Origin of the sequence: Citrobacter sp. TBCS-15, from assembly GCF_005280815.1 — a bacterium.
Lineage (GTDB): Bacteria > Pseudomonadota > Gammaproteobacteria > Enterobacterales > Enterobacteriaceae > Citrobacter > Citrobacter werkmanii.
Genome location: NZ_SZWK01000102.1, coordinates 115,343 through 172,864, shown reverse-complemented (window position 1 = coordinate 172,864; position 57,522 = coordinate 115,343). Strand labels below are relative to the sequence as shown.

The 57,522-nt window shown below is 50.3% G+C and carries 60 protein-coding genes (2 of these 60 only partly in view); 23 read left to right on the top strand and 37 right to left on the bottom strand.

Annotation, left to right across the window (positions count from 1 at the left end; all coding sequences use genetic code 11):
• Nucleotides 1–285 carry the final stretch of a DeoR/GlpR family DNA-binding transcription regulator gene (locus FDW96_RS07560; RefSeq protein ID WP_137365458.1) on the top strand. 486 nt of this gene lie to the left of the window's left edge, so 285 of the gene's 771 nt are visible here — the last part of the coding sequence; its start codon lies beyond the left edge, outside the window; its stop codon occupies nt 283–285.
• A gap of 29 nt (nt 286–314) precedes the next feature.
• Here the strand turns inward: FDW96_RS07560 and FDW96_RS07555 are convergent, their stop codons facing one another.
• Nucleotides 315–584 carry a Rho-binding antiterminator gene (locus FDW96_RS07555; protein ID WP_137365457.1) on the bottom strand — a complete coding sequence of 90 codons (270 nt, stop codon included), beginning with the start codon at nt 582–584 and terminating at the stop codon, nt 315–317.
• A 66-nt stretch (nt 585–650) separates the two neighbouring features.
• Nucleotides 651–881, bottom strand: a complete 231-nt coding sequence (locus FDW96_RS07550; protein ID WP_137365456.1) for a glutaredoxin domain-containing protein — start codon at nt 879–881, stop codon at nt 651–653.
• A 116-nt stretch (nt 882–997) separates the two neighbouring features.
• Here FDW96_RS07550 and FDW96_RS07545 point away from each other — a divergent pair, with 116 nt between their 5' ends.
• Nucleotides 998–1,561 (top strand): MarR family winged helix-turn-helix transcriptional regulator, encoded by a 564-nt coding sequence (locus tag FDW96_RS07545; protein WP_137365455.1) that lies wholly within the window; start codon nt 998–1,000, stop codon nt 1,559–1,561.
• Nucleotides 1,562–1,646: 85 nt separating this feature from the next.
• Here FDW96_RS07545 and FDW96_RS07540 read toward each other — a convergent pair whose 3' ends face one another.
• The 3 genes from FDW96_RS07540 to FDW96_RS07530 all read right to left on the bottom strand — a co-directional run bounded on the left by FDW96_RS07540 (nt 1,647) and on the right by FDW96_RS07530 (nt 5,548).
• A complete protein-coding gene (locus FDW96_RS07540; RefSeq protein WP_137365454.1) occupies nt 1,647–2,516 on the bottom strand; it encodes an aldo/keto reductase in 870 nt (289 codons plus the stop codon).
• Nucleotides 2,517–2,922: 406 nt separating this feature from the next.
• Nucleotides 2,923–4,332 carry a hypothetical protein gene (locus FDW96_RS07535; RefSeq protein ID WP_137365453.1) on the bottom strand — a complete coding sequence of 470 codons (1,410 nt, stop codon included), beginning with the start codon at nt 4,330–4,332 and terminating at the stop codon, nt 2,923–2,925.
• 613 nt (nt 4,333–4,945) lie between these two features.
• Complete coding sequence (locus FDW96_RS07530) at nt 4,946–5,548, bottom strand: helix-turn-helix transcriptional regulator (protein WP_137365452.1); 603 nt, start codon at nt 5,546–5,548, stop codon at nt 4,946–4,948.
• A gap of 43 nt (nt 5,549–5,591) precedes the next feature.
• Between FDW96_RS07530 and FDW96_RS07525 the strand changes: the two genes are divergently transcribed.
• Both FDW96_RS07525 and FDW96_RS07520 read left to right on the top strand, forming a co-directional pair.
• Nucleotides 5,592–6,287 (top strand): B3/4 domain-containing protein, encoded by a 696-nt coding sequence (locus FDW96_RS07525; protein WP_137365451.1) that lies wholly within the window; start codon nt 5,592–5,594, stop codon nt 6,285–6,287.
• A 21-nt stretch (nt 6,288–6,308) separates the two neighbouring features.
• Nucleotides 6,309–7,202, top strand: a complete 894-nt coding sequence (locus tag FDW96_RS07520; protein ID WP_137365450.1) for a dihydrodipicolinate synthase family protein — start codon at nt 6,309–6,311, stop codon at nt 7,200–7,202.
• Between the two features lie 207 nt (nt 7,203–7,409).
• On the opposite strand, the gene mppA is transcribed toward FDW96_RS07520, so the two are convergent.
• Nucleotides 7,410–9,023: a murein tripeptide ABC transporter substrate-binding protein MppA gene (gene mppA, locus FDW96_RS07515; protein ID WP_079224010.1), complete on the bottom strand. Its 1,614-nt coding sequence runs from the start codon at nt 9,021–9,023 to the stop codon at nt 7,410–7,412.
• A gap of 184 nt (nt 9,024–9,207) precedes the next feature.
• Between mppA and mpaA the strand changes: the two genes are divergently transcribed.
• Nucleotides 9,208–9,936, top strand: a complete 729-nt coding sequence (gene mpaA / locus FDW96_RS07510; RefSeq protein WP_137365449.1) for a murein tripeptide amidase MpaA — start codon at nt 9,208–9,210, stop codon at nt 9,934–9,936.
• Here mpaA and ycjG read toward each other — a convergent pair.
• Nucleotides 9,911–10,876, bottom strand: a complete 966-nt coding sequence (gene ycjG, locus FDW96_RS07505; protein ID WP_137365448.1) for an L-Ala-D/L-Glu epimerase — start codon at nt 10,874–10,876, stop codon at nt 9,911–9,913. The two genes, mpaA and ycjG, sit on opposite strands and share 26 nt — an antisense overlap.
• A 115-nt stretch (nt 10,877–10,991) precedes the next feature.
• On the opposite strand from ycjG, the gene tpx reads away from it, so the two are divergent.
• Nucleotides 10,992–11,498: a thiol peroxidase gene (tpx, locus tag FDW96_RS07500; protein ID WP_042308146.1), complete on the top strand. Its 507-nt coding sequence runs from the start codon at nt 10,992–10,994 to the stop codon at nt 11,496–11,498.
• 53 nt (nt 11,499–11,551) lie between these two features.
• On the opposite strand, the gene tyrR is transcribed toward tpx, so the two are convergent.
• The 4 genes from tyrR to pspE all read right to left on the bottom strand — a co-directional run bounded on the left by tyrR (nt 11,552) and on the right by pspE (nt 16,158).
• Complete coding sequence (gene tyrR / locus FDW96_RS07495) at nt 11,552–13,096, bottom strand: transcriptional regulator TyrR (RefSeq protein ID WP_061381265.1); 1,545 nt, start codon at nt 13,094–13,096, stop codon at nt 11,552–11,554.
• Between the two features lie 146 nt (nt 13,097–13,242).
• Entirely contained in the window at nt 13,243–14,304 is a 1,062-nt protein-coding gene (locus tag FDW96_RS07490) for a YcjF family protein (protein WP_137365447.1), read from the bottom strand.
• Nucleotides 14,301–15,698 (bottom strand): YcjX family protein, encoded by a 1,398-nt coding sequence (locus tag FDW96_RS07485; protein ID WP_137365446.1) that lies wholly within the window; start codon nt 15,696–15,698, stop codon nt 14,301–14,303. Before FDW96_RS07485 ends, FDW96_RS07490 begins: the two co-directional genes overlap by 4 nt.
• Nucleotides 15,699–15,840: 142 nt before the next feature.
• The gene (pspE, locus tag FDW96_RS07480; RefSeq protein WP_042308140.1) at nt 15,841–16,158 is read right to left on the bottom strand and encodes a thiosulfate sulfurtransferase PspE; all 318 of its coding nucleotides are present in this window, start codon (nt 16,156–16,158) and stop codon (nt 15,841–15,843) included.
• Between the two features lie 230 nt (nt 16,159–16,388).
• Here pspE and FDW96_RS07475 point away from each other — a divergent pair, with 230 nt between their 5' ends.
• A complete protein-coding gene (locus FDW96_RS07475) occupies nt 16,389–17,399 on the top strand; it encodes a LacI family DNA-binding transcriptional regulator (protein ID WP_042308138.1) in 1,011 nt (336 codons plus the stop codon).
• A 31-nt stretch (nt 17,400–17,430) separates the two neighbouring features.
• Here the strand turns inward: FDW96_RS07475 and FDW96_RS07470 are convergent, their stop codons facing one another.
• From FDW96_RS07470 to pspA, 15 genes are all read right to left on the bottom strand, one after another.
• The gene (locus FDW96_RS07470) at nt 17,431–18,336 is read right to left on the bottom strand and encodes an OmpG family monomeric porin (protein WP_079224008.1); all 906 of its coding nucleotides are present in this window, start codon (nt 18,334–18,336) and stop codon (nt 17,431–17,433) included.
• A gap of 64 nt (nt 18,337–18,400) precedes the next feature.
• On the bottom strand, nt 18,401–19,483 hold the full coding sequence (locus FDW96_RS07465) for an ABC transporter ATP-binding protein (RefSeq protein WP_042308134.1): 1,083 nt from the start codon (nt 19,481–19,483) through the stop codon (nt 18,401–18,403).
• A 10-nt stretch (nt 19,484–19,493) separates the two neighbouring features.
• A complete protein-coding gene (gene pgmB / locus FDW96_RS07460) occupies nt 19,494–20,162 on the bottom strand; it encodes a beta-phosphoglucomutase (RefSeq protein ID WP_042308133.1) in 669 nt (222 codons plus the stop codon).
• Nucleotides 20,159–22,435: a glycoside hydrolase family 65 protein gene (locus tag FDW96_RS07455; RefSeq protein WP_137365445.1), complete on the bottom strand. Its 2,277-nt coding sequence runs from the start codon at nt 22,433–22,435 to the stop codon at nt 20,159–20,161. The genes pgmB and FDW96_RS07455 overlap by 4 nt, the downstream gene beginning before the upstream one ends.
• Entirely contained in the window at nt 22,432–23,487 is a 1,056-nt protein-coding gene (locus FDW96_RS07450) for a Gfo/Idh/MocA family protein (protein WP_061381259.1), read from the bottom strand. The genes FDW96_RS07455 and FDW96_RS07450 overlap by 4 nt, the downstream gene beginning before the upstream one ends.
• Nucleotides 23,488–23,497: 10 nt before the next feature.
• Complete coding sequence (locus FDW96_RS07445; RefSeq protein ID WP_048216275.1) at nt 23,498–24,286, bottom strand: sugar phosphate isomerase/epimerase; 789 nt, start codon at nt 24,284–24,286, stop codon at nt 23,498–23,500.
• A 16-nt stretch (nt 24,287–24,302) separates the two neighbouring features.
• Complete coding sequence (locus FDW96_RS07440; protein ID WP_137365444.1) at nt 24,303–25,355, bottom strand: zinc-binding alcohol dehydrogenase; 1,053 nt, start codon at nt 25,353–25,355, stop codon at nt 24,303–24,305.
• 27 nt (nt 25,356–25,382) lie between these two features.
• The gene (locus FDW96_RS07435) at nt 25,383–26,225 is read right to left on the bottom strand and encodes a carbohydrate ABC transporter permease (RefSeq protein WP_137365443.1); all 843 of its coding nucleotides are present in this window, start codon (nt 26,223–26,225) and stop codon (nt 25,383–25,385) included.
• Complete coding sequence (locus FDW96_RS07430) at nt 26,212–27,093, bottom strand: carbohydrate ABC transporter permease (protein WP_042308518.1); 882 nt, start codon at nt 27,091–27,093, stop codon at nt 26,212–26,214. Before FDW96_RS07430 ends, FDW96_RS07435 begins: the two co-directional genes overlap by 14 nt.
• A gap of 20 nt (nt 27,094–27,113) precedes the next feature.
• Nucleotides 27,114–28,406: an ABC transporter substrate-binding protein gene (locus tag FDW96_RS07425; RefSeq protein WP_137365442.1), complete on the bottom strand. Its 1,293-nt coding sequence runs from the start codon at nt 28,404–28,406 to the stop codon at nt 27,114–27,116.
• Nucleotides 28,407–28,419: 13 nt separating this feature from the next.
• The gene (locus tag FDW96_RS07420; RefSeq protein ID WP_170974690.1) at nt 28,420–30,102 is read right to left on the bottom strand and encodes a sugar phosphorylase; all 1,683 of its coding nucleotides are present in this window, start codon (nt 30,100–30,102) and stop codon (nt 28,420–28,422) included.
• A gap of 191 nt (nt 30,103–30,293) precedes the next feature.
• Complete coding sequence (gene pspD / locus FDW96_RS07415; RefSeq protein WP_137365440.1) at nt 30,294–30,524, bottom strand: phage shock protein PspD; 231 nt, start codon at nt 30,522–30,524, stop codon at nt 30,294–30,296.
• 8 nt (nt 30,525–30,532) lie between these two features.
• Nucleotides 30,533–30,892 (bottom strand): envelope stress response membrane protein PspC, encoded by a 360-nt coding sequence (gene pspC, locus FDW96_RS07410; protein WP_137365439.1) that lies wholly within the window; start codon nt 30,890–30,892, stop codon nt 30,533–30,535.
• Nucleotides 30,892–31,116, bottom strand: coding sequence for an envelope stress response membrane protein PspB (pspB, locus tag FDW96_RS07405; RefSeq protein WP_004193245.1), 225 nt, complete (start codon nt 31,114–31,116; stop codon nt 30,892–30,894). Before pspB ends, pspC begins: the two co-directional genes overlap by 1 nt.
• 54 nt (nt 31,117–31,170) lie before the next feature.
• On the bottom strand, nt 31,171–31,839 hold the full coding sequence (gene pspA / locus FDW96_RS07400; RefSeq protein WP_003020532.1) for a phage shock protein PspA: 669 nt from the start codon (nt 31,837–31,839) through the stop codon (nt 31,171–31,173).
• Between the two features lie 155 nt (nt 31,840–31,994).
• Between pspA and pspF the strand changes: the two genes are divergently transcribed.
• Together pspF and FDW96_RS07390 are read left to right on the top strand one after the other, a co-directional pair.
• On the top strand, nt 31,995–32,984 hold the full coding sequence (gene pspF / locus FDW96_RS07395) for a phage shock protein operon transcriptional activator (RefSeq protein WP_167371245.1): 990 nt from the start codon (nt 31,995–31,997) through the stop codon (nt 32,982–32,984).
• 82 nt (nt 32,985–33,066) lie between these two features.
• Nucleotides 33,067–33,711, top strand: a complete 645-nt coding sequence (locus FDW96_RS07390) for a quinolone resistance pentapeptide repeat protein QnrB69 (protein WP_042308119.1) — start codon at nt 33,067–33,069, stop codon at nt 33,709–33,711.
• A 95-nt stretch (nt 33,712–33,806) separates the two neighbouring features.
• On the opposite strand, the gene FDW96_RS07385 is transcribed toward FDW96_RS07390, so the two are convergent.
• From FDW96_RS07385 to FDW96_RS07370, 4 genes are all read right to left on the bottom strand, one after another.
• Entirely contained in the window at nt 33,807–34,715 is a 909-nt protein-coding gene (locus tag FDW96_RS07385) for an SDR family oxidoreductase (RefSeq protein WP_137365438.1), read from the bottom strand.
• Between the two features lie 176 nt (nt 34,716–34,891).
• Entirely contained in the window at nt 34,892–35,407 is a 516-nt protein-coding gene (locus FDW96_RS07380) for a 2-oxo-tetronate isomerase (protein ID WP_042308115.1), read from the bottom strand.
• Between the two features lie 10 nt (nt 35,408–35,417).
• On the bottom strand, nt 35,418–35,864 hold the full coding sequence (locus FDW96_RS07375; RefSeq protein WP_038640925.1) for a DUF421 domain-containing protein: 447 nt from the start codon (nt 35,862–35,864) through the stop codon (nt 35,418–35,420).
• A gap of 9 nt (nt 35,865–35,873) precedes the next feature.
• Nucleotides 35,874–36,377: a hypothetical protein gene (locus FDW96_RS07370; protein WP_137365437.1), complete on the bottom strand. Its 504-nt coding sequence runs from the start codon at nt 36,375–36,377 to the stop codon at nt 35,874–35,876.
• Nucleotides 36,378–36,508: 131 nt separating this feature from the next.
• On the opposite strand from FDW96_RS07370, the gene FDW96_RS07365 reads away from it, so the two are divergent.
• The 6 genes from FDW96_RS07365 to sapF all read left to right on the top strand — a co-directional run bounded on the left by FDW96_RS07365 (nt 36,509) and on the right by sapF (nt 42,525).
• Nucleotides 36,509–36,901: a YdeI family stress tolerance OB fold protein gene (locus FDW96_RS07365; RefSeq protein WP_137365436.1), complete on the top strand. Its 393-nt coding sequence runs from the start codon at nt 36,509–36,511 to the stop codon at nt 36,899–36,901.
• Between the two features lie 341 nt (nt 36,902–37,242).
• Nucleotides 37,243–38,886 (top strand): ABC transporter substrate-binding protein SapA, encoded by a 1,644-nt coding sequence (gene sapA / locus FDW96_RS07360; RefSeq protein WP_042308107.1) that lies wholly within the window; start codon nt 37,243–37,245, stop codon nt 38,884–38,886.
• Nucleotides 38,883–39,848: a peptide ABC transporter permease SapB gene (sapB, locus tag FDW96_RS07355; protein WP_079223981.1), complete on the top strand. Its 966-nt coding sequence runs from the start codon at nt 38,883–38,885 to the stop codon at nt 39,846–39,848. The genes sapA and sapB overlap by 4 nt, the downstream gene beginning before the upstream one ends.
• Nucleotides 39,835–40,725, top strand: coding sequence for a peptide ABC transporter permease SapC (gene sapC, locus FDW96_RS07350; protein ID WP_016156640.1), 891 nt, complete (start codon nt 39,835–39,837; stop codon nt 40,723–40,725). Before sapB ends, sapC begins: the two co-directional genes overlap by 14 nt.
• Nucleotides 40,725–41,717 carry a peptide ABC transporter ATP-binding protein SapD gene (sapD, locus tag FDW96_RS07345; protein ID WP_137365435.1) on the top strand — a complete coding sequence of 331 codons (993 nt, stop codon included), beginning with the start codon at nt 40,725–40,727 and terminating at the stop codon, nt 41,715–41,717. The genes sapC and sapD overlap by 1 nt, the downstream gene beginning before the upstream one ends.
• A gap of 1 nt (nt 41,718) precedes the next feature.
• Complete coding sequence (gene sapF / locus FDW96_RS07340; protein WP_016153235.1) at nt 41,719–42,525, top strand: peptide ABC transporter ATP-binding protein SapF; 807 nt, start codon at nt 41,719–41,721, stop codon at nt 42,523–42,525.
• Between the two features lie 40 nt (nt 42,526–42,565).
• Here sapF and FDW96_RS07335 read toward each other — a convergent pair whose 3' ends face one another.
• On the bottom strand, nt 42,566–43,255 hold the full coding sequence (locus tag FDW96_RS07335; RefSeq protein ID WP_061381248.1) for an EAL domain-containing protein: 690 nt from the start codon (nt 43,253–43,255) through the stop codon (nt 42,566–42,568).
• A 443-nt stretch (nt 43,256–43,698) separates the two neighbouring features.
• On the opposite strand from FDW96_RS07335, the gene fabI reads away from it, so the two are divergent.
• From fabI to osmB, 7 genes are all read left to right on the top strand, one after another.
• Nucleotides 43,699–44,487, top strand: coding sequence for an enoyl-ACP reductase FabI (fabI, locus tag FDW96_RS07330; protein WP_042308097.1), 789 nt, complete (start codon nt 43,699–43,701; stop codon nt 44,485–44,487).
• 212 nt (nt 44,488–44,699) lie between these two features.
• Nucleotides 44,700–45,842 (top strand): carboxymuconolactone decarboxylase family protein, encoded by a 1,143-nt coding sequence (locus FDW96_RS07325; protein ID WP_137365434.1) that lies wholly within the window; start codon nt 44,700–44,702, stop codon nt 45,840–45,842.
• 89 nt (nt 45,843–45,931) lie between these two features.
• Entirely contained in the window at nt 45,932–47,866 is a 1,935-nt protein-coding gene (locus FDW96_RS07320) for an exoribonuclease II (RefSeq protein WP_137365433.1), read from the top strand.
• 264 nt (nt 47,867–48,130) lie between these two features.
• On the top strand, nt 48,131–50,122 hold the full coding sequence (gene pdeR / locus FDW96_RS07310) for a cyclic di-GMP phosphodiesterase (protein ID WP_137365431.1): 1,992 nt from the start codon (nt 48,131–48,133) through the stop codon (nt 50,120–50,122).
• Between the two features lie 183 nt (nt 50,123–50,305).
• Nucleotides 50,306–50,488: a hypothetical protein gene (locus tag FDW96_RS07300; RefSeq protein WP_042308514.1), complete on the top strand. Its 183-nt coding sequence runs from the start codon at nt 50,306–50,308 to the stop codon at nt 50,486–50,488.
• 81 nt (nt 50,489–50,569) lie between these two features.
• Nucleotides 50,570–51,322, top strand: coding sequence for a DNA-binding transcriptional regulator YciT (locus tag FDW96_RS07295; RefSeq protein WP_042308090.1), 753 nt, complete (start codon nt 50,570–50,572; stop codon nt 51,320–51,322).
• Between the two features lie 268 nt (nt 51,323–51,590).
• The gene (gene osmB / locus FDW96_RS07290) at nt 51,591–51,809 is read left to right on the top strand and encodes an osmotically-inducible lipoprotein OsmB (RefSeq protein ID WP_038640946.1); all 219 of its coding nucleotides are present in this window, start codon (nt 51,591–51,593) and stop codon (nt 51,807–51,809) included.
• A gap of 88 nt (nt 51,810–51,897) precedes the next feature.
• Here osmB and yciH read toward each other — a convergent pair whose 3' ends face one another.
• The 5 genes from yciH to pgpB form a co-directional block, all read right to left on the bottom strand.
• Entirely contained in the window at nt 51,898–52,224 is a 327-nt protein-coding gene (gene yciH / locus FDW96_RS07285) for a stress response translation initiation inhibitor YciH (RefSeq protein ID WP_137365430.1), read from the bottom strand.
• The gene (pyrF, locus tag FDW96_RS07280; protein ID WP_137365679.1) at nt 52,225–52,962 is read right to left on the bottom strand and encodes an orotidine-5'-phosphate decarboxylase; all 738 of its coding nucleotides are present in this window, start codon (nt 52,960–52,962) and stop codon (nt 52,225–52,227) included.
• Between the two features lie 189 nt (nt 52,963–53,151).
• Entirely contained in the window at nt 53,152–54,321 is a 1,170-nt protein-coding gene (gene lapB / locus FDW96_RS07275; protein ID WP_038640951.1) for a lipopolysaccharide assembly protein LapB, read from the bottom strand.
• A gap of 6 nt (nt 54,322–54,327) precedes the next feature.
• Nucleotides 54,328–54,636 carry a LapA family protein gene (locus tag FDW96_RS07270; RefSeq protein ID WP_006684318.1) on the bottom strand — a complete coding sequence of 103 codons (309 nt, stop codon included), beginning with the start codon at nt 54,634–54,636 and terminating at the stop codon, nt 54,328–54,330.
• A 149-nt stretch (nt 54,637–54,785) separates the two neighbouring features.
• Nucleotides 54,786–55,550, bottom strand: a complete 765-nt coding sequence (gene pgpB / locus FDW96_RS07265; protein WP_042308084.1) for a phosphatidylglycerophosphatase B — start codon at nt 55,548–55,550, stop codon at nt 54,786–54,788.
• A 201-nt stretch (nt 55,551–55,751) separates the two neighbouring features.
• On the opposite strand from pgpB, the gene ribA reads away from it, so the two are divergent.
• A complete protein-coding gene (ribA, locus tag FDW96_RS07260; protein WP_038640958.1) occupies nt 55,752–56,342 on the top strand; it encodes a GTP cyclohydrolase II in 591 nt (196 codons plus the stop codon).
• A 53-nt stretch (nt 56,343–56,395) separates the two neighbouring features.
• Here the strand turns inward: ribA and acnA are convergent, their stop codons facing one another.
• Nucleotides 56,396–57,522: the end of an aconitate hydratase AcnA gene (acnA, locus tag FDW96_RS07255; RefSeq protein ID WP_137365429.1), read on the bottom strand. It continues 1,549 nt past the right edge of the window; the window shows 1,127 of its 2,676 coding nt (coding positions 1,550–2,676); the start codon falls outside the window, past its right edge; its stop codon occupies nt 56,396–56,398.

Sequence of the window (57,522 nt, the reverse complement as noted above, 5' to 3'; positions counted from 1 at the left end):
CAAGTGCAGAACATCTTATTCGATCAGGGTTTTATTGGCGGTTGTGCGATGTCGCCAGAATCCGGCTTAACCGGATTTGATTATGCGGATTGCGAGTTCAAAAAAGCGGTAATCAAACAATGCAATGAAACTATCGTCGCACTGACGGCGGAAAAGGTCCCAGCCGTCGCCCGCTATGTCGTCGCCGAAAGCAGCAATATTGATGTGATTGTCGTGGAGAAAAATATCAGCAAAGAGTATGCCACGGCTTTCCAGGCTCATGACATTCGTATTTATACCGTATAACAGCGACGGCGCGTTCGTTGCGTCGTTACTCAACGAAAGCTGACGACGCTAAACGTCGCCCCGGCCGTCAGCGCGGCAATCACAGACAAACGATCCAGACGAATTTTTAGCGGATTGCCATTGTATTCCACCACCAGAAACTCTTCTTTATCTCTGGTGGTGCAGGTCGTCAACGCTGTGGCATTCATACACGAGTCATCGGTTAGCTCAATACGTAACCAATAATGGTACAGACAGGCGATCTCCAGATAATCGTGAAGTTCGCAATCTATAGGATGGTATTTTCCCGTCACATTCATAACGCCTCTTCCTTATTGCCGCGGATGTTCGGGAAATTGCTTACGCCACTTCCCGAACGCACCAGGTTATTTCAGCGCTTCAATGGGCGCGCCAAAATTGATATGCAGCACATTGCCGTCGATCACCAGCGCCGGAACGGACTTCACGCCAGCCTGTTCTGCTTCCGTAACCCGGCCAGGTTGCTCTCCCAGGGGAATAACATCGATTTCAACATCGGAGGACAGATGCTGAAGCAGCGCTTGTTCTGCGGAAACGCAAACCGGGCAACCGGCATGATAAAAACGGGCTTTAGTCATGATATATCTCCTTTTAAATTATAGTATCGATTCGATACTATAATTGATGCTACGCCACTTTTATGCTTTGTCAATATAGTTTTTAATCGATACTATATGTCTAGGAGGAAGTTGTTATGCACGACATGTCACTTTTCGATGTCCTGGACAGGCTTTCCAGCCTGACACGGATGTGGTTTCGCCAACATCCATTACTGGCGGATCTGCAACCGGTACAACTCAGCGCGTTAATGTATCTGGCCCGTTGCAACCGTTATTCCAATACGCCGCTTGGCGTAACGGACTACCTCGGCCTCACCAAAGGCACCGTATCGCAATCGCTGAAGCTGCTGGAAAGCAAAGGACTGATTGTTCGTAAGCAGGATGCCCGCGATAAACGCAGCGTACATTTACAGTTAACTGAATCAGCCGGTACGTTACTGGACGCCCTGCTCCCGCCAACGTTTTTGGTGGCGGGTGAAACGGCGATGGGTGAACGCGCGACTGTACTTAAGGAGCTACTGTTTGAACTTTTACGTGGGATCCAGCGGACCAACAATGTGCCTGGCTTTGGACTTTGCCATAGCTGTCGCTTCCACCAAAAAACGGGTGGTCAGGGATATTGTAATCTGACGAAAGAGAGATTGAGTGAAGAGGATGCGTTGCTGATTTGCCGGGAGCACCAGCCCCCGGAAACTTAAAATAGCTGAAGGAAAATCACACCAGCCATTTTAACGCAGGCAAAAAAGTTGTCCGTTTTACGAGCTCGCGACGTTTTCTCCACGCTCAGTCATGGATTTTAACGCCAAGGCAGCCGCGAACGAATTCAGGATTAAAATGCTTCACCGCCTCCCCCACATAGCCTAGATCCAGCGCGCTGATTTGCGCCATTTCACTATCCGTGAGTGAGAAATCCCAGATGGCAAAATTCTCTGCAATACGCTCCTGCCGGGTGGATTTAGGAATCACCGTCACGCCGCGCTGCACGTTCCAGCGCAGAACAACCTGAGCAACGGTTTTTTGGTGGGCATCCGCAATCCCCTGAAGCATTTCATCTTCATATGGTTTATGTCTGCCACCGCCTAACGGCGCCCAGGCTTCAGGCTGAACGTTGTAGCGCTTCATCGTTTCAATGGCTACAGGTTGCGCAAAGTAAGGATGCAATTCGACCTGGTTCACCATCGGCTGAATTCTGACGGTTTCACAGAAGTTAGCTAACACATGCGCATAGAAGTTGGAGACGCCAATGGCCTTCAGTATACCGGCTTCATAAGCCTCTTCCAGCGCGCGCCAGGCGCTGAAATAATCGCCCATGGCCTGATGCAATAAATAAAGATCAAAATATTCCAGGCCCGATTTTTTCAGCGACGCCTCAATACCGGCTTTAGCCATATCGTAGTTGGCCATATCCTGGACCCACAGCTTAGAAGTGATAAATAACTCCTCGCGGGTACACAGACCTTCGGCAATGGCTGCACGAACCGCCTCACCCACGGCATCTTCATTGCTGTACACGGCTGCGGTATCGATGAGGCGGTAACCGGTACGAATAGCGCTTAATACCGACTGCTTACACTCTTCTTTATCGGTGACCTTAAAAACGCCAAAACCAACCATCGGCATTTTGCGGTTGTTACTTAGTACTGAGTATTCCACGGCCAAGCCCCTGTCATGTTAAAACACCATATTAGGCCAGAACCCCCGCCGTGATTAGCCTGTAATCTCTGATTTGACCTATGCATGGAATTCATTAATACAGACGAGGTTGTTCTGTTAAAGATGAGGATAAGAAAGGATAAAGGCTGCGATATCAGACTCTATAACGCATCAGGACAGGACTACTCTACGGAACCAACATGGCATATGAACCTAATTCATGGTTTCGGACATAGCTCCTTCAGGTCGACACTATAAATTCTGAGTAATGTTGTAGTCTGCATAACAGACTACAACATTCAGGTGAGATCAAACTAATGATGCCACCTTTAATGGTGGCACCTGATCTGTAATACGTAACCATCAGCCATCGTCTGTATCCGTTTAAAGGATCCAGATGATGGTTTTACTGATTAAATCTTTCTTTAATGTGATTATCGCTTTTAACAAAAAAGTAGCACATCCCCATTACAACAAATATGAAACCGGAGCCGACGACCCAGTAACCGGGACCAAAGGCCTGGGGGTTCAGTATCATGTATATCAGGGATCCAATAGAGCAAAGCAAGACACCTGTGCGTAAAACCCATTGGATAAGTTTTGTCTGTTCATCCTTCAGCAGATGCTGGGCAAACAACATAACAACCATAATAGCCGGAAATAATATCAAACTGACATCAAGATGCAGCATGCGGAATGCAAAACCATACTCCCCTAGTGGCACAGGGTTAGCTGAGTTATAAAGATCGGCTCGATACTCTTCCAGGAACCCCATACCTGCTACGGTAATCACTATGCTACACCATGTAAGGAAGATCCCCATAAGAGTGTACTTGCTGGATTCGTTTAGTTTGACGCCATTTTTCCCTTTTCCGAAAAGTATTGAGCCAATCAGAAGTAAACCGCCACATAAAATAAAGGTACCGATTGTAAAATCACCTAAATCAATACCAGCCACACTATGGCCTCTGGGTTCAAAGAATCCTTTTTCTGTAAAAATATGAGGGATCTGTAAAAGAGGACCACCGAAACCTGATACTACTAAAATAATAACAACAGCAACCAGCCCCAAAATAACCAGCCATTCACCAGTTGCTTTTATCTTTGCAGCATATCCGGATAAATATCTCCCGTATCTCCAGGTCACTGCCGACAGTATAAGACCAATGACAGCCACTACCATCATGTCAGAGTGAGAGCGTAGTAAATTGTCCTGCCATTCCGGTAGGGTATAACCAATCTTACCAGCATACCAACCTAATATTCCCAGCCAGTCGCCAAAATCAAGAATGAACCCGGCTAAATCGCCAATCAGTGCGGCAATGACAGCTGTGCAGGATGCGGCTATAACCAGATAATATGTTCGTGATGACTTTAATTCTTTATTTTTTAACAGAATAAGTCCTGATAACATTGTTATCAGTATCACATCAAGCGATAAAAAAGAAAGAATTTGGTACCACAATGCAAGCTTGCTGGATTCCATAGAACGATTGATCGCACCACCACTTACACCAATTAAAATTGTGGCGATTGTGCAATAGAAAATAATTTTTTTGAATTTTCCGTCAAGACCATAAATCTGACTAACCAGTAGAGCAGTCAGACCAGCAAGACCTACAGACAAGCCATGAAAATACATTATTCTTGAGTAATCTACGGGAGTTACTCTGTCCACAAAAATAGAAAAAGGATTTGAAATAAAAACACTGCATACTGCATAAATGACCAGAATGATGAGTAGCCATTTGATTACCTGTGGCCAGCTATGTTTCCCCAGACCTGGTTCAGGTTCATAGTCCGTTGGTTTTATCATGTATGTTATCTCTGTTATGGCTTTTGCTGAGATTTTTGAACACGTGCCAGTGAGTCAAACTGACAGAGCAGTAAGGCCAGTGGCCGCGTTTTCTTCTTCAAATTGCCTTATTAGTCCAAATATCTTTGTATAAAGTACCTTGATCCTGGGGTTCAGCCAGTGTGATCGTCAGGATCTTCCGGTCATATTATTGGCATAATAAGGTCATTATATTGACCAAGATCTATAAATCTTTTGAAAGGTGAACCCAAAAAACGCAGATTATGTATGTATGACTCAGCAAGTCAGAGACGCTAATGACAGAATAGGTATAACGATGAAAATCTATAAAATCAGATGGTTATATTCATCATCACAGCTATAAGGGAGGTACTGTTGTCTGAGGATAGTCAAAACAAAGCAGGTCAGTGATTGAACAGCATCGCTATGCGATGAAAATGCCCGAGAGGCTGGTATCCTTCACCAGCCTTCAGTTTCCGGAGATAACAAAGCACGGGATCTGACAGACAGGTATATCGGGAACAAAGTTAGCCCGTAGTTATCTCTGAGAAATAGATCTTGAGCATATGTCCGGACGATTTTTATCCCTACACATCTCACTCTTACGAGTTACTCAGGATGCTTTCTCATTCACTGTCATGATAAATATCAGTGGGCTCTCACCCCGGTTTTCATAGAAATGAGGGACATCCATTCTGGCCGTTGCAGAACAACCGGAATTAACCAGATACAGATGCTCTTGTACGCCAAGCGTGAGCGTCCCCGTTTGTACATAAAACAATTCAAGTGTTCCCGTAGAGTGACCGGGAGAAGCAAACTTTTCTCCTGGCTGCATTTCCCACATCCAGAGCTCTGTCATATCCGGCCCCCCGGAACCAGCAAGAAGCCTTGCTCTTCCTCCTTTGTCGCCTTTCCAGAGTTCAGGGATCTCACCTTCAGCAATAAGATGGACGGTTGGTTTTGTCCCTACATCGACAAAATCAGCCACCGATACCCCCATTGCGGCTGCCAGACGGCATAACAGCGCAATACTGGGATTGGCCTTACATCCTTCAATCTCGACCAGCGCTCCCTTACTGACATTTGCCTGCCTGGACAGCTCATCAAGCGACATTTTTTTTTGTTTACGGTACTGCTTAATTCGCTGCGAAACAGCTTCATTGACGGTGCTGACATCCGCACCCGCATCGGTCATTAAGTTGACTTTTTTGGTCATTGGTCGATATCATAAAATAAATTGGTCATTACAGGATTATCCCGTGTTAACACATTCTCCGTCAATTGCCCCGGAAGTTTATCGTACTGCTCCCGGTTTTCGAGCGCTTAGTATCTACGTAAAAGCCGCGCCGGTACTGAATCCTGACGTTGGCAGGGCCGCCTTGCTGGAAGCTTGTGAGGCGGTTCTGGCAGGCAGACCGGAATGGGCGGAGTCTCATCTGGCCGCATGGGCTGGCGTTTTTCAATCATTTGGCGCCAAACCAAAGCGTACGCCTTGTTCAGCTGATGCGCTACGTAAGCGCGTGCTTCGTGATGGCATGATGCCAGCACTGGATCCTGTTGTTGATCTTTATAACGCCGTCAGCCTCCGCTATGCCGTTCCGGTTGGTGGCGAGAATATTTCCGCTTACCAGGGTATTCCGCGTCTGACCATTGCGGAAGGTACCGAGCCCTTTGACACGATGAAAGAAGGCGCACCTGTTATCGAGTATCCCTCCCCCGGAGAGGTTATCTGGCGTGACAATGCTGGCGTCACCTGCCGTCGCTGGAACTGGAGGCAAGGGATAAGGACACGTTTAAGTGTTGAAGCGCAGCAAATGTGGTTTATTCTGGAAAGTCTGCCACAGATGCCGCTGGAAAAGCTTCATGAAGCAGGAAGAATGCTGACTGACGGTCTGGAAGAAATGATGCCGGGTCTGTGGTTTGAAATTACTCTCATCGAAGATCAGCACCAGTAATCTTATTCAGGACAAACACCTATGTTTACTGGCTTGTCTGCGTTTCCCTTAACTCCAGTCACCACCAGCGGCGTGGATGAAAAGGGCTTCAGTCATATTCTTTCTCGCCTAACAGAAGCCCGGGTTGATTCTATGGGTATCCTGGGATCAACCGGAAGCTACGCTTATCTGACCCGAGAGCAACGCAAGCGCATCGCGATTCTGGCAACACAGCACGCCGGAGAGATCCCTGTCATGGTGTGTGTGGGTGCTGTCAGCACGGAAGCCATCCTGCATCTGTCAGACGATGCGCAAGCCGCGGGCGCAAATGCCCTGCTGCTCCCGGCTGTCAGCTACCAGCCGCTCCGTGACGAAGAAGTCTTCGCACTATTTGAGACCGTTACCCGACACGCGTCTGTGCCGGTGTGCATCTATGATAACCCGGGCACCACACATTTTACCTTTACGGATGAACTGCACGGGCGTCTATCCTCACTGGAGGGGGTTCGCTCGGTCAAGCTCCCTGGTGTCCCGGATAGCCCGACTGCAGCGAGAGAGCGGGTAGAGGCATTGCGTCAACACCTGCTCCCTGACGTAACCATCGGTATCAGTGGGGATGCTTATGCCGGGCTGGGATTAAACGCCGGCTGTGAAGTGTGGTACTCCGTTAGCGGTGGTTTGTTTCCGGTGATGGCGAAACAAATTACTGACGCAGCGGCGGCGAACGATCATGAACGCGTTACTGCCCTGACAACGCGCCTTGAGCCATTGTGGGCGCTTTTCCGTAAACATGGCGGAAGCATCCGCGTTATTGCTGCTGCCGCAGGCGTGCTTGGACTTACCGATACGGACTGCCTCCCTCGCCCCCTGCAGCCTTTGTCAGCAAGTGATATCGCGGATATTGCCCGTGTGATAACCACACTGGAGTTGAAATAACCGCCCTTGAGGACCGGCTGTCTGCCGGTCCTTATGAAACCTGACCGGGCAATAACCTTCATGACGATCCTTCGGTGTACAAACGCTCCTGCAAAGGCAACTCTCGCACGCTATGCTCTGGCCGTAACGACCAGCGGGTCACCGCCTGACCGCCCTCAATACAGAAAACCTTCTCCCCGATAAGCAATTCCCGCTATTTCACCAGGTTTAGTGCTTCACAATATACATTGTGCGGCTGTATGCGACATCTTCAGGGTTAGTAATCGGGTACCCTTTCAGCCAAGGTTTAATTAACCGCCCGTTGGTATACTGATAAATTGGCGCAATAGGTGCCTGTTCCATCAGAATTTTCTCTGCCGTATTATAATCCGCATTCCGCGCCTTCTCGGTATTTTCCAACGTAGCCTGAGTTAAAACTTTATCGTATGCCGGATTATTAAAGCGGGAGATATTGCCCGTATGGGTCGATGTTAATAGCGACAGGAACGTCGAAGGCTCATTGTAGTCCCCCACCCAGGAAGCGCGGATCACATCAAAATTGCCGGTATTACGGCTGTCGATATAGGTTTTCCACTCCTGATTCTGCAGTTTTACGTCAACGCCGAGATTCTTCTTCCACATAGAAGCCACAGCGATAGCAATCTTTTGGTGGTTTTCAGAGGTGTTGTACAGCAGCGTCAGTTTCAGCGGCTTCTGCGGACCATAGCCTGCCGCACGCAACAGCGTTTTCGCCTGAGCATTCAACTCTTCCTGACTCATTTGCTCAAACGGCGAAGGTTCAGGTACAAATCCTGCCGTAACATCCGGCGTAAAATGCCATGCGGGCTTCTCGCCGGTACCCAATACTTTCTCCGCCATCAAACGACGATCGATCGTCATGCTGAGCGCCAGACGCACGCGGGAATCAGCAGTCGGTCCCTTCTGGGTATTGAAGGCATAATAGTAAGTGCCAAGCTGAGGCGGGGTATAAACCTGGCCCGGAATATCCTTCAACAGTTTCTGATACATGTTTTTCGGAAAGGATTCAGTGATATCAATATCACCCGCAAGGTAGCGCTTGGTGGCTGCCGATTCCTGATTAATGGGCAGGAAGGTAACTTTCTGCAGAACCGTTTTGCCGTTGTCCCAGTAATGCGTATTCGGTACAACGACCAGTTTTTCATTTACGACGCGATCTTTGAGCACATAGGCGCCGTTACCAATCAAATTCCCCGGTTTGGTCCACTCTTTGCCGCTTTCGACATTGGCTTTTTGTACCGGATAAAATGCAAAACTTGCCGTCAGGTTGGCAAACCAGGGGAGCGGTTTATCCAGCTGAACTTTCAATGTACGCGCATCGACTGCGCTAACGCCAAGCTTATCAGGCGTTGCTTTGCCATCGATGATCGCCTGAGCATTGCTAATACCCGCCAGCGCAGCAAACCACGCAAACGGTGATAGTGTTTTGGGATCAACCAGACGCTGCCAGCTGTAGACAAAATCCTGCGCCGTTACCGGTGTACCATCGGACCACTGCGCGTTGTCGCGTAGCGTAAACGTCCAGATGCGGTTATCGTTACTTTTCCACTGGGTGGCGACGCCAGGAACAATTTCTCCCTTCTCATTCTGATTGACAAGCCCTTCAAATAAATCACGAATAACCTGAATTTCAGGAAGTCCGACGGCCTTTGCCGGATCAAGTGACGCCGGTTCATCTTTTATATGCCGCACCAGTTCTTGTTTCTCTGCCAGTACCGTTCCGCTGGGAACATCAGCAGCCCAGGATAAGGAAATGCTGCTAACCAACAGCGCACAACAGGTTACTGAAACAGAATGCTGCATAAAATACCCTCAATTCCGGCTACTAAGTGAATGTGTAATTATTTGTATCGCCAGCAGGAAATGCAATTAACTTCCGACAAGAAAGTGATATTACACCTGAAAAGATAAGTGTGTGAAAACGATTTGATTATCCATACATTTTGCACAACACTGCGAGTAACTATTCGAGCATTCAGAGATGACTATGACCGCTACCCGTCCCCGTGCCGAGCGCGGCGCATTTCCGCCAGGAACCGAACATTACGGACGTTCATCGTTAGGCGCACCGCTAATCTGGTTTCCTGCGCTGGCAGCCGATCGTGAAAGTGGCCTGATACTGGCAGGTACACACGGTGATGAAAACTCATCGGTCGTCACCCTTTCCTGCGCATTGCGTACGCTTAACCCTTCCCTGCGTCGTCATCATGTTGTGCTGGCGGTGAACCCCGACGGTTGCCAGCTTGGGCTACGCGCAAATGCGAACGGCGTAGATCTTAACCGTAACTTTCCTGCTGCAAACTGGAAAGCGGGTGAAACGGTGTATCGCTGGAACAGTAGCGCAGAAGAACGCGACGTGGTATTGCTGACCGGCGAGCATCCGGGGTCAGAACCAGAAACCCAGGCACTGTGTAAGCTTATTCACCGGATTCATCCCGCCTGGGTGGTGTCTTTCCACGATCCGCTGGCCTGTATTGAAGATCCCAGACGCAGCGAATTGGGCGCGTGGCTGGCGCAGTCATTTGAGTTGCCCCTGGTTACCAGCGTAGGTTATGAAACGCCCGGCTCTTTTGGTAGCTGGTGTGCCGACCTGAACTTGCACTGTATCACCGCCGAATTCCCGCCCATTTCATCCGATGAAGCGAGCGAGAAATACCTGCTGGCCATGTCCAATCTCCTGCGTTGGCACCCTAGAGATGAAGCTGTCCGGTCGTAAAATGCAGGGCTGGCTCCGCATCGCTGGCAAGCCAGGTAGGTCCATCGAGATCGGCAAAACTGACCTGCGGCGTGAGGGGTAACGCTGCGCTAATCGCCCGGGATGTACACAACATGCAGCCCAGCATCAGCGCAAATCCTTGCTCGCGAGCATCAACGGCCAGCGCCAGCGCTTCGGTCAGGCCACCCGTTTTATCCAGTTTGATATTGACCATTTCATAGCGCCCGTGCAGCGCTTTCAGGCTGCTGCGGGTGTGGCAACTTTCATCTGCGCAGATCGGTAGCGGATGCACAAAATTCTCCAGCGCGGCATCATCCTGCGCCGGGAGCGGTTGTTCCAGCATCGCAATCCCTAGATCAGCCAGAAGCTGACAGCGCGCGGCCAGCCCCTCTGCCCGCCAGGATTCGTTGGCGTCGACAATGATCGTGGCATCAGGAACAGCCGCACGAATGGCAACCATCCGTTCGCTGATTAAACGCTCATCCAGTTTGACTTTCAGCAGTCTCGCCCCCTTCTCCCACAGTGCTGCCGCACTCGCCGCCATCTGTTCCGGCGTACCAATCACCACCGTTTGCGCTGTCGTCACCACCTCCGCCAGTTCGCAACCCACCAGTTCAGCCAGAGACTGCTGCTGTTGACGCGCACTCAGATCCCACAACGCACAGTCCACCGCGTTACGCGCCGCTCCCGCTGGCAATAGCTTTTGCAGTTCTTCGCGCGTCAGTCCATTTTCCAGTTGTGGCGCAATACTCATAATTTGCGCCAGCACTGAGGCATCGCTTTCACCGTAGCGCGGATAAGGCGTACACTCTCCGATGCCTGTGACGCCATTTTCTTCCACTTCGACAACCACCACATGCGCTTCGGTTCTGCTCCCTCGGGCTATAACAAAGGGAGTGTGCAGCGGCCAGGCTTCCTCATATACCTTTACTGTTCTCATTCGTTTTCCTTAGTGCAGTCCCTGAAGCGGATATCCACAAATAGCGTTTGCCGTGTTAACTGCTGATAGCATAAACTAGCCTCGACGTTAACTATATGTAAACAGGAAGATAACCATGTCACAAACCGTTCATTTCCAGGGCAACCCGGTTGCAGTCGCTGGCTCCATTCCTCAGGCAGGAAGCAAAGCTCAGGCTTTTACCCTTGTGGCTAAAGATCTGTCTGACGTTACGCTGGGCCAGTTTGCAGGCAAGCGCAAAGTACTGAATATTTTCCCAAGCATCGATACCGGCGTTTGCGCGGCATCGGTACGTAAGTTTAACCAACTGGCGACAGAAATCGACAATACCGTCGTACTGTGCATTTCAGCCGACCTGCCATTTGCCCACTCACGTTTTTGCGGTGCGGAAGGTCTGAGCAACGTTATCACGCTGTCCACCCTGCGCAATGCAGAATTCCTGAAAAACTACGGCGTTGAAATCGCTGAAGGCCCGCTGAAAGGCCTGGCCGCTCGTGCCGTGGTCGTTATCGATGAGAATGACAACGTCGTTTTCAGCCAGTTGGTTAATGAAATTACCAACGAGCCGGACTATGATGCGGCGCTGGACGTACTGAAAGCTTAAGCTGCGTCTGCATACAAAAATGCCTCCAGATGGAGGCATTTTCATTATCATCGTTACTCTTCGCTTTTTTTCTGCTGGCTCAGGCCATACTCGCGCAGTTTATTGGCTATTGCGGTATGGGAAACGCCAAGCCTTTTCGCCAGTTTACGCGTGCTGGGATAGTTCATATACAGCTGCGTCAGCACCGAGCGTTCAAAGCGGCTGGTAATTTCATCCAGCGAGCCTTCCATCACATCTTCTCCGACCGCAACCGTTGCCGCATCGTAATCTGGCAATAAAATATCCTGTGGCCGCAGCTCATACCCCTCCAACTGGGTCAACGCCCGATAGATGGCATTTTTAAGCTGGCGCACGTTACCCGGCCAGCCGTAGCGGGTTAATACCGTACTGAGATCGGCGGACAGTTTCGGACGCGGTACGCCCTGTTCGTCGGCAAAACGCGCCACAAACAGTTCGGTGAGCGGCATGATATCTTGCGGACAATCGCGCAGCGGCGGCAGGTTGAGGGTCAGCACGTTCAGACGATAATACAGATCTTCGCGGAACAAACCTTTCTGCACCAGCTCCACCAGGTTCTTTTGCGTGGCGCAAATCACACGTACATCGACATGGACTTCATGATCTTCGCCAACCCGGCGGAAGGTCCCGTCATTGAGGAAACGCAACAATTTGGTCTGCATGCTCGGCGACATTTCGCCAATCTCATCCAGCAACACCGAGCCGCCGTTAGCCTGCTCGAAGAACCCTTTTTTACCTTCCCCTGCGTGACCAAACAGCTCGCTTTCGACCGCGTCTTCAGGGATCGACGCACAGTTCAGCGCCAGATAAGGCTTCGCCGCGCGCGGGCTCGCCAGATGACAGGCGTGGGCAAAGAGATCCTTACCCGTACCGGTATTACCGGTGATTAGCAGCGGTGCGCTCAGCGTCGCCAACTTACGGGCCTGTTCTACGACATGCTTCATTTTGGCGCTGACGGCAATAATCTGGCTAAACGCGCTCAGATCCTGCGTGGTCATATTTTGCAGCTGACGTCCCATCCTGATGGTGGAACGCAGCATAACGACGGCTCCCGTCAGCATTTGCTCCTGATTTTCACCCTGCAAGTGAACTGGCGTAATTTCCATCAGGAAATTCTGTCCGTTAATCACGACATGCTCGCTATGTGAATCCTGCGGATTGCTTTCGAGCCAGCGCTGGAAGTTAAAACCATTGATTAACTGGGCGGCAGTATGATTACGCATCCGCTCCTGAGAGTGAGCAAAAAGCTGACAGCTCGCAGGGTTCGCCATCTCAATTTTGCTTTTCATATCCAGAGAAAGAACGGGTTCAGGCAATGCCTCGAGCAGGGCACTCAGCGCCAGATGTTCCCGTTCGGAAGGCATCCAGGGGACGGTACGTACATCCGTAACCCCTGAAATACGGCGGATTTCAGCCATCAGGCTACTGAAGTTGGTGAACTCCAGTTCCGCAAAATTAAGGTAAATACGCCCGATGGGGTCAATCTCGATACCGCGTAAATCAATGCTTCTCAGCACCAGTAAATCGAGCAATTCGCGGGTCAGACCAAGTCGGTCTTCACAAAAGACTTCCAAACGCATAGGAACCTTCACCTGGACAAGGGATTATGTGTTAAATGATAAGACAGTATTTGGTTTGCAGGAAGAACTCTGTCAACAAATATTGACAGCACGCCGGAAAATAGGGGGCCTCGGCGTAAAGTTATACGATCGGCACCCTCTTCTGGCTAACTTTCACGCGGAGACTTGTTCTTTTGTAAGGTCTCTTTGACCTGACCAATCAACTGGCGGCGAAAATCCCCAAGGCGTGGTTTATCGTCATCGATCCACGGGAGAGGACGGCAGAGTTCCATCGCTTTAATACCCAGACGCGCCGTTAACAGCCCGGCACCAATACCCTGCGCAGCACGTGTGGATAAGCGCGCCGCCAGATCTTGCGACATCCAGTCCATGCCAACCTCGCGGACCAATTCGCTGGCACCGGCAAAGGCAATATTCAGCAGCACCAGCCGGAACAGACGCAGACGACTGTAATACCCGAGCTCAATGCCATATAGCGAGGCGATACGATTAATCAGCCGCAGATTGCGCCAGGCGATAAATGCCATATCCACCAGCGCCAGCGGGCTGACGGCAATCATCAGCGTGGACTCCGCCGCAGAACGGCTGATCTCTCGTCGCGCCTGCGCGTCCAGCACAGGTTGCACAAGATGGGCATACAGGCTGACGACTTCACGATCGTTTTGCGTTTCGTGGATAGAGGCATACCAGCGCTGTAAAGCCGGATGCGACTGATCGATACCCGCCTGCTGCGCCAGCTTTTCACAAAATGCGCGCCCTTTTCCGGTTCCATGGCTGTGAAGCAGGTCTCGCGCTTCATCACGTTCATGAGCTCGCTGGCGCAAACGCCACAACCTGCGCCACTCGGTCGCCACTGAACCCATGCCCGCGCCGACGATCAGCGCACCCGCTGCGCACCCTCCCAACGCGACCCAGTCCTGAGTCTGCCAGGCGTTCATAGTCCACTGTACGCCCTGTGCGACAACGCTCACGCCAAACAGCGCCAGCCCGCCCATCACCATTTTACGCCACAGACTGCGTTTGGGACGTAAGGCAGCATCAATCACCGCTTCTGCCTGACCTTCGTCTTCCAGAGGCTCCTCCAGTGTCGCCGGAGCAAAGGTCTGCGCTTCCGTTTCATTGAACATTTTCTGCGCTTTAAACGCCGTGTTTTGTTCCACGTCCAGCGGACCTGAGAAATCGATACGCGGTTTTAACGGCTCGCTCATCGCAATTTATCTCCTATTAAAAACTCCAGCGCGGCATCAAGACGGATATGCGGTAAGGGTTTATCAACATCCATCACCTGCGGGCGAAATGCTTCAAACTGAAATCCCTGGCTGTCCCAGAATGCCTGTCCTGGCAGTCGTGCGGGCACTTCACCAGGATAGACGGTCAGCGGTTCGCCATTGCTCAGGCGATTGCCACGCAGCGCCGGGATCTTTTCGCCTTTCACATCAATCAGGCCGCTGGTGGTTGCCTGTACCGATGCCAGGCCCAGACAATCCATGCTAATACCTTCGAACGCGGCGTTTTGCCAGGCATCCTGAATCAGTTGCTGGAGCAACGACACCATATTGGCGTGCTGATCGACCGTGACATGGTCAGCTTTGGTGGCGGCAAATAACAGTTTGTCGATCACCGGAGAGAACAACCGACGAAACAGCGTACGCTGCCCGTAATGGAAGCTTTGCATCAATTGGGTCAGCGCCAGACGCATATCATTGAACGCCTGTGGCCCGCTGTTGAGCGGTTGCAGGCAATCCACCAGTACAATCTGGCGATCAAAACGCAGGAAGTGATTCTTATAAAAGCCCTTCACAACCTTTTCGCAATAGTAATTAAACCGCTCGCGCAACATGCCTGCGTTGGTGTGTTTGTCCGCCTGCGCCAGCTTAGATTCGCCATATTCTTCCACATCCGGCCACGGGAAGAATTGCAGCGCGGGCGCACCCGCCATATCTCCCGGCAGGACAAAGCGTCCTGGTTGAATAAAATGCAGTCCCTGCTGTTTGCACTGATGCAAATACTCCGTCCACGCGGCGGCGATTTCCGCCAGACGGTTTTCATCGGCAGGCGCTAACGGATCTAATCCTTGACTGAGCTGTCGCCATCTGGTCGACCATTCGCCCCGCTGACCTTGTAATAATCCGGTCATTTGCCGCGACCAGCTCAGGTAATCCTGCGCCAGCATCGGTAGATCGAGCAGCCACTCGCCCGGATAATCAACGATCTCCAGGTACAGCGTGGAAGTGTCTTTGAAGTGGCGCAGCAAAGAGTCATTGGACTTATAGCGCAGGGCCAGGCGAATCTCACTCACCCCGCGCGTTGGTGTCGGCCAGGCTGGCGGAGAACCATACAGCTGAGCCAGTCCCTCATCATAGGTAAAGCGCGGAATGCCAAAATCACGTTGAGGAACCCGTTTAACGCCGAGCAGACGCTCTTCGCGCACGCAGCTGAGCAACGGCAGGCGCGCACCGGCATGAATATTGAGTAACTGGTTTACCATCGCGGTGATAAACGCCGTCTTACCGCTACGGCTAAGCCCGGTGACAGCCAGGCGCAAATGTCGATCTACACCGCGATTAACCAGCGAATTGAGTTCATTTTTAAGTCGCTTCATCGCCATCCCGTTATGCTGAAGGAACCGAAGAAATTATAACAAACAGGAAGTAAAGATTGGGGGCAATTCTTATTTATCAACTACCTGAGCGGTGTCAGACGGCATTATTCCTGCCGCCTGTTGCAGAAGAAATGCGGGTGGTTTAGTTCTTCTCTACTTTTGGCAGCGCAATCTGGTTGATCCCACCTTCATTCGTCACCTGCGTGTAGCCCATTTCAACAAGCATATCCTTCGCCTGTCCCGATTGACGCCCGGAGTTACAATACAGCTTCACGGTGTCGGTCTTATCAGGCACTTCTGTTGCGATACGCGCCTTCATCTCTTTTAACGGAATGTTGACGGCACCCTGAATATGCTGCTGTTGGTATTGCTCAGGAACACGAACATCAATCCAGTGTTCGGCAGCGTAAACCGGCATACCAATGACCAGTGCCAACGCTAATACGCCTTTTTTAAACATAATATCTTCCTGACCGAGAGTTGGATTTCACTACAACACTATACGCTAGTTCTTAAGAAAATATTGCGACTCCATTATCATCGCACACGCCAGCAGATCACATTGCTCTTCAGGTAACACATTGTGCGGTGTGCCTTTTGATTTTTCTGTCTGCATTCCGTGATTGTTGTCATTCGGCAGTGAACTCCATAATATGTCCGCCATTGACTCTCGGACGGAGCTTGGGATCTATGTCTCCTACCATTTATGATATTGCACGAGCCGCTGGCGTATCAAAATCTACGGTATCGCGCGTGCTGAATAAGCAAACCAACATCTCGCCGGAAGCGCTGGAAAAAGTGCTGCGTGCGATTGATGAGTTACAGTATCAGCCTAATAAACTGGCTCGGGCACTCACCTCTTCCGGCTTTGACGCAATAATGGTGATATCGACTCGTTCTGCCAAAACAACCGCCGGTAATCCCTTTTTTTCTGAAGTGCTGCATGCTATTACGGCCAAAGCCGAAGAAGTTGGTTTTGATGTCATATTACAGACGTCGCGAAGCACCGAAGATGATTTACAAAAATGTGAGAGTAAAATTAAGCAAAAATTGATCAAAGGCATCATTATGCTGAGTTCTCCCGCTGATGAATCATTTTTTGCAAGACTGGATAAATACAACGTTCCGGTCGTGGTTATTGGTAAAGTGGAAGGTGAGTACGCCAATGTCTATTCTGTAGACACTGATAATTATCGCGACAGCATTACATTGACAAATGCGCTTATTGAGAGCGGCCACAGTAATATTGCCTGTTTACATGCCCCGCTTGACGTTCATGTTTCCATTGATCGCGTCAATGGGTATAAAGCCAGCCTTCAGGAACATAACATTCAAATACGCGATGAGTGGATTATTGATGGGGGTTATACTCATGAAACAGCCCTGCTCGCTTCGCGGAAATTACTGAGTCAACAACCGTTACCCGACGCAGTATTTGCCACCGACAGTTTAAAATTAATGAGTTTATATCGCGTGGCGGCTGAGAAAAATATCGCCATTCCGCAACAGCTTGCCGTTGTAGGCTACAGTAATGAACTGCTGTCATTTATGCTGACACCCGTGCCGGGAGGCATTGATGTCCCAACTCAGCAGCTCGGCGAACAAAGCTGTAATTTATTATTTAATCTGATTGCCGGTGAGAAAGGATTGCAGAACATCACCGTGAGCACGCAAATATCGTTAGCCGACTCACTGGTGTAAAAACAGGGGCATAACAATGCCCCTGCACATTTTAGAATGCGTAATTCACACCAATACCCGCATAATGGAATCTGTCGCTTTCACCTTCGTCATGATCTTCCCATTCATAGGCATATTCCAGGGTCATTGATAAACCATTCTGGAAATCATAGGCATACAGTAAACCAAGACGATTGAAATCATGCCCTTCGCGTTCCGGATCATCCTGCCAGTCCCAGTTTGACCAACGATCAAGTCCAATACGGGTGTACGGCGTCAGGGTGGTATTGCCGAAAGATAACGGTAAGTAAGCACGAATTTCCTGGGTTGAGAACTCACCATTATTACGCGATTCCGCCAGATTAAAGCCGCGTTCGAGATAATAGTTGACCGTTAAGCCCACCGTATCGTTGAAGGTATAATTCAGACCGGTTTCGCTTTCAACGCGACTATCGGAGTAACCTGTGGTACTCAAGTCATTGACGAATTGATACATTGCCAACCAGCCGCTAAAACGCAAATCGTCAGTAAGTTTAATATCCCAGTCCGGCTGAACTTTCCAGCGCTGCATATTGGCAGTGTCTTTTCCTGGTTCATTAACATAGTGATAGCCGTAATTACGGAAACCACCGGTCAATCCGAAATTAACATCCTCGCTTTCGAGGAATTGATAGCGAACTTCCAGTTCCGGGCGATCAAACCAGGTACCGCGTTTACCCTCGCTATAATCAACCGGGCCTTCCTGATAATAGGCCAGAGATATTTTCCATGGCCCATTGGACGCATTAAAATAGACAGACGGCTCAGCCAGTCCATCCATATCTTCGCCCTGACCTTCAACGTTTTCTATTTCGTACATGGCACCAATATTAAAGTGCCAGTCATTCTTTTCAGCGGCCTGCGCGCAGGCCACTCCTGCGCTCATCATCAGCGCAGTAGCGGACAGTAGGGTTTTCATTATTATTCCTTGTTAAAATACTCGCAAAAATGCCCCAAGGTTTGGGGGGTATCCCCCCGGAGTTTTATTGAATAGCCACTTCAGTTTCAGCATCAAAGAAATGGCATTTCGCCATATCAAAATGAATAGTGATATTTTCTCCTGCGTGATAATCATTCACTGCCCCGGCACGTACCACCAACTCATGCCCCCCAATAACGGTATAAAGCATAAACTCAGCGCCAGTTAGTTCTGCCACACTAATTTTTGCCGATACATTATTTTCATTATTAAGCTGCGGATGTATATCTTCAGGACGAATACCCAGTATAACGGCCTGATGCTCATAACCCTGCGCTTTTAATTGTGCTAATTTATTTTCGGGAATGGTTAACTTCAGCGTTTCGGTAACAAATTTATTACCATCAATCGCGCCACGAATAAAATTCATGGCCGGTGAACCAATAAATCCGGCGACGAACATATTTGCCGGGTGGTTATACACCGTTTTTGGTGCGCCAACCTGTTGAACAATGCCATCCTTCATAATCACAATACGCGTTGCCATAGTCATGGCTTCGGTTTGATCATGGGTAACATATATCATGGTGGTATTCAGTTTCTGATGCAGTTTGCTAATTTCTGCCCGCATCTGCACGCGAAGTTTGGCATCGAGATTCGATAAAGGCTCATCCATCAGGAAGACCCCAGCCTCACGAACAATCGCACGACCCAGCGCCACGCGCTGACGCTGACCGCCAGATAACGCGCCAGGTTTACGCTGCAGATAATCGCGCAGGCCAAGGATTTGCGCCGCCCAGTTCACGCGCTCCTCGATCACCGCCGGTGCAATTTTCTGCATCTTCAGGCCAAACGCCATATTGTCATAGACGGTCATGTGCGGGTACAACGCGTAGTTCTGAAAAACCATCGCAATATTGCGCGATTTCGCCGGCACATCATTCATCCGTTTACCGTCAATCAGCAGATCGCCGCCGCTGATCTCTTCCAGGCCGGCGATCATGCGCAACGTCGTAGACTTCCCGCAACCGGAAGGCCCAACAAAAACAATAAACTCTTTGTCTTCAATTTCCAGATTGAAGTCTTTAACGACGTGCACCTGGTTGTCGTAAATTTTTTGAATATGCTGCAACGAAAGCTGTGCCATGTTGAATCCTTTACTTGTCGTGTTGCCAGAAAGCCGATAAGCACGGCCACGTCAAAAATTCGGTTGAAGGAAGCTGCAAGCTTGCCCCGTTCAGCCCCGTACCGATGCCAACGGAGAGCATGCCGCAGGCGTTGATCGCATCAACGCCCGCTTGTGCATCTTCTATGCCAATGCACTGCTGCGGGTCAACGCCAAGCCCCGCACAGGCCGCCAGAAATATTTCCGGATCCGGTTTTGAATGGGTTATCAGCGCTGCATCCGCACAAAAGTCAAAACAAGCGCTAAGATCAAGCGCCTGTAAAATAGTGGGCGCATTGAGCGACACTGAGGCCAACCCAACCGGAATCCGCTCTTCCCGTAACGTCATTAACAGTTCGCGAATCCCAGGCAATACTGAGTCGACCGTTAACTGGCGCAAAGAATGGACGTACAGCCGGTTCTTTCTCTCAGCCAATTGTGCGCAAGTCTCCGGAGTAAACTCCCCCGCCTTCCCGCCGTGGTGCAAAATACGCTGCAGTGATTCGCTGCGACTAATCCCTTTCAGGCTGTCATTAAATGCTTCGTCGATCGCAATCCCTACTTCGTTGGCTACCTGCCGCCATGCCAGAAAATGCAAATGTGCGGTATCGGTAATCACGCCGTCCAAATCAAAAATGATGGCCTGTGGTTTGAGTATCATTCATCATCCCTTTTTGTGGTAGCGGTCCCATAAATAGACGTAATAACACCGTCATAAGTAATCGCTGACGCCCCCTGGACGGCGATCTTTTCGCCATTAACCCACAAGGTAATACGCTCAGTGGTGCTAATGCGGATTTCAGCTTTATTGATAGTGACCTGCATATCAACGCCCTGCCAACGCAGTGGGAAAGACAGAGTTTGCCAATGGTCAGGTAATGCAGGGGCAAAATGTAACTCCCCGTGGCGAACATTCACGCCGGCAAATCCCTGGATTGCACCCAGCCAGATGGCCCCCGTCGCCGCTGCGTGAATACCGTCATCACAGCTATGTGGATCGTCTCCGAGATCGATAAGCGATCCTTCACGCCAGAAGCGATATCCCTGCTCTGAATCACCACAACGCGCAGCCACAATCCCATGGATAGCCTTACTCAAAGACGAGTCATGAATGGTGCGCGGCTCGTAAAACCGCAGGTTCGCCAGACAGATTTGCGGGGTAAATTGCTCCGGCAGCATATAGGTCAGCATCACCACATCGGCCTGTTTGAGAATTTGCATCTCATTGACCTCTGCGCGGGAGTAATCGAGCAAAATCGTCTGCTTGCCCGCTTTCGCTTTGTAACTGGACAGATCGATAACCGGTTTGCTCAGGAAGGTGTCATCCTGAGGTAACACACCATCGGACAACGCTTCCGGACGCCAGAGATGGCGTAAAAAATGCTCAGCACGATGAATAAAGATCTCATCGTTACAGCCCAGGCGACGCGCAAAATCCAACGCCTGCTCCACGTTGTACCAGGCCATGTAGTTGGTGAACGCATTATTGTTTACATGCTCGGTGTATTCATCCGGGCCAATAACATCGTGGATCTCTAAACGGTCATTAACCATAACGGCTCTGCTGATCCAGAACTTTGCTGTTTCCAGAAGCAGCGTTATACCTTCACGGGACATAAAGTTCATATCCCCGGTGGCATGCCAGTAATTGATCACCGCCCAGGCAATATCCGCCACGAGATGATGCTCAGCCTGTGCGGAGGCCACTTTCTGCCGCAGCCCGGTACGAATGTTGATCGCCGCGAATTCAGGCGTCTCTTCCTCACCGCTGCGCGCGCTCTCCCAGGGAAACAGCGCCCCCTGCCAACCGTTGCGGCGGGCTTTCTCACGCGCGCCCGACAAATTATGCCAGCGGTAACGCAATAAACTTCTTGCGGTTTTCGGCTCGGTGAAGAGATGGAACGGTAACAGAAAGACCTCGGTATCCCAGAAAACGTGGCCTTTATACCCTTCTCCCGTCAGACCTTTCGCCGCAATACTGCTGCGCTCATCGTGATCTGGCGTCATTACACGCAAATGATAGAGCGCATAATCCAGCGCTCGCTGATCGCTCATATCATTACTGGTGACCTGAACGCGATGGCTTTGCCACCAGGCATGCCAGTTGGCGGTCGATTCCGCCAGCAGCGCGTCATATCCCTGCTGGGCGTACGCTTCCAGATTACGCAGCGACTGGCGTCCCCAGGTCTCCAGCGACAGGCTGCGCTCGCTCGCCCAGTCGATCCAGCTAATTTTCGTCAGCGTAACGCGCTGCCCGGTTTTCGCCTGCACGCTATTGTGTTGTAACAACCGACGTTCTTTCGCGGTGAAGCAGCGCTGCGCCGTACCGTCTACGTCGCAAAACGTCGTGATCGCGATATCGTTGCGATTGTCCTGGGTGGTGTAAATGCCTTGCAGAAGATGCTGACCAAATACCCGGACCTGCGTTTCATCCAGATGCTGACGTCCGTGATTGGTGAGCGTGGCATCAATCCCGGTTGAGATGCCAATGAAGGCATCACCACCCAATGGGGTAACAGCAACTTCCATAGCAAACAGCGGCAGTTGTTGCGCCGAGACAAACCGCCGACTCTCAATAGCGAAACGTGCACCGCCAGGCGCTCGCCAGACCAGGGCACGGCGTAATTCACCGCTGGTAAAATCCAGTTCTCGGTGCCAGCTCTCAATCACGCCGCTGGTTAGCGAGAAAATCTCGCCATTAAGCGTAATCTCCACGCCCACGACATCCGGCAGATTAACCAGTTCATTAATTTCGCCTTTCCCTGCCCGATGATACAGTCCCGCAATATACATGCCGCGAGTCTGTAAAGTGTAGGCTTCTTCATGGCTGGCGCGAATTCCCATATAACCGTTGCCGGTCGTCATGAGTGAAGCGAATTTATTCAGACTGTGTGGGCAAAAAGCCGGTTCGGTTAGCATTACTGGCTTCGTCATAAGTCTACATATGTTCCTGTTTCAGCCGATTCATACAGTGCGGCAACCAGTTGTTGAATAACGACGCCCTGCTCTGCGTCCGCAATAGCGACAGGCTCGCCCTGTACGTGATTTACGAAAGACTCCATGCTGCGAAAGTGACGATTGTCATCGGCTATTTCGCGCTGGAACAGCACATCCAGCGTTCCGTCACGATCGGTATAGACCTGCGCCGGAAATAAGGTCGCCCCGGCAAGATCGCCACAGAAATTGACGTTCATAATCGATTGTTCAGGAATATTCAGCGCGAAAGAGGTCTCAAGGCGCAGGATCCCGCCGTTATGAAATTCGATCGTGCCGAACAGAGAATCCTCAACGGTGTACGTCGCGGGATCCCATTCCCCAAACTGGCCGCTGTTCTTACGCGTACCAATACGTTGATAGCTGTGCGCGTTAACGCGCTTTACCGCCGGGAAGCCCAACACATACATCGCGGCATCAAGCATATGGATACCGATATCAATCAGCGGCCCGCCGCCCTGCAGTTCCTTGTTGGTAAAAACACCCCAGCCGGGTACGCCGCAGCGGCGCAAGGCGCGGACATTAGTGACATAGATTTCACCCAGCACGCCGCTCATTACCTGTTCGCGAAGCAATTGTGTATCCAGTGCGAAACGATGATGAAAATCGTAAGCCAGTACCTTCCCCATCCGCCGCGCCGTTTGACACATCTCCAGCGCCTCGTCTGGCGTCATGGCTGGGGGCTTTTCGCACATCACATGGCAGCCAGCGTTCAGCGCCAACATGGTGTGTTCATAATGAAAACGATTGGGCGAACAGATGCTGACGATATCTGGCTTAGCCTCGCGTAACATCGTCTGAGGATCGTCCCAAACCTGCGGATTACCGTATTTCTCTGCCAGCACCTGCGCCTGTGACAGGCGGCTGTCACAGACAGCCACCAGTTCCAGATCGTTGCGGGTGCAGTAGTACGAAGCATGAACTTTATCCGCTACCTGCCCGGCGCCGATAATGGCGACACGTAGCGGAGCGCTTGTCAGTGCACTTTTCACGGAAATCCTCTTAGCAGGTACGCAGCCAGGCCAGCGACTGACGGTATGCTTCCGGCAGGTTCTCCGCCCGTACGCGCCCTTCATACACTACATAGCCCTGATAATTATCTTCACGCAGTTGGTCAAACAGCGCAGAGAAATCCAGCGTACCGCTCCCCGGCTGATAACGATGGTTATCCGCAATATGCACGTGTCCCAACAGATCGCGATTGTCATGCAGCGCCTGTGCCATATCATCTTCTTCGATATTCATATGGTAAAAATCACCAATGATTTGCACATGCTTCAGGTTGTTTTCCACGATATAGCGGCGAGCATCCGCCAGGGTGTTGATCATATGATCCTGATAGCGGTTGAGCGGCTCAAGATACACCACCGTCCCCGTACGCTCGGCAACTTTATCGAGATAAATCAATGAATCACTGACGGCTTTGCGATCGCCTTCCAGGCTACGCGGAGAGGTCATCGGCGGTAGGCGGAAGGTAAACATGCCCCAGGCGGCAGGGACAATAATGCCTTGCCCGCCTACTTCGGACAGCGCTTCGAGAATGCGGGTAATCTGCTGTAAACCATTCAAACGACGTTCTTCGATAAAATCACCGATCCAACCGTCATACCCCCCGCAGGCGGTGGTAACAGGCAGACCCGTTTCTTTGATCGCCGCTTTCACTTCCTCAAGATTGTTGACCAGCAATTTGCCGTCAATTTCAAAACCATCAAAACCCATCTCTTTGATGTAACGGAATTTCTCGAGAATATTTTCCGGGAAAAAAGCCTGATTCTGTGTTCCGATTTTCATTTTCTGTATTCCTTAATTAAAACGTCACGCCCATTTTGATGCTCTGTTCCGGATGGCGATCGACATATTGCATATAGCTTTCCGGGCTGCTGGCGAAGGTGACTACCGGATCGATAAGCTCTTCACAGTTCAGATAACCGTTCATCAACAGTTCCCAGCAGGTCTCCTCAATGCGCTTGCGGCTCCAGCGCGGATAATCTGGATTTGGTTCACTGCAGGCCCGGGAGAAGACGATTTTGGCGTTGTTGAAGTGCGCTTCACGGCCCAGGTTAAATCCTTCAGCAAAAGGTTTTGCGAAGGCGACATAGGAAATGGTTCCGCCATAGGCCAGACCGCGTAGCGCCGATTGCAGCGCATCCGCATAGCCGCTGGTTTCGATAATCACATCCGCGCCCTGTTTGCCGGTCAGCTTTTTAATTTCCATGCCCACGTCGGTGCCAATCGGATCCAGACAGAAATCAGCCCCATGGCGACGCGCGATATCACAACGATGGGCAATCGGATCCACGCCAATAACCACTGACGCACCCGCTTTCTTAGCCAGTTGTACGGCGATCTGGCCAATTGCCCCTAACCCGACGATGACAACAAAGTCGCCGACGCGCACATTGGCATCGCGCACACCGCTCATGGCGAACTGTGCAGGGTCATAGCACACGGCATTTTTCCACGAACTACCTTCTGGCATTTTGCGCAGTTTGTAGTTGTTTACGGCGTTAAGGATTACCGTTTCTGCCAGTGGGCCGTAGCCGCATACAGAATCGCCGACGGCGTAATCGGTCACATCGCTACCACACTCAATGACATCGCCCACCACCATGTTGCCAAGCTGGAACTTACCGAACTCAATTCCGCGCGGCGCCCCTTCCGGACGCGGCATAAACATTTGCCATTCGCCGTTAAAATCTTCATCAATAAACGGACTAGCTGCGCGAAAATCGACCACTTCGGTGCCATGTTTCGGTGCGCCAAAACGTACGCGGACTTTCACTTCGTTGGCGGAAACTGCTCTGTCTTCATATTCCACCAGCGCTGCAACACGCGGTTCGGTGGCAACTAACTTCTTCATTTACAACTCCTTAATTAAACTGGCCGCTTAGCCTTTCACGCCGCCTGCGGTCAAACCACTCTTAATAAAACGTTCGGAAAGCGCATACATAATGACCACCGGCAATGCGGTGACTAACGATGCGGCCATCATGCGTCCCCAGATATAGTCAGGCGTACTGAACAGCGCGTTCAGACCGACCGGTAAGGTAAAATTGCTGGCGCTGGAGAGGAAAATCGAGGCGAACAGATAGTCATTCCACGCAACCATAAAGCAGTACACAAAGACTGAAACCAGACCGGACATAGCCAACGGCACGGTGATGCGAAAGATAATTTGCAGACGATTTAATCCATCCATCATCGCGGCCTCTTCTATCTCATCCGGAATGGTGTCGAAGTAGCTTTTCAGCATAAACACGGCTGTCGGCAGCGTTTGGGTCACCATGGTGATAATCAACGCCATTTCGGTGTCATAAATGCCGAGGGCCGTAATGATTTTGAAAAGCGGCACCACCAGCAAAATCCCCGAAAACATGTACACCGTGTAAAAACTGGCATTGATGGTCATCCGTCCCTTAAAACGCAGACGGGAAAGCGCATACGCCCCAAGCACGCCGAGAAACACCGCCACCACCGATGACGTGGCCGATACCACCAGGCTATTACGGAAGTAGTCAACAAACGGGAAGATCATCGGGTTAAAAATGTCGATGTAATGTTCCAGCGTCCATTGCTGAGGTAACAGCGTGGGATGCAGCGAGATCGCCTCTTTTGCGCTTTTGAATGAGGTCATCAGCATCACAAAAAATGGAAATAACGTGATGCCCAGGAAGACAATTAATCCACAGTAAAAGCCGATGCGGCCAAGCGTGCGTTTATTTGTTGCCATTGAGATTCACCCGTTTTCTGGTCAGCAGGATAACAGCGAAAATGATGACGAAGAGGACGACAGAAATAGCGGCCGCTTTGCCTAAGTCATTAAATGCAAACGCTGTTTTATAGAGATAGACCCCGAGAATATCGACTTTAGTGGTTAGCAGATAAACATCGGCGAACATATAGAACATCCAGATCGTACGCAGCGTGACTACGGTCGCCAGCACCGGCATGATCGCTGGCAGCGTGACGATACGAAACCGTTGCCAGGCGTTCGCGCCATCCATTTCCGCCGCTTCATACAGCGATTTATCAATAGTCTGTAAAATCGCCAGAAACGAGATAAAGGCATACGGGAAGTAGCGCCAGATGGCGAACAGTACGACCAGTGCGAAGCTGCTGCCTGGATTGTCGAACCATAACGGCGCCTGCTCAAACAGATGCAGCAGATCCACGCCGAGATAGTTCACAATGCCGTAGCCGTTGTTGAACATATATTTCCAGGCAAACACCAGCGAAATAGATGGCGTTACGTAAGAGAGGATCACCAGTGAGCGCGCCGTTTTCCGCAGACGAAACTCACGGTTAAAAAACATCGCCACTCCCAGCCCCAGCACCGTGCTCCCGGCAACAACCAGCGCGGTATACCAGACCGTCATCCACAGCGAATGCCAGAATCCGGGATCGGTTAAGATACGGATATAGTTACTCAGGCCGACAAATGTTGACTCAATTTGCGGATTGAGCGGCAGACGCATAAAGCTGATTTCGATGTTAGATATCATCGGCCATGCAACTAAACCACCCAACAAGAGTAAGCTGGGCGCCAGCAGCAGCATGGCAAATGGCATATCCGATCGACCTGAAAAGAACTTATTCATCACGGCTTTCCATTTCCCCATTAGCGCTGTTCAACAAGGTCATCCAGTTTGGTCTGGCTGGCCTTCATCGTCGTTGAAAGGTCAGCTTTTCCTACCGTGACGTTGTGCACCATGGTGCTTATGACGCCGGAACCCGTAACATCACCCATGCGGGTAAAGTTCTTATCGCCGACTGCGCCAAACACCTGAATATTCGGCAGTTCGGCAATCAGCTGATTGGGTAACTCACCGAGCGCTTTAATGACGGCGTTATCTTTCCACGTTGAGGTGTTCACCACCGCTTTATTAACCGGAAGCGCGGCGCCTGGGGACATCATTACCCAGTCAGCAATGTTGTCGGCCTGCTCCATAAAGGTGACAAATTTTTCTGCGGCTTCTGTCTCTTCAGTTTTTTGACCCGCGGTTATGGTCAGCGACGTCAACATGCCATATACGGCAGAGGTTTTTTCCGTCGGAACCATAAAGCCAACATTTTTAGGATCCCCCTCCTTAATTACTGCAGGGAGGATATAGGTGGAATAAATAGCCATTGGTGCAGTGCCGTTCATGAAAGCGTCTTTGACCTCCATGATGTCGTTAGAACCCGGCATCGTGTTTGCCGCAAGCGAGCGATAGTATTCCAGCGCCTGCGCCATCTCTGGCGTATCAAGGGTTATCTTTCCCTGCGCATCGAAAACGTTAGCCTGGTTTGAAAGCGCGAACTGGGAGAAGGACTGTTCGGTCAATACGCTTTCCGCCGTAGGGAGCGCAATGCCATATTTTTTGCTGGTAGGATTGTTTAGCTTTTGCGCCACGTCGAGCAGTTGCTGCCAGTCTTTCGGTTCTGACAGCCCAGCTTTTGCCAGTACATCTTTGCGATACCAGACCCCGCCGATCCAGGCGCTGACCGGTACCCCGGTCCAGGCAGAACCATCTTCAGTGCGCACAATACGCAGTACGCCATCATAAAACGCGCCTTCACCCACACCGTTGATGACCTGCGCCACCGCTTTACGGTCGATAAGCGATTCTTTGTCCATGACTTTCGCGTAGTCATGGCTGGTTTCAATGACTTCAGGAAGTGAACCGCTACGCGCGAGGGTAATCACTTTGGTGTTGTAAGCATCCTCTTCAACAGGAACCTGTTTGACGCTGATACCGGGGTTCTCTTTTTCAAAGCGCTCAATCAATTTGGCAATAACCGCCTGCCGCTCCTGCTCTACAGAAGAGTGCATAAATTCAATTGCGACAGAGGATTTTTTATCATCCTTACACCCAGAAACCAGGGCGCAGGACACCAGTGCTGAAATCAGCACAATTTTAGCTTTAAGCATGAAATGTTCCTTTTTATTTCTTAACCCACATAACCTGCCAGGCGTGTAGTGTTAATTCCTTACCCGAAATACTTTCTTCGCTAATCAAATCAAATCCATTTTCAATATCAATATTAATGGTTTGTGTCTGACCGCTGACATTAAATAAACCGGTAATTTCTTCGCCTGTCTCTGCCGTACGCTTAATTTGCATAACGGCCGGTGTAACACTGTTAATCTTAAAATCACTATCAGGATGGAATGCTTTGTTATTACGTCGTAGAACAATCAATCGGGATAACTCATGGTAAACGGCGTGACGCAAACAAGTTTCATCAGCCAGTTCCGTTTCTATTTGTCTGATATGATATTTTTTACGGTTAATCGCCCGGTTATAACCCAATGCCTCCACGCCTTTATAGTCATTGCGCGATCCGAGGATACTTTGAATATAAATCGCTGGTACGCCAGGAAAACTCAGTAAAATGGCATGAGCAAGTATAAAACGGGAAAATCTTTCAGCATCACTGCTATTGCCCGGCGTTAACGCATCCATATACGTGACGTTAATTTCATACGGGCTGCGACTACCATCAGGATTATTCTTCCAGTTAACCAGGGCGCCTTCTTGTTGTAATTCCGTCACCAGTCGCGTGATTTCATCTTCAGGTAACAGGCCCCGTAACGGGTTGAGGCCAATTCCGTCATGCGATGCGAGGAAATTAAACCATGTGGTCTCAGTCGATGGCAGTTCCAGTGATTGCGCCCACTGACACAATGTCGTTGTATCCTGGCGTTGTACCGCATGCAGCACCAGCGGCGGCAGCGAGAACTGGTACACCATGTGAGCCTCATCGCGGCCATTACCGTAATAGGAAATGTTATCCTTATGCGGAACGTTCGTTTCAGTAATGATCGCCGTACCGGGTGCCACGCAGTCAGCAATAGCGCGGAACAGTTTGATAAGCTGATGCGTTTTTTCCAGGTGAATACAGGTTGTCCCTGGCTCTTTCCACATAAAACCAACCGCATCCAGGCGGACATAATCAGCGCCCTGCTCCAGGTAACTCAGTAGTACATCGATCATCGCCAGTAATACTAATGGATTGGCATAGTTGAGATCGATCTGGTCGTCGCTGAACGTCGTCCAGAGATGACGCACTGTATTATCTTTCAACGTAAACGGGGTCAGTAACGGTAATGCGCGCGGGCGCGTGACGTTGCTCAGGTCCGTATCAGGATCCATCGCAATAAAGAAATCTTCATAACCGTCAAGCTGTTGCAAATAGTTATTAAACCATTCGCTTTTAGCTGACATATGGTTACAAACAAAATCAAACATCAGTCGACTGGATTCAGCTAATTGCTTAATATCATTCCAGTCACCGGTTTCTTCGGCAACCTGATAGTAATTAATTACTGAAAAACCATCATCCGATGACCACGGATAAAATGGCAACAGGTGCACATGAGAAAATATCGACTTAAGCCATTCATTATAAAACTGATTAAACGTTGGCAGCGGTTTTTTATCTTCCGCGTAAAATTGATCGGCGTAAGTGATCAGAACGACATCGCCCTCATCCCAATGCGCTTTACGGTTTTTTTTAATTAATTTTCGTGCTTTTTCTAAACGTGCAACCAGCGCTTCATAGTGAAGTGAAGAAAATGTGTCTCCATAGACTTCACTCAGACATTTTTGGATTTTTTGGTTCACCTTCATTTCTCGTGGTAGCGGTCCCATGACGCAAGAGACTACTCTGCCGGAAATAAGCTGTCAATCAGCTGAGGTGACCTGAAGGGGGGTTATAAAAGAATTTTGGCAGCCAAAAAATCGTATTTGTGAGCTGCCGCAAATTAACTGAGGGAATGTTGACTAATTGTTGCTTGCTTTTGTTGTTTCAGATATCAGGGTTGATTACCTGAATAGCGTTTCGACAATTTTGTCGCTGCCCGGCTCAACAAAGGTTCCAGTACTAACGCCAGCAACATTTTTAGCGGACGTCGGGCCACGGACTTCACCGCCCACCCTGCTACCCCAGCCGGGCCATAGCGCAGCGCAGTCAGTAGCACCAGCTTACCTGCTATTTTAAAGCCCGGCTTAACCCTTTGCCCGACACGTTGCCAGCGATTATTCATTTCTAACCTCACAATTGGCGGAAGCGGCTGCGTAATGTGAAGGTATCAGACGTCACATAACGCTCCATCTCACGCAAACGCTTTTCACTTGCAGCCAGCTCACGATCGACAGCATCCAACAACTCACCGCTTGAACGCTGCTGATCTCCGGAAACCACGTTGTCCGGCATCGGATCCAACACAAACGTCAGTACGATGTAGGCGACAAAGGTGAAAAAGGCCAGACCAAAAAAGATGGACAGTACCACCAGGATCCGCACCAGTTTCACAGGAACATCGAGATAATGCGCAATACCCGCGCAAACCCCTTTCACCATGCCCTGCTGCGGTATACGCCACAGTTTTTTATTCAGATTAACGCCCCCCATTAGCGGTCCCTCCAGTTTGGATGTTCAGCATCAAGGATGTCTTCCAGCGCCTGGATGCGCTCACGCATCCGCTGTGCGTCCTGGTTAAGTTCTACCAGACGCTGTTGTTCACTTTGCGCCAGCTCGCCGCGACTGGAACGATTGCTGTAATGCAGCCAGAGCCAAATCGGTAAGACGAACAGCACAAAGATGGTTAACGGGATGGCCAGAAATAGCGCGCTCATGAGTACTCCTTACAGGTGATGAGCGGCGGCGCGTTCGGGCACCGCCAGATATTATTATTGCTTGTCTTGCTGCATTTTGGCTTTCAATTGCGCCAACTGCTCGCTGATTTCATCATCTGCTTTCAGGTCAGCAAATTGCTGATCCAGAGACTTCTGCTTACCGAAGTTATGGCTTTCAGCTTCAGCTTCCATTTGATCGATACGGCGCTCAAAAGATTCAAAGCGCGCCATCGCTTCATCCAGTTTGCCGCTGTCCAGTTGACGACGAACATCACGGGAAGAACTCGCCGCCTGGTGGCGCAGCATCAACGCCTGCTGACGAGCACGGGTTTCACTAAGTTTGTTTTCCAGCTCACCGATCTCTTTTTTCATACGCGCCAGCGTATCGTCAACCAGCGTCACCTCATGCTCCAGCGAGGCAATCAGATCAGTCAGTTTCTGTTTTTCGATTAACGCAGAACGCGCCAAATCTTCTTTTTCTTTACGCAGCGCCAGCTCTGCTTTTTCCTGCCACTCTGCCTGTTGGGCGCTGGCCTGTTCGATACGACGCGATAACTGTTTCTTTTCTGCCAGAGCGCGTGCGGAGTTGGAGCGCACCTCAACCAGCGTGTCTTCCATTTCCTGGATCATCAACCGCACCAGCTTCTGCGGATCTTCAGCCTTTTCCAGCAACGCATTAATGTTGGCGTTCACGATGTCGGCAAAACGAGAAAAAATACCCATAATGTAATCCTCACTTACTGTTCTGATATCGGGCAATGCCCTGCTGCTGTTCTAATGCACTTCGCATGCCAACTTTTTAATTCATTGAATTATTTGAAAATATCCAATTTTACCTGCCGGGATAAATAGGGTAAATTGGTGAATAACACTAACAAATGGTGAATTTCATCATGGCAGGATACAAAGATAATCTTCTGGGCGAAGCGAACAGCTTTATTGAAGTTCTGGAGCAGGTTTCTCATCTCGCGCCGCTGGATAAACCTGTGCTGGTCATTGGGGAACGCGGTACGGGGAAAGAGCTTATCGCCAACCGCCTGCACTATCTCTCCACCCGCTGGCAAGGCCCGTTTATTTCACTTAACTGCGCGGCGCTCAACGAAAATTTACTCGATTCTGAACTCTTCGGTCACGAAGCTGGCGCCTTTACTGGCGCACAGAAACGTCATCCGGGTCGTTTCGAGCGCGCCGATGGCGGCACGCTGTTTCTTGATGAACTGGCGACCGCCCCGATGCTGGTACAGGAAAAACTGCTGCGCGTTATTGAGTACGGAGAGCTGGAACGCGTAGGCGGTAGCCAGCCGCTGCAGGTCAACGTACGACTGGTTTGTGCAACCAATGCCGACCTGCCGCGCATGGTGAGTGAAGGCACGTTCCGCGCCGACCTGCTGGATCGTCTGGCTTTTGATGTGGTGCAACTCCCACCGTTACGCGAACGTCAAAGCGATATCATGTTAATGGCTGAACATTTTGCCATTCAGATGTGCCGTGAGATCGGGTTACCGTTGTTTCCAGGGTTCACCGACGAGGCCAAAGAAACGCTCCTCCACTACCGTTGGCCGGGCAATATTCGTGAGCTGAAAAACGTCGTGGAGCGTTCAGTTTACCGACACGGGACCAGCGATTACCCGCTGAATGAGATTGTGATTGACCCGTTCAGGCGTCACACCACACCGCCGCTGGTGCAAGAAACCAGACACACATCAGTAGCCTTACCGCTGGATCTGCGTGAATTCCAACAGCAGCAGGAGAAGGAATTTTTGCAAACCAGCTTACAGCAAGCGAAATTTAATCAGAAAAAAGCCGCTGAATTATTAGGTCTGACCTACCATCAGCTCCGTGCGTTACTCAAGAAACACCAAATTTAGCGTACAGGAGCAGACGTTGGACGCGAGGGTCAAAACAGTTTACCATGTTGCAATCACTGTATAAAAAAACAGGTTAATCATGATGACTCTGGCGTTAGTTGGCGAAAAAATTGACAGAAACAGGTTCACCGGTGAGAAAGTCGAAAATAGCACATTTTTCAACTGTGATTTTTCGGGTGCCGACCTTAGCGGTACTGAGTTTATTGGCTGCCAATTTTATGATCGAGAGAGCCAGAAAGGGTGTAATTTTAGCCGCGCTATCCTGAAAGATGCCATTTTCAAAAGTTGCGATCTCTCCATGGCGGATTTCAGAAATGTGAGTGCGCTGGGAATCGAAATTCGCCACTGCCGTGCACAAGGTTCAGATTTTCGCGGCGCAAGCTTTATGAATATGATTACCACACGCACCTGGTTTTGTAGCGCCTATATCACCAATACCAACTTAAGCTACGCCAACTTTTCAAAAGTCGTACTGGAAAAGTGCGAGCTGTGGGAAAACCGCTGGATGGGTACTCAGGTACTTGGCGCAACGTTCAGTGGATCGGACCTCTCTGGCGGCGAGTTTTCATCGTTCGACTGGCGGGCAGCAAACTTTACGCACTGTGATTTGACCAATTCAGAACTGGGCGATCTCGATGTCCGGGGTGTTGATTTGCAAGGCGTTAAACTGGACAGCTACCAGGCATCGTTGATCCTGGAACGTCTTGGCATCGCTGTCATTGGTTAATATTCAGGGAGCGGTACATGCCGCCCCCTGCCCTTATACAGTATTGTCCGCGCTGGTTTTCCCCCGCAGACGTTTCGACTCAGCGAACATAGACGTCAGAGGGTTCCGGTCCCCCCGTCAGAACACCATACCTGACCGGATGTATAGCTATTCTCTTCAGCCGCTAAAGTGACATACAGCGGAGCAATTTCTACCGGTTGGCCTGGACGACCGAGTGGCGCATTGGCGCCAAATTTCTCAATTTTTTCCTGTGGTTGGCCACCGCAACACTGCAATACCGTCCAGTACGGCCCAGGCGCGACAGCATTTACACGGATCCCTTTGGGGGCCAGTTGTTTAGCCAGCGATTTAGTAAATGCCACTATCGCCGCCTTGGTCTGAGCATAATCAAGCAGGATCTCACTTGGCTCATAAGCCTGTACCGATGAGGTGTTAATAATCACGCTATCTCGCGATAAATGGGGAACAGCCGCTTTGGTGATCCAAAACATGGCGTAGACATTGGTCTTGAATGTTGCATCAAATTCTTCTGTAGTGAGTTCTTCGATCGATTCACAAAATTGCTGACGGCCTGCGTTATTCACCAGGATATCCAACCCTCCCAGCGCTTCAACCGCCTGTTTTACCAGATGGTTACAAAAAGTTTCGTCACGAATATCGCCGGGAATCGCCGCGACTTTTCTCCCTGTTTTTTTTATCAATTCGACAACTTCGCGCGCATCGTCCTCTTCTTCAGGTAAATAATTAATCGCGACATCGGCGCCTTCGCGGGCATAAGCAATGGCAACTGCGCGCCCAATACCTGAATCACCACCGGTAATTAATACCTTGCGACCATTTAACCTGCCGCTTCCCTGATAGCTTTCTTCGCCATGATCGGGACGCGGTTGCATTTTTCCAGCCAGACCCGGAAAAGGTTGTTTTTGATGTGGAAAAGGCGGCTGCGGAAAACGTTCTGAATTAGTTTTATTGGTGGTCTGTTTTCCTTTATTTAGGTCAGTCATTCAATCACCTCTCATGAGTCATCATTCATCGCAAAGACTAATAAGCGTAGAACAAAATGAATGACATGACCTTTATAATTTACCCACAACTTCATTTTTGCCAAATATTAACCTGGTCCTTACGATGATAACTTCACATTGCGTTGAGATATTTACTCGGATAAGTCCTGGTTTATTTATTTGTTCTTCCAGACTGAAACTTCTTCAACCAATACCGCCAGGCTAAAACGTACCGCCTTTTCTATAACGTCCTGGCAATCACCGGAAAAATATTCCCGTTTTGTTATTATCCGCCCGCGGAAATTCCACGCAAACCACACCGTTCCTGCGGGAGTACCATCCTCCCCACCCTCCGGCCCCGCATATCCGCTGATGGCTATGCTGATATCGGTTCCGGCTTGCTCACGTATCCCTACAGACATCTCACTGACCGTTTGCTCACTAACGGCGCTATATTTCTCCAGCGTACTGGCCCGCACGCCGAGCATTTTCTGCTTGGCACGATCGCTAAAGGTTATAACGCCGATATCATAAAATTCTGCGGTATCCGCCTGTGCACAAAGCGCGGCGGCCAAGTTTCCTCCTGTACAAGATTCTGCGGTAGTCAACGTTAAACCGCGATCAATAAGCGTTTTTGCAACCCGTTTCGTCAGTTCATTGCGTGTTTTTGCGTCATTGTATTCCGTGTTCATTACCGCCTCGCTAATTCTCTTCAGGAATGACAGAAATATGTCCGTTACGTTCCAGAATGGCATACTTGATTTTACTGGATTCGGTAATTCCCTGATTTTGTCGTGCAGCGACTAATATATCGTCAAGAGAAACATCCACTTTCTTCATTTTATCCAACAAAGGTATCCCGTGATCAAGCAGGATAACCGGAGAGCCATCCAGCACGGATTCTGCCCCACCTACCTTTTTCTTAATGAAACCAAACAGAATATCAATAGTAACCAGTGTGACAATCGTGATCATGGCGCCGGTTAGCGAAAAATCATTACCCAATAAGGCTTGTTGAGTTGCTTCACTGATAATCAGTAATAAAATCAGATCGAAGCTGGTCATTTGTAACAATGCCCGGCGACCGGCTATTTTGAAAACCACCAGCAAAATAAGGTAAATGGCTAATGCCCGGAAGACCATCTCCATACCCACCTCCTAAGGATAAATAAATTGTCTGAAGCGGATTTCAGGTTCGCCATTTAGCTGGAGAAAACTCATTACACTTCCTGGCTTCACGGGCGTAACCTGCAGCCAGACAGTAAAATCCTGCGTTGCTTCAGAATCATTGTAGACGAGGTAAAGATCGTTACCCTTGCTGTACATGCTGTCTGGCTGCGGCCAAATATTTTCCATCTCATAAAATTTGTTGAAATCGCCGCCAATGCGCAACGTCTTGTTCACAGAATCATGCTTTTGTGCAGAGATTTTAATTTTAAATTCCGTTTGCAAACGCCCAAACCTTTCGTATTGTAACTCTGTTGTCTTTAAGCTGTTTTTTCTCGTCACCTCACTTAAATATCCCCCAGAAAACGATCCCGCCATAGCAAGTAAAACAATGCAGAGCAAACAGATAAAACCAATCTTGTGAAAGCCAGATTCAAAATTCAGAAAACGTTGACTCTCTTTTACGCCTTGCAAATGGACTTTCTTTCTGTTCATCTCCCCGCCTCGCTTATATCGCACCAATCCTTTGTTTTATTGAAAAATTACAATTTGAGACTTATCCCACTCGCCAGATTAATAAATAGCAACCAAACTTAATAAGTCAAATCGATTTCAATGGAGGCTCTATGAAAATACCTCTCGCCCCCTTACTGTGTTGTTTTTTATTGCCCACAGCGTTTGCCGATGATAATGGCGGATTAAAAAAAGATACCGCCCCGCCACCTGCGCACGCACTGGATGAAGGGTATCGTGGCACTGAAGATGCAAGAATCATGACCGTCCAACAAGCTAAAACCATGCATGACGGTGCTACCATCTCTTTACGAGGTAATCTCATTGAGGCTCAAGGAGGAGATAAGTTTATCTTCCGGGACAAAACCGGCACTATCAATACGCTAATCCCGCTTGCCGTCTTTGATGGCCGAACGGTAAAACCCGATCAAATGATCAGGATTAACGGTAGCCTTGACGCTAAAATGCAACCGCCGGTGGTACGCGTTAATAAAATCCAGAAGTAATTCGACATCCGGGAAGATATTCACTCTTCCCGGCCTCATTCTTGTTACTTTTCCGCTGATTCTCTGGACGCCCCCTTTCATTGAACAGATTCATTTTTCCCGTCAGACACCCCACATAATCCCTCTCCCAGTGAATCCGGCGTTTAAGCGAGTCAGAGGGGCCATGAAAATGCTAAGATAGCTAATAGAGTATATGCAACGTGGATAGCAGGTATGAATTTTGACCAACTGATGATGTTGAATTCGCGGTCATCACCCCTGCAGCCCCAAACACAAACGGTAATGGCAAATGTCATTAAGTATTAGTAAGATAGCTTCTTTATATATAACCCTTTAAAATTATGCGCCTGGTTTTATCATCTCTGATCGTGATGGCTGGATTTCTGAGTGGTCAGGCTGTAGCTGCGCCTGAGCAGGCCCCGTACGCTGATATTCGTGACAGTGGCTTTGTCTATTGCGTTAGTGGGCAGGTCAATACGTTCAATCCACAAAAAGCGAGCAGCGGTCTCATCGTAGACACATTAGCGGCCCAATTGTATGACCGACTACTTGATGTCGATCCCTATACCTATCGCCTGGTGCCAGAACTGGCTGAAAGCTGGGAAGTCATGGATAACGGCGCAACCTACCGCTTTCATTTACGTCGCGATGTTCCGTTTCAAAAGACAGCCTGGTTCACGCCCACCCGCAAACTGAATGCGGACGATGTGGTATTTACCTTCGAGCGCATCTTTGATCGCCAGCATCCGTGGCACAATGTCAATGGCAGCAGTTTTCCTTATTTTGACAGCCTGCAGTTCGCCGATAACGTCCAAAGCGTGCGCAAGCTGGACAACAACACCGTTGAATTTCGCTTAAATCAACCCGACGCTTCTTTCTTGTGGCACCTTGCCACACATTATGCCTCTGTGATGTCGGCTGAATATGCTGCCAAATTAGCAAAACAGGATCGCCAGGAATTACTCGACAGACAACCCGTCGGCACTGGACCGTACCAACTTTCAGAAAATCGTGCAGGCCAATATATTCGCCTACAACGGCATGAAAAATTCTGGCGTGGTACCCCCTTGATGCCGCAGGTCGTGGTGGATCTCGGCTCTGGCGGAACCGGACGTTTATCGAAATTACTGACCGGCGAGTGCGATGTCCTGGCCTGGCCCGCTGCCAGCCAGCTCAGCATATTGCGTGATGATCCTCGACTGCGTCTGACGCTGCGTCCGGGGATGAATATCGCCTATCTGGCGTTCAACACGGATAAACCGCCGTTGAACAATCCTGCCGTACGACATGCGTTAGCGCTGGCTATTAACAACCAACGGTTAATGCAATCTATTTACTACGGTACGGCGGAAACCGCGGCATCTATTTTGCCTCGCGCCTCGTGGGCTTATGACAACGAAGCTAAAATTACCGAGTACAATCCGGAAAAATCGCGCGAGCAGCTAAAAGCGCTGGGGTTGGAAAACCTGACGTTACAACTTTGGGTCCCCACCAGCTCTCAGGCCTGGAACCCCAGTCCCCTGAAAACCGCGGAGCTGATTCAGGCTGATATGGCTCAGGTGGGTGTGAAAGTGAAGATCATCCCGGTAGAGGGTCGTTTTCAGGAGGCGCGATTAATGGATATGAATCATGATCTGACGTTGTCCGGTTGGGCAACTGACAGTAACGATCCTGACAGTTTTTTCCGACCGATGCTCAGTTGTGCCGCCATTAACTCACAGACCAACTTTGCCCACTGGTGCAATCCGGAGTTTGACAGCATTTTGCGCAAAGCCCTCTCTTCGCAACAACTCTCCTCGCGGATTGATGCCTACGACGAAGCACAAAATATTCTCGCACGCGAGTTGCCGATCCTGCCGCTGGCCTCTTCGCTCCGTTTGCAGGCTTACCGCTATGACATCAAAGGGCTGGTGCTCAGTCCATTCGGCAACGCTTCTTTTGCCGGGGTTTCCAGGGAAAAGGCTGAAGAGGTGAAAAAACCATGATTATCTTCACCCTGCGCCGATTTTTATTACTGCTGGTCACCCTGTTCTTCCTGACTTTTATTGGGTTCAGCCTGAGCTACTTCACACCTCATGCGCCGTTACAGGGCGCATCGCTATGGAACGCCTGGGTATTCTGGTTCAATGGCCTGATTCACTGGGATTTTGGTGTGTCCAGTATTAACGGTCAGTTGATCTCAGAACAACTGAAAGAGGTGTTCCCGGCGACGATGGAACTGTGCATTCTGGCCTTTGGTTTTGCACTAATGGTCGGGATCCCGATAGGCATGTTGGCGGGCATTACACGTAATAAATGGCAGGATCGTTGCATCAGCGCATTGGCTCTGATGGGCTTTTCTATTCCGGTTTTTTGGCTGGCGCTGCTGCTGACGTTGCTCTTCTCACTGACCCTCGGCTGGCTGCCCGTTTCGGGGCGTTTTGATCTACTCTACGAAGTTAAGCCCATTACCGGGTTTGCCATTATTGATGCGTGGATCACCGACTCGCCCTGGCGCGACGAAATGCTGGTCAGTGCGATCCGTCATATGGTGCTTCCGGTATTAACGCTCTCCGTGGCACCGACGACGGAAGTTATTCGTCTGATGCGTATCAGCACCATTGAGGTCTTTGATCAAAACTATGTTAAAGCGGCGGCTACTCGTGGTCTGTCACGGTTAACGATTTTACGCCGTCACGTACTGCACAACGCACTTCCACCGGTTATCCCGCGCCTGGGTTTACAGTTTTCCACCATGCTGACGCTGGCGATGATCACCGAGATGGTCTTTAGCTGGCCAGGTCTTGGCCGTTGGCTGATTAACGCGATTCGCCAGCAAGATTACGCGGCTATTTCGGCGGGTGTGATGGTAATAGGCTCATTGGTTATCATTGTTAACGTCATCTCTGATATTTTGGGTGCTATGGCTAACCCTCTGAAACATAAGGAATGGTATGCCTTACGATAGCGTCTACAGCGAAAAGCGCCCGCCTGGTACGCTGCGCACCGCATGGCGCAATTTTTACGGCGATGCAACCGCAATGATCGGCCTGTATGGCTGTGCGGGACTGGCGATTCTGTGTATTTTTGGTGGTTGGTTCGCGCCTTATGGCATCGACCAACAGTTTCTCGGCTACCAGCTTTTGCCACCGTCATGGTCGCGCTATGGCGAAGTCTCTTTCTTCCTCGGGACTGATGATCTGGGGCGTGATGTTTTAAGCCGCCTGCTCAGCGGAGCTGCCCCGACCGTGGGCGGCGCGTTTGTCGTCACCCTTGCCGCCACGCTGTGTGGTTTATTGCTTGGCGTGGTTGCCGGGGCAACACACGGTTTGCGTTCCGCGGTGCTGAATCACATTCTGGACACCCTGCTGTCGATCCCTTCGCTGTTGCTGGCGATTATTGTGGTGGCTTTTGCCGGGCCGCATCTGACTCATGCGATGTTTGCCGTCTGGTTGGCGCTGTTACCGCGGATGGTTCGCTCCGTCTACAGCATGGTGCATGATGAGCTGGAAAAAGAATATGTCATTGCCGCTCGCCTTGATGGTGCAACCACGCTCAATATCCTGTGGTTCGCTGTTCTGCCCAATATTACCGCCGGGCTTATCACTGAAATCACCCGTGCGCTGTCGATGGCGATCCTGGATATCGCCGCGCTGGGTTTTCTCGACCTTGGCGCGCAGTTGCCATCACCGGAATGGGGAGCCATGCTCGGCGACGCGCTGGAGCTGATTTATGTCGCACCGTGGACGGTCATGCTGCCAGGGGCGGCGATCATGATAAGCGTGCTGTTGGTTAACCTGCTGGGTGATGGCGTGCGCCGCGCAATTATTGCGGGGGTGGAATAATGCCATTACTCGATATTCGCAACCTGACCATTGAATTCAGAACCGGTGACGACTGGGTAAAAGCAGTTGACCGCGTCAGCATGACCCTCAATGAGGGTGAAATCCGCGGACTGGTTGGCGAGTCCGGCTCCGGCAAGAGCCTGATCGCCAAGGCCATTTGCGGCGTCGCTAAAGATAACTGGCGCGTAACCGCTGACCGTATGCGCTTTGATGATATCGATCTCCTGCGCCTTTCCGCGCGTGAACGACGCAAGCTGGTCGGTCATAACGTTTCCATGATCTTTCAGGAACCGCAATCGTGCCTTGATCCGTCCGAGTGTATTGGACGACAGCTGATGCAAAATATTCCAGCCTGGACCTACAAGGGCCGCTGGTGGCAGCGCATCGGCTGGCGCAAACGCCGGGCGATTGAGCTTTTGCACCGCGTCGGGATAAAAGACCATAAAGATGCCATGCGCAGCTTCCCGTATGAACTGACCGACGGCGAGTGTCAGAAGGTAATGATCGCTATCGCGCTGGCTAATCAGCCGCGCTTGCTGATTGCTGATGAGCCGACGAACGCGATGGAGCCAACGACCCAGGCGCAAATATTTCGCCTGCTGACCCGGCTGAACCAAAACAGCAATACCACCATTTTGTTGATCAGCCATGACCTGCAAATGCTCAGCCAGTGGGCAGACAAAATCAACGTAATGTACTGCGGACAAACGGTGGAAACCGCGCCCAGTAAAGATCTGGTGACGATTCCACATCATCCTTATACGCAGGCGTTGATCCGCGCCATTCCTGATTTTGGTAGCGCCATGCCGCATAAAAGTCGTTTGAATACCATGCCAGGAGCGATTCCATTGCTGGAACAATTACCCATCGGCTGCCGTCTGGGGCCGCGCTGCCCTTATGCTCAACGTGAATGTATTGAAACCCCACGACTGACCGGAGCAAAGAATCATCTCTACGCCTGTCATTTCCCGCTGAATATGGAGAGAGAGTGAGATGGTAGAAACCCTGCTCGAAGTTCGCAATCTGAGCAAAACCTTTCGCTACCGGACGGGTTTATTTCGCCGACAGACCGTTGAGGCCGTTAAACCACTCAGCTTTACCCTGCGCGAACGTCAGACGCTCGCCGTCATTGGTGAAAATGGTTCCGGTAAGTCCACACTGGCAAAGATGTTAGCTGGCATGATTGAACCCACCAGCGGCGAGCTACTGATTGACGACCATCCGCTAAAGTATGGTGATTATTCATTCCGTAGTCAGCGGATCCGTATGATTTTTCAGGATCCGTCAACATCGCTTAACCCTCGTCAGCGTATTTCACAGATCCTTGATTTCCCGCTGCGTCTGAACACCGACCTGGAACCTGAACAGCGTCGCAAACAGATAATAGAAACGATGCGCATGGTCGGCCTGCTGCCTGACCATGTGAGCTATTACCCGCATATGTTAGCGCCGGGGCAAAAACAGCGCCTGGGGCTTGCCCGCGCGCTCATTTTGCGACCTAAAGTGATTATCGCCGACGAAGCCCTTGCCTCTCTCGACATGTCGATGCGTTCGCAGCTCATCAATTTGATGCTGGAATTACAGGAAAAACAGGGGATTTCATATATCTATGTGACTCAGCATATCGGCATGATGAAGCACATTAGCGATCAAGTATTAGTCATGCATCAGGGGGAAGTTGTTGAGCGTGGCAGTACCGCGGATGTTCTGGCCTCCCCGCTGCATGAGCTGACTCGTCGCCTGATTGCAGGGCATTTTGGCGAGGCGCTTACCGCCGACGCCTGGCGGAAAGATCGCTAATAAAGCCGCTGCCCTCCGTAGCCGGAGGGCAATTACGCCATCAGTGACAAACACCGGGTAAGAGCAGAGTCTCAACCTCGTTAAACACGACTGACGGAAAAACGCTCCCCTGTATCGCCCAGACACCTGCGGCGCTGACGTCATTGATAAGTCGTGATGTTTCGACCCCCTCCACCGCGACGCGATCGCAATATTCCCGGATATTTTTGATAAGCACCGGAAACATCGGCTTTTCTACCTGCTCAAGGAAAAAACCGCGATCCAATTTAACCACGTCAAAATGACCGCAAACCAGTGGAGTTGCCCCGACGATACCGGAGCCGAGATCGCCCAGCCATAGCGCGTTTGGGCCGTCACAGAGTGAATTAATCAGCAGATTATTCAGGCAAATCGTACTCGACAGAAAACGCTCTGACAGTTCCAGTGCAATAAAGGGCATTGCGTGTAGGGCCGACTTGATGACCGGATCACCAATTGCCAGAAGCGCCATTTCATCAATAAGATGAAGGGTACAGAGCAGATTGTTGCTCTCAAACCAATCACGCTTTTCGGCAATTAACTGAATTTGCTTGAGCATGAAATTACGCTTTTGTTCGCTATCCCACGCTGAAACGATGATATCTGCATGCAATGGGCGAACCGTATCTGCAGCAAACCGGGCGATCATCTCCACACCCAGCAACTTATTTGTTGTGTCTCTCATCGGTTCCGCGATGAAATGATAGTGCATAAGACCACTCCAATTGATCATAACTTCCTGATAATGCACTTTTAATCACAATCAATCAATAATATCGATCAATGTATCGATATTGATCGATAAAAACAATATATCATAACAAACTGAATATATGCATGTTTTTTGTTTTAAGAAAGTTCTTACCTTGCTATGTTTATTAACATCAGCTAGCGCCTTAATAATACCATTTTAATGCCTTTAAAGGCTTGTATTTTCTCATTGTCTTCAATGGAATACGGGTCGGGCAAGGCACAACCAGAGGAAGTAATATCCTCGCCATTTGCAATGAATGGCAAGAGTCATTTAGGGTTGATAACCATTCAAAAAGGAACAATGAGTAGGATATAATTTCAGACCAATTTCGCGCGTTTTTGAGATGGCAATCATCACGCATTGATTGCTACGAAGAAGCACTGATCATAAGGATTAAAGCTATGGGTTTTCTTTCCGGTAAGCGTATTCTGGTGACGGGTCTTGCCAGTAAATTGTCCATTGCCTGGGGAATCGCTCAGGCCATGCATCGCGAAGGCGCTGAGCTGGCGTTCACCTACCAGAACGACAAACTAAAAGGCCGTGTGGAAGAATTTGCCGCTCAACTGGGGTCCAGCATCGTACTACAATGTGATGTGGCCGAAGACGCCAGCATTGATGCGATGTTCGCTGAACTGAGCCAGTCCTGGCCGAAATTCGACGGGTTCGTGCATTCCATCGGTTTCGCGCCTGCTGACCAGTTGGATGGCGACTATGTGAATGCGGTCACCCGCGAAGGTTTTAAAATTGCTCATGACATCAGCGCTTACAGCTTTGTTGCGATGGCAAAAGCTTGCCGCTCTATGCTGAACCCAGGCTCTGCGCTCCTGACGCTATCCTACCTGGGCGCAGAACGCGCGATCCCTAACTACAACGTGATGGGTCTGGCGAAAGCTTCTCTGGAGGCAAACGTCCGTTATATGGCTAACGCAATGGGTCCTGAAGGTGTACGAGTGAACGCCATCTCCGCAGGTCCAATCCGCACTCTTGCCGCTTCCGGCATTAAAGATTTCCGTAAAATGCTGGCGCATTGTGAAGCGGTGACGCCGATTCGCCGCACCGTGACGATTGAAGATGTGGGCAATTCCGCAGCATTCCTGTGCTCCGATCTGTCTGCCGGTATCTCTGGTGAAGTTGTTCACGTTGATGGTGGCTTCAGCATTGCAGCGATGAACGAGCTGGATCTGAAATAATCGTTTAGTCCTCTATGGGCGGCCTACCGTCGCCCATGATTTTCACCGCCTCCGCTACTGCCCTGCGCCATATATACTTTTCCGATATTTATTATCACGTAACAATCTTTCATCCCCCCATCGGCTTACGTCAGGATATTGCAGCGCAAACGATCCGGCGTAGGTGTATGACGACGTGTCCGGGTCGCCACTTTTTAGACCAAGGAACGCCCATGGAACAACGCCGAATTGTAGGCAAAAGCCACTGGTATCATGAGACGCAATCCAGCACGTATCCGCAAGATGTTCTGCCGCTGGTGCCGGAGGCCGCTCATGTTGACGACAGCTTTTTACTGGACCTGGCGATATCTGATGACGTACTTTTGCCCTTTCAATCCTGGTTAACCCCTGCCCGTAAACTTGCCCAACTTCTTTTCCCTGCTCACGTAGACAGGGATCAGATGCATACATTCAGCGCCTATGAACGGATGAGTACCGCCCTGACCGTCGCTCAGGTATATGGCGTGCAGCGATTGTGTAATCACTATGCCGCACGTTTAACGCCGCTGCCGGGCCCTGATTCGTCTCGTGAAAGTAATCACCGACTGGCGCAAATTACCCAATATGCGCGCCAGCTCGCCAGCTCACCTGCTGTGATTGGCGAGCGCGATCGTCAGCACCTTGATGCGGTCGGGCTGACCACCTGCGATAACATTCTGATGAATCAAATCATCGGCTTTGTTGGTTTTCAGGCGCGGGTAGTCGCATTACTTCAGGCCTGGTGCGCCCACCCGGTACGTCGAATACCGGGTCTGGATATACAGCAATTCGCGTACGCTTCGCCATTTAGCGCCGCAAACTCAATCTGGCACCCTGCGCCATTATCGCTCGAAAAACAGAATGTCTCCGTTGAACCAATAGCGGGTTACCCCAACGAACTGCACGCGCTGCTCCCCTTGCTAACACATTCACCTGACGTATTAGATGTACTCAGTTCACTGATTTCCAGCATACAACGCAGCGATAAGCCGGCGCGGGCATTTTCTCTGACGACCCTGATGACATCGCGCATTAACGGCAGCGTGGCCTGCTTTAATGAACACGCGCATACCGCACATGAATTAACTGACATCATCACTGTCCTTCGTCAGGATGAACGTGAATTGCAGCGCTGGGAACAACGACATCCGGTTGAGCGCGTCACCCTGCAGGCGGTACAATGGCTCACCCGAGCGCCCGACCGCTTTAGCGCCGCACTGTTAACACCGTTGTTCGATCAGGGTATCTCTTCAGAACAGGCGATTAACCTGCTGGCCTGGAGTGGATTATGCGGATGGTTAAATCGCTTGAAAATCGCGCTGGGCGAGACGTATTAACCGATCCACCTACTTAAAGAGCGCTTGCTGCAACTGGCAGAATCGCGTAAAACTGTCAGCCGCTCTTTTAGCCACGAAAATAGACAATTATGCTTCAGGACAACCCGCTGCTAGCGCAGCTTAAACAGCAACTACATTCCCAGACGCCGCGTGCTGAAGGGGTGGTAAAAGCCACGGAAAAAGGCTTTGGCTTCCTGGAAGTCGATGCACAAAAAAGCTATTTCATTCCACCGCCGCAGATGAAAAAAGTGATGCATGGCGACCGTATTGTTGCGGTGATCCATACGGAAAAAGATCGCGAGTCTGCTGAGCCGGAAGAACTTATCGAACCCTTCCTGACGCGCTTCGTGGGTAAAATTCAGGGCAAAAATGACCGTCTGTCCATTGTGCCGGACCATCCGTTACTGAAAGATGCGATCCCTTGTCGCGCCGCCCGTGGCGTTGAACATGAATTTAAAGAAGGTGACTGGGCCGTGGCCGAAATGCGCCGCCATCCGCTGAAAGGCGATCGCACCTTCTACGCTGAATTAACCCAATTTATCACCTTTGCGGACGATCACTTTGTTCCGTGGTGGGTCACGCTGGCGCGCCATAATCTCGAAAAAGAAGCCCCGGACGGCATAGCGACTGAAATGCTGGACGAAGGTCTGGTGCGTCAGGACTTGACCGCCCTCAATTTCGTCACCATCGACAGCGCCAGCACCGAAGATATGGACGATGCGCTGTATGCCGAAGAACTGGCCGATGGCACGCTACAGTTAACCGTCGCTATTGCCGATCCTACCGCCTGGATTGCAGAAGGCAGCAAACTGGATAAAACAGCGAAAATTCGTGCGTTTACTAACTATCTGCCGGGATTCAATATCCCGATGCTGCCACGTGAGCTGTCTGACGATCTGTGCTCGCTGCGCGCGAACGAAGTACGCCCGGTTCTGGCTTGCCGTATGAGCATTACCGCCGACGGTACGATTGAGGACAACATCACCTTCTTTGCAGCGACTATCGAGTCTAAAGCGAAGCTGGTCTATGATAACGTCTCCGACTGGCTGGAAGGCACCGGCGACTGGCAGCCTGAAAACGACGCGATTGCTGAACAAATCCGTCTACTGCATCGTATTTGTCTGAGCCGTGGTGAATGGCGTCACAACCACGCGTTGGTATTTAAAGATCGTCCGGATTACCGTTTTGTCCTCGGTGAAAAAGGCGAAGTGCTGGATATTGTGGCGGAACCGCGTCGCATAGCTAACCGTATCGTGGAAGAGTCAATGATTGCGGCAAATATTTGTGCTGCACGCGTACTTCGCGACACGCTGGGCTTCGGCATTTATAACGTCCATATGGGATTTGATCCGGCAAACGCCGACGCACTGGCTGCACTGCTGAAAACCCATGGTATGCACGTAGATGCCGAAGAGGTTCTGACGCTGGAAGGCTTCTGCAAACTGCGCCGAGAACTGGATGCGCAGCCTTCCGGTTTCCTCGATAGCCGTATTCGCCGGTTCCAGTCGTATGCTGAAATAAGTACCGAGCCAGGTCCGCACTTTGGGCTGGGTCTGGAAGCATATGCCACCTGGACCTCTCCTATTCGTAAGTATGGCGACATGATCAACCACCGTCTGCTTAAGGCGGTCATCAAAGGCGAAACAATTGCCCGTCCGCAGGATGATACGACCCTGCAAATGGCCGAACGTCGTCGCCTGAACCGCATGGCCGAACGCGATGTGGGTGACTGGTTATACGCCCGCTTCCTGAGCGACAAAGCCGGCACCGACGCCCGCTTCGCTGCCGAGATCGTTGACGTCAGCCGCGGCGGTATGCGAGTGCGTTTAGTGGATAATGGTGCAGTCGCATTTATTCCAGCCCCGTTCCTGCATGCTGTTCGTGACGAACTGGTATGCAGCCAGGAAAGCGGTACCGTACAAATCAAAGGTGAAGTGGTTTACAAAGTCACAGATGTGATTGATGTCACCATTGCTGAAGTGCGGATGGAAACCCGCAGCGTTATCGCTCGTCCAGCCGCGTAGCATAGATGAAGCTAACGGCCTTTCTCTTCTTGTGAAAGGTCGTTTTCTTTTCTCTCCCAAATCTCCACCACGCACTACACTTCTTTCATCCGGTCTAATTTATTTTTTTACTATTTTCAGTTCCGCTAGCTTTGCTTTTTTTAGATTCTGGATTACATATCAATATATAAATAAAACAATACGTTCAGCCATAATCACCCTGTATGAATCATGGCTACCTATACTTTTGAGGCTCTATGCGCTTTAAGCGGGATAGTACACATCATGAAAGACGTCCGGGAGCGGGTTACGTTGTATAGCTATGTGGGCACTCATAACCCCTACTGGCGCCTGTCAGAGGATTGCAACATCCTGCATTTCTCTATCGACGAAGCGTCAGCAGCCGATCAGACCGTCGAATTGTCAGTTGAGCAAGCCGACCGCATTCGTGAAATGACTGTGATTACGTCGAGCCTGTTGATGACACTCCCCATTGAAGATGACGACATTCCCGTCCATCTGGTCGGCAGGAAAATCAATAAGCGCGAATGGGCCGGTAGCGCATCCGCCTGGGATGACACCCCTTCCGTCGCGCGCGACCTGGCTCACGGCCTCTCCTTCGCTGAGCAGGTTGTTTCTGAAGCTAACGCCGTCATTGTCATTCTTGACCGTATGGGCAACATCCAGCGCTTTAATCGCCTGTGCGAAGAGTACACCGGTCTCAAAGAGCGTGAAGTGATTGGCCAAAGCGTTTTCACGCTATTTATGAGCCGGCGCGAAGCCGCAGCCTCAAGACGCAACATTGAGGTGTTTTTTCGCGATGGTAATTCTTATGAGGTCGAACGTTGGGTTAAAACCTGCAAAGGCCAGCGTCTGTTTCTGTTCCGCAATAAGTTTGTGCATAACGGTAGCGGTAAGAACGAAATATTTCTGATCTGTTCCGGTACCGATATCACTGAAGAGCGCCGCGCGCAGGAACGTCTACGGGTGTTGGCAAATACCGACTCCATCACCGGTTTACCGAATCGCAACGCAATTCACGAGCTGATCAGCAACGCCATCGAAAACGCGGGTGATACCCAGGTCGGGATTGTATATCTCGATTTAGATAACTTTAAAAAAGTTAATGATGCCTACGGGCATATGTTTGGCGATCAGCTGTTACAGAGTGTATCGCTGGCAATCCTCAGTTGCCTCGACGACAACCAACTACTGGCAAGATTTGGCGGTGATGAATTTGTTGTCCTTGCCACCGAAACGTCTCAGGGCGCGCTGGAGGCTACGGCATCGCGTATTCTGACGCGCCTGCGTCAACCTTTTCGCATTGGACTAATAGAGGTCTATACCGGATGTTCAATCGGTATTTCTCTCGCACCACAGCATGGACAGGATGGCGAGAGCGTCATCCGTAACGCGGATACGGCCATGTATACGGCAAAAGAAGGCGGTCGTGGTCAGTTTTGCGTCTTCTCTCCGGAAATGAATCAGCGGGTTTTTGAATATCTGTGGCTAGATACCAATCTGCGTAAGGCGCTGGAAAACGATCAACTGGTTATCCACTATCAGCCCAAGATAACCTGGCGCGGTGAAGTACGGAGTCTTGAGGCTTTAGTTCGTTGGCAGTCCCCGGAACGTGGCCTCATACCGCCGTTAGAGTTTATCTCTTACGCCGAAGAATCAGGGCTCATTGTTCCACTCGGCCGATGGGTTATTCTGGACGTTGTGCGCCAGGTGGCAAAATGGCGTGCCAAGGGAATAAATCTACGCGTGGCGGTAAACGTGTCTGCGCGCCAGCTCGCCGACCAGACGCTTTTTACCGCTCTCAAGCAGGTGCTTCACGATCTCAACTTTGAATACTGCCCCATCGATGTTGAATTAACGGAAAGCAGTTTGATTGAAAATGAGCAGTTGGCGCTATCCGTCATTCAGCAATTTAGCCAGTTGGGGGCACAAATCCATTTGGATGATTTTGGCACCGGCTATTCGTCGCTGTCTCAACTGGCCCGCTTCCCGCTTGATGCCATAAAACTGGATCAAACCTTTGTCAGAGATGTGCACAAGCAACCTATTTCGCAGTCGCTGGTGCGGGCCATTGTCGCGGTTGCGCAGGCGCTCAACCTACAGGTCATCGCCGAAGGCGTTGAAAGTGCAAAAGAGGATGCGTTTCTGACCAAGAATGGCGTCAATGAGCGTCAGGGATTTTTATTCGCCAAGCCAATGCCTGCAGCGGCGTTTGAACGATGGTATCGACGACACCTGAACAAAAATACGCGATAATGCAGAAAGATTGATCGAGGAAAATAGCCATAAATGGACAATTCGTGATGTTCCTATCTGTATGTAATCACAGAATATATAATATTCTTCAATCATTCAGGTTAATACTATTTTTCCCTTCTCTTTTGCCATGAAATTCTGCATCATGAAATTCAAACTCTATTTGCCCTTTGGATGATGATCATGTCTGATATCGACGCTCAGCGTCTGGCCGAACGCATTGATACCGTGCTGGATATCCTCGTTGCAGGTGATTACCACTCAGCCATCCACAATCTCGAAATTCTGAAGGCTGAACTGTTAAACACGGTCAAAGAAGATACTCAATCTTTGTCAACAAAACAGAAAGCTCCGTGGGAGATCTGATGACATCGCTCTCTTGATGTTACTGCTATCAGCAGACTTCCGTTTATTTTCCGATACGACATTGCTATAAAAATTAATACTATGAATTCCCGACAACAATCTATTTTGCAGATGGTGACCGATAAAGGTCAGATGAGCGTCGCCGATCTGGCAAAGATCACCGGCGTTTCAGAAGTGACGATTCGACAGGATCTGAATACGCTGGAAAAACAGAGTTATTTACGCCGTGCGCACGGATTTGCTGTTTCGTTAAACAGCGATGATGTGGAAACGCGCATGATGACCAATTTCACGCTAAAACGTGAGCTGGCTGAATTCGCTGCATCGCTGGTCAGCCCCGGCGAGTCTGTATTCATTGAGAACGGCAGCAGCAACGCGCTACTGGCAAGAACCCTGGCGGAGCAAAAAGATGTCACTATCATTACGGTGAGCAGCTACATCGCTCACCTGCTCAAAGAAACGCCCTGTGAAGTGATTCTCCTTGGTGGGATTTATCAGAAAAAAAGTGAGAGCATGGTCGGCCCCTTAACTCGCCAGTTTATCCAGCAGGTACACTTCAGTAAGGCCTTTATCGGCATTGATGGCTGGCAGGCAGATACCGGCTTCACCGGACGCGATATGATGCGTTCTGATGTGGTTAATGCGGTACTGGAAAAAGGCGCAGAGGTTATTGTGCTTACCGACAGCTCAAAATTCGACGCTATTCACCCTTACACCCTGGGGCCTTTAGAGCGGTTCAGCCGCGTCGTGACGGACTCTAAGCTCAGCGCCAGCGTACAAATGCAGCTTGAGCATTCAGGATTAACCGTCAATATCATTGATACCAACGCATAATGCCTGCGCAAGATGATTTGTCGGCAGACAAATCATCTCTTCTCTGAGAGTTATCTGACAACCCAATTAAGACTTTTTACCTGTTGTTAACAGGATAAACTCGTAAAATTAATGTTAGCGATATAACAGGAGCGAACATCCAACTGCAGGATATTGGTTGTCATGCTTTCGCTAAACGGTTACACGGAAATATCTTTGATAGTCACGATTTAGCGCTATCCTTAAAGAACACTGGATTCCGTGAATCAATAATTCAGGAGAAAGTATTATGTTAGTAACGAGCAAAAAAATGACCGCAGCCATTCTGGCGCTTACTCTGGCAATGTCTCTGAGCGCCTGCTCTAACTGGTCCAAACGCGACCGTAACACCGCTATCGGGGCTGGTGCGGGTGCAGTAGGTGGTGCAGTCCTGACGGATGGCAGCGCGCTGGGTACGCTGGGTGGTGCTGCTGTCGGTGGTATTATTGGCCATCAGGTAGGTAAATAATTTACGGTTGACCAGCTCGATATAATTAAACGTTTACTTTTTCAGCTCTGTATTTTAAAAAGCCACGGATTATCTCCGTGGCTTTTTATTAACCGCCAGCCAGTTTAACTTTCATGCCTTTGGCTTCCAGCAATGATTTTATCAGGTCACGTTTATCGCCCTGAATTTCAATCACACCATCTTTTACCGCCCCACCGCAACCACATTTTTTCTTCAGTTCCGCGGCTAATTTAGCCAGTTCAGCATCATCCTGATCAATACCGGTAATCAGGCACACGCCCTTCCCTTTGCGGCCACTGGTCTGGCGTTGAATGCGGACAATACCATCACCCTTTGGACGCTCAGGGGAGGCCTTCGGTTCTTCAATTCGCCCGGAGTCGGTTGAATAGACCAGGCGAGAGTTTGAATCGCTCATTTACACACCTCGTTTCAGAGAGGCATTGATCATCTTCAGCGTCTGCGCCGGGTCAGCAGACTGCGTGACCGGACGACCAATCACCATGTAATCCACACCGGCAAACTGCGCCTGCTCTGGCGTCATAATACGACGCTGATCGCCCGCTTCGCTGCCTTCAGGGCGAATACCCGGCGTCACTAACTTAAATGCCTGTCCAAACGCCTGTTTGAATCGTACCGCTTCCTGCGCTGAGCATACGACACCGTCCAGCCCGCAATGTTGAGTTAAACGCGCCAGTCTTTCAGCATGCTCTGCTGGTGACAACGTCACACCGAGATCGGCGAGATCGCTGGCTTCCATGCTGGTCAGAACCGTCACAGCAATTAGCAATGGCGCATCCTTACCAAAAGGCACCAGGGCCTCACGGGCAGCCGTCATCATGCGCGCCCCGCCAGAGGCGTGTACGTTAACCATCCACACGCCGAGGTCGGCAGCTGCAGCTACGGCATGTGCAGTTGTATTGGGAATATCATGAAATTTCAAATCAAGAAAGACATCAAAACCACGTTGTTGTAGTTCACGAACCAACTGAGGTCCAAAAAGCGTGAACATCTCTTTGCCCACTTTCAAACGGCAATCACGAGGATCAATTCTGTCGACAAAAGCTAATGCTTTATCACGATTTGCGTAATCAAGAGCGACAACGACAGGAGAATCAGTAACAGCACGAGAAGAAGATGAAGCAGTAAACGTCATGACCAGACCTTCCTGAGGATGGGCGCCACCGGTGGCGCAAAATGGGTAAACGGCGTGCATTCTACCTGCGGCAATAGAAAATTAACAGGCACGATTACATTTCTGCCCGGCGAGCTGGCAGCGGAGGTTGATGATGGGATGGTTATACTTCATTAGGATGTTGTAACTAAATTGAATGTTTTTTAAAAATTACAGTCCATCAAGCCCGCGAATAGGTTTAATGGTTGACCATGAACGACAGGATGGACAATGCCAGTACAGCGTATAAGCCGTGAACCCGCATTTCTGACAGCGATAGCGCGGCTTACTACGTACCTGCTCCCCGACCATATCGCGCAGCACCATCAGGCTCTCTTTGGCACGCCCTTCTTCCGCTTCGTTAAGATGATAATCCATCAGCTTGTGGAATACACGCATCGTAGGATGGCGTTGCAGCTGACGAGTGATATAAACCTGAGCGGTATCAGTCCCCTCACGCGCCTCAAGGATATCTGCAAGCATCAGTTCAGCGGCGGCACCTGTGTTTTCCTCAACCGCACGGCGTAAAAACTCTGCCCACTCATCGTTTTTGCCCAAATGCTGGTAGCAGCTTTGCAGCATTTCCAGCGTTTCACTGACCAGCTCTTTATCCTGAGAAATCACCCGTTGCAGACTTTCAACCGCCCTGGAGTAATCGCCGTTCAGCATATATACGCGCCCCATCATGATGGAAACGCGGGCGCTGTTTTTGTCTGCTGCCGCCCCTTTTTTCAACAGCGTCATGGCACGATCCATATCGTCGTTGCCCATTTGCTGTAACGCCAGTTCGCAGTAAAAATGCGCTATCTCAATGCGTTGTTTGTCTTTGCCAAGCTTTACCAGACGCTCTGCAACGTCAATGGCTTTTTGCCATTCGCTGGTTGCCTGATAAATTTGCAGCAACTGCTGTAATGCGCCAACGCGAAAATCGGTTTCATCGGTCAGCTGATTGAACATATCTTCCGCACGGTCATACAGGCCGGCGGCCATGTAATCGCGGCCCAGTTGTTGCACTGCCAGCAAACGCTGTTCGTAGGTCAGCGAGGCGCTTTCCATAAGGGTTTGGTGGATGCGGATTGCACGATCGACTTCACCGCGCGAACGGAACAGGTTTCCGAGGGTGAGATGAGCCTCAACGGTGCCCGTATCCTCTTTCAGCATATCGAGGAACAGATCCACCGCTTTATCTTGTTGGTTGCTCAGGAGGAAGTTAACCCCGGCGACATAGTCACGGGAAAGTCGGTTAGCTTCATCCTGCTTTGTTTGTTGCGCACTTCTGCGACCCATATACCACCCATAGGCAGCGGCTACAGGTAAAAGCAGAAACAACAACTCCAACATAAATAATTATTCCTTTACAACCGACGAATCGGCGGATACCGCAACGTCGGTCGCAGGCGCAAGCTGGTTTTCCAGTCGTTTGATTTTACGTTCGGCGCGCGCAAGAGACACTCGAACCTTCAGCCAGAAAAGGCCGCAAATTAGCCAACCAATCGCAAAACCTGCGGCAAACAATACAGCAAGCAGCGTAGAGATACGATACTCACCCTGAGCCAGCAGGTAATTAAACGTAACCTGTTGATCGTTTTGCGCACCTAATGTCACCGAAATAACAAAAATCGCCAACACCAGTAAGAAAATGAGTAAATATTTCACATTACTTCCCGTTATGTGGTTTGAGCGAATAAATCGTGTCCAACTTACCGCGTTGAGCCCTTTAAATTACCATTTTCACACCGAGTGCGAAATGGAAAAGCGCTTTATGCCTTCTGATTTAAGGGCAAAATTCCAAAAATCAATCATAGCTAACTTTCTTGTTCACGCTGCGCAATTTCTTTTGTCTCCTGTACTGGCGGTGTTAAAGGCCCGCATATCCGCTGCGCAAGCCAGGTTGCCAGGGTCACCAACAGCCAGGAAATCAGCGTTGCGACCACCAAATCACGGGGCCAGTGCATTCCGAGCAGCAAACGGCTCCCCATCACCCCCGTCGCCCAGATGAGCAAGAATGCAATAGTCAGCGTACGTCTGCGTGGCCACAGCAATCCTACCGCCAACAAAGCCCAACTGGCAGCAAACATCGTATGTCCGGATGGAAAAGCAAACCCTGTTTCTTTTTGCCAGTGCTTACGTAGGAACGTTGGCACGTCCCGCTGTTCGGCTAATTGTTCTTTGACTAAGTTCCCACGATCTTTACGTTTTAAAGTGTAGAACTCATCAACCGGAATATGGTGCGTTTTTTCCAGCCATACGACAAATGGCCGCGGTTCCTGCACCCTGTCTTTAACCCAGGACTTCACGCCCTGCCCAACTAAAATCGCTGCTGCCAGGATCGCAAACAGCATTACCGCTGCTTTCAGACGAAAACGCAAACACCACAAAAACCATGCACAGAGCGCTACATGAGTGATAATTCCCCATGGCTGTGTCACCGTTTCCGTTACCCAGTACAAGGATTTTAACCACCAGACATTATGCCCTGGTTGCCAACTCCAACCTGATACCCATACAGCAACCGGCATGATAAGCAGCAGCCCGGCGCCGACTGCGGTGCGCTTTGCAATTGAAAGCATTGCCTCTCCTTTCGTCGATAAGTCTCACAATCATAACTGAAAAATGCGCACGCCGGAAAAATTGACAATTTTGTGCCATTCCAAAAGCGAATCCGTTGTCGCAATTAGGTGAACATCGCTGGCTTATGGCAAAATAGTGCAATACAGAACAGAAGCCAACAGGCGACGGCACGACAGTGCCAGCATAATCTGGAGAATTACATGCAGCTTAAACGTGTGGCAGAAGCCAAACTGCCAACCCCCTGGGGCGATTTCCTGATGGTGGGATTTGAAGAACTGGCAACCGGACACGATCATGTCGCGCTGATTTTTGGCGATATTACAGGCCAAACGCCTGTCCTGGCGCGTGTCCATTCTGAGTGTCTGACTGGCGATGCGCTGTTTAGCCTGCGTTGCGATTGCGGTTTCCAGCTCGAAGCGGCCCTGTCCCACATTGCTGAAGAAGGGCGTGGCATTCTGCTCTATCATCGTCAGGAAGGACGCAACATTGGCCTGCTAAATAAAATCCGCGCCTATGCGTTGCAGGACCAGGGTTATGATACGGTTGAAGCCAATCATCAGTTAGGATTTGCGGCAGACGAGCGTGATTTCACGCTGTGTGCGGACATGTTCAAGCTGCTGGGCGTTGACGAGGTACGTTTGTTGACCAATAACCCGAAGAAAGTGGAAATTCTGACCGAAGCGGGTATCAATATCGTTGAACGCGTACCGCTGATTGTGGGTCGTAATCCGAATAATGAACATTATCTGGATACCAAAGCCGCGAAGATGGGCCATTTGTTAAATAAATAATTTCCGTTTACCCGGTACAGAGAAAAGCCTGCTCACGCAGGCTTTTTTACATGTTATTTCAACATATTACGAATGACATAGTGGAGAATACCGTCGTTCTGGTAATACGTTAACTCCGTCGCGGTATCGATACGGCAACGGCACAAAATCACCTCTTTACGCCCATCCGCCCGAGACAAACTTACCGGAACTGTCGCCCCCGGTTTAATGTTTTGCAGGTCCGTAATATCAATCGCTTCCTCACCGGTTAATCCCAGCGTTTTACGCGTAACCCCCTGTGGGAACTCAAGCGGTAGAATCCCCATGCCGATCAGGTTAGAACGGTGAATTCGCTCAAAGGACTCAGCAATAACCACGCGTACACCCAGCAAGCGTGGCCCTTTCGCAGCCCAGTCACGACTGGAGCCAGAACCATATTCCTTACCGGCAATGACTGCCAACGGAACATTCTCCTGTTGGTATTGCATGGCGGCATCATAGATAGCCACCACTTCCGTCCCCGGCAAATGCCGCGTCATCCCGCCTTCCACGCCTGGCACCATCTCATTACGAATACGAATATTGGCAAAAGTACCGCGCATCATCACTTCATGGTTTCCGCGTCGGGAGCCGTAGGAGTTAAAGTCTTTGCGCTCAACGCCGTGGCTTTGCAAATACCGACCGGCCGGGCTATCCGCTTTAATGCTACCTGCCGGAGAAATATGGTCGGTGGTCACCGAGTCGCCTAAAATCGCCAGAATGCGGGCGCCATGAATGTCCTGCACCGGATCCGGCGTAGCCTGCATACCATCAAAGAACGGCGATAAACGGATATAGGTCGAGTCCGACTGCCAGCCATAGGTGTCAGCCCGATCAACTTGAATCGCTTTCCATTCCGGCGTGCCTTCAAATACTTCGGCATACTCTTTATGGAACATAGCGGTAGACACCTGCTCAACGGCTCGGGCGATTTCCTGCGCAGTTGGCCAGATATCTTTCAAGTAAACGGGATCGCCTTTTCTGTCATGACCTAACGGTTCTTTCGTCAGGTTGATATTCATATTCCCCGCCAGCGCGTAAGCTACTACCAGCGGCGGAGACGCCAACCAGTTCGTCTTGACGAGCGGATGGATGCGTCCTTCAAAGTTACGGTTGCCGGAAAGCACTGCGCCAACCGTGAGATCGCCTTTTTTGATCGCCG

Coding starts and splice junctions, on each gene's coding strand:
- sapB (WP_079223981.1), top strand. CDS start 38,883: ATGATTATCTTCACCCTGCGCCGATTTTTATTACTGCTGGTCACCCTG.
- FDW96_RS07390 (WP_042308119.1), top strand. CDS start 33,067: ATGACTCTGGCGTTAGTTGGCGAAAAAATTGACAGAAACAGGTTCACC.
- pspD (WP_137365440.1), bottom strand. CDS start 30,524: ATGAATAATCGCTGGCAACGTGTCGGGCAAAGGGTTAAGCCGGGCTTT.
- FDW96_RS07295 (WP_042308090.1), top strand. CDS start 50,570: ATGAATTCCCGACAACAATCTATTTTGCAGATGGTGACCGATAAAGGT.
- sapC (WP_016156640.1), top strand. CDS start 39,835: ATGCCTTACGATAGCGTCTACAGCGAAAAGCGCCCGCCTGGTACGCTG.
- FDW96_RS07485 (WP_137365446.1), bottom strand. CDS start 15,698: ATGAAGCGACTTAAAAATGAACTCAATTCGCTGGTTAATCGCGGTGTA.
- fabI (WP_042308097.1), top strand. CDS start 43,699: ATGGGTTTTCTTTCCGGTAAGCGTATTCTGGTGACGGGTCTTGCCAGT.
- FDW96_RS07365 (WP_137365436.1), top strand. CDS start 36,509: ATGAAAATACCTCTCGCCCCCTTACTGTGTTGTTTTTTATTGCCCACA.
- lapB (WP_038640951.1), bottom strand. CDS start 54,321: ATGTTGGAGTTGTTGTTTCTGCTTTTACCTGTAGCCGCTGCCTATGGG.
- ycjG (WP_137365448.1), bottom strand. CDS start 10,876: ATGAGAACAGTAAAGGTATATGAGGAAGCCTGGCCGCTGCACACTCCC.
- FDW96_RS07550 (WP_137365456.1), bottom strand. CDS start 881: ATGACTAAAGCCCGTTTTTATCATGCCGGTTGCCCGGTTTGCGTTTCC.
- pspE (WP_042308140.1), bottom strand. CDS start 16,158: ATGTTTAAAAAAGGCGTATTAGCGTTGGCACTGGTCATTGGTATGCCG.
- FDW96_RS07425 (WP_137365442.1), bottom strand. CDS start 28,406: ATGCTTAAAGCTAAAATTGTGCTGATTTCAGCACTGGTGTCCTGCGCC.
- FDW96_RS07385 (WP_137365438.1), bottom strand. CDS start 34,715: ATGACTGACCTAAATAAAGGAAAACAGACCACCAATAAAACTAATTCA.
- pdeR (WP_137365431.1), top strand. CDS start 48,131: ATGAAAGACGTCCGGGAGCGGGTTACGTTGTATAGCTATGTGGGCACT.
- FDW96_RS07325 (WP_137365434.1), top strand. CDS start 44,700: ATGGAACAACGCCGAATTGTAGGCAAAAGCCACTGGTATCATGAGACG.
- FDW96_RS07470 (WP_079224008.1), bottom strand. CDS start 18,336: ATGAAAACCCTACTGTCCGCTACTGCGCTGATGATGAGCGCAGGAGTG.
- FDW96_RS07545 (WP_137365455.1), top strand. CDS start 998: ATGCACGACATGTCACTTTTCGATGTCCTGGACAGGCTTTCCAGCCTG.
- FDW96_RS07530 (WP_137365452.1), bottom strand. CDS start 5,548: ATGACCAAAAAAGTCAACTTAATGACCGATGCGGGTGCGGATGTCAGC.
- pspF (WP_167371245.1), top strand. CDS start 31,995: ATGGTGAATTTCATCATGGCAGGATACAAAGATAATCTTCTGGGCGAA.
- sapF (WP_016153235.1), top strand. CDS start 41,719: ATGGTAGAAACCCTGCTCGAAGTTCGCAATCTGAGCAAAACCTTTCGC.
- FDW96_RS07440 (WP_137365444.1), bottom strand. CDS start 25,355: ATGAAGAAGTTAGTTGCCACCGAACCGCGTGTTGCAGCGCTGGTGGAA.
- ribA (WP_038640958.1), top strand. CDS start 55,752: ATGCAGCTTAAACGTGTGGCAGAAGCCAAACTGCCAACCCCCTGGGGC.
- sapA (WP_042308107.1), top strand. CDS start 37,243: ATGCGCCTGGTTTTATCATCTCTGATCGTGATGGCTGGATTTCTGAGT.
- mpaA (WP_137365449.1), top strand. CDS start 9,208: ATGACCGCTACCCGTCCCCGTGCCGAGCGCGGCGCATTTCCGCCAGGA.
- pgmB (WP_042308133.1), bottom strand. CDS start 20,162: ATGATACTCAAACCACAGGCCATCATTTTTGATTTGGACGGCGTGATT.
- pyrF (WP_137365679.1), bottom strand. CDS start 52,962: ATGACGTTTACTGCTTCATCTTCTTCTCGTGCTGTTACTGATTCTCCT.
- tpx (WP_042308146.1), top strand. CDS start 10,992: ATGTCACAAACCGTTCATTTCCAGGGCAACCCGGTTGCAGTCGCTGGC.
- FDW96_RS07375 (WP_038640925.1), bottom strand. CDS start 35,864: ATGGAGATGGTCTTCCGGGCATTAGCCATTTACCTTATTTTGCTGGTG.
- tyrR (WP_061381265.1), bottom strand. CDS start 13,096: ATGCGTTTGGAAGTCTTTTGTGAAGACCGACTTGGTCTGACCCGCGAA.
- FDW96_RS07465 (WP_042308134.1), bottom strand. CDS start 19,483: ATGGCACAGCTTTCGTTGCAGCATATTCAAAAAATTTACGACAACCAG.
- mppA (WP_079224010.1), bottom strand. CDS start 9,023: ATGCAGCATTCTGTTTCAGTAACCTGTTGTGCGCTGTTGGTTAGCAGC.
- pgpB (WP_042308084.1), bottom strand. CDS start 55,550: ATGCTTTCAATTGCAAAGCGCACCGCAGTCGGCGCCGGGCTGCTGCTT.
- FDW96_RS07380 (WP_042308115.1), bottom strand. CDS start 35,407: ATGAACACGGAATACAATGACGCAAAAACACGCAATGAACTGACGAAA.
- FDW96_RS07455 (WP_137365445.1), bottom strand. CDS start 22,435: ATGACGAAGCCAGTAATGCTAACCGAACCGGCTTTTTGCCCACACAGT.
- FDW96_RS07555 (WP_137365457.1), bottom strand. CDS start 584: ATGAATGTGACGGGAAAATACCATCCTATAGATTGCGAACTTCACGAT.
- pspB (WP_004193245.1), bottom strand. CDS start 31,116: ATGAGCGCGCTATTTCTGGCCATCCCGTTAACCATCTTTGTGCTGTTC.
- FDW96_RS07475 (WP_042308138.1), top strand. CDS start 16,389: ATGTCTCCTACCATTTATGATATTGCACGAGCCGCTGGCGTATCAAAA.
- FDW96_RS07335 (WP_061381248.1), bottom strand. CDS start 43,255: ATGCACTATCATTTCATCGCGGAACCGATGAGAGACACAACAAATAAG.
- sapD (WP_137365435.1), top strand. CDS start 40,725: ATGCCATTACTCGATATTCGCAACCTGACCATTGAATTCAGAACCGGT.
- FDW96_RS07320 (WP_137365433.1), top strand. CDS start 45,932: ATGCTTCAGGACAACCCGCTGCTAGCGCAGCTTAAACAGCAACTACAT.
- FDW96_RS07370 (WP_137365437.1), bottom strand. CDS start 36,377: ATGAACAGAAAGAAAGTCCATTTGCAAGGCGTAAAAGAGAGTCAACGT.
- FDW96_RS07520 (WP_137365450.1), top strand. CDS start 6,309: ATGTTTACTGGCTTGTCTGCGTTTCCCTTAACTCCAGTCACCACCAGC.
- pspC (WP_137365439.1), bottom strand. CDS start 30,892: ATGGGGGGCGTTAATCTGAATAAAAAACTGTGGCGTATACCGCAGCAG.
- pspA (WP_003020532.1), bottom strand. CDS start 31,839: ATGGGTATTTTTTCTCGTTTTGCCGACATCGTGAACGCCAACATTAAT.
- FDW96_RS07435 (WP_137365443.1), bottom strand. CDS start 26,225: ATGGCAACAAATAAACGCACGCTTGGCCGCATCGGCTTTTACTGTGGA.
- yciH (WP_137365430.1), bottom strand. CDS start 52,224: ATGAGCGATTCAAACTCTCGCCTGGTCTATTCAACCGACTCCGGGCGA.
- osmB (WP_038640946.1), top strand. CDS start 51,591: ATGTTAGTAACGAGCAAAAAAATGACCGCAGCCATTCTGGCGCTTACT.
- FDW96_RS07445 (WP_048216275.1), bottom strand. CDS start 24,286: ATGAAAATCGGAACACAGAATCAGGCTTTTTTCCCGGAAAATATTCTC.
- FDW96_RS07430 (WP_042308518.1), bottom strand. CDS start 27,093: ATGAATAAGTTCTTTTCAGGTCGATCGGATATGCCATTTGCCATGCTG.
- FDW96_RS07535 (WP_137365453.1), bottom strand. CDS start 4,332: ATGATAAAACCAACGGACTATGAACCTGAACCAGGTCTGGGGAAACAT.
- FDW96_RS07490 (WP_137365447.1), bottom strand. CDS start 14,304: ATGAGCGAGCCGTTAAAACCGCGTATCGATTTCTCAGGTCCGCTGGAC.
- FDW96_RS07300 (WP_042308514.1), top strand. CDS start 50,306: ATGTCTGATATCGACGCTCAGCGTCTGGCCGAACGCATTGATACCGTG.